The sequence below is a fragment of the Cellulosimicrobium sp. NPDC057862 genome (assembly GCF_042797035.1).
In the GTDB taxonomy this organism is placed as follows: Bacteria; Actinomycetota; Actinomycetes; order Actinomycetales; family Cellulomonadaceae; genus Cellulosimicrobium.
Genome location: NZ_JBHVMH010000002.1, coordinates 604,454 through 649,088, shown reverse-complemented (window position 1 = coordinate 649,088; position 44,635 = coordinate 604,454). Strand labels below are relative to the sequence as shown.

Annotated in this window: 37 protein-coding genes and 2 tRNA genes; 24 read left to right on the top strand and 15 right to left on the bottom strand. The window is 74.4% G+C overall.

The window, feature by feature from the left end; all coding sequences use genetic code 11:
- Positions 1-299: 299 nt before the first annotated feature.
- From ACFVN3_RS05505 to ACFVN3_RS05480, 6 genes are all read right to left on the bottom strand, one after another.
- Positions 300-1,172 (bottom strand): heme ABC transporter ATP-binding protein, encoded by an 873-nt coding sequence (locus ACFVN3_RS05505; protein WP_378231348.1) that lies wholly within the window; start codon positions 1,170-1,172, stop codon positions 300-302.
- The gene (locus tag ACFVN3_RS05500) at positions 1,169-2,179 is read right to left on the bottom strand and encodes a FecCD family ABC transporter permease (RefSeq protein WP_378231412.1); all 1,011 of its coding nucleotides are present in this window, start codon (positions 2,177-2,179) and stop codon (positions 1,169-1,171) included. The genes ACFVN3_RS05505 and ACFVN3_RS05500 overlap by 4 nt, the downstream gene beginning before the upstream one ends.
- Before the next feature lie 152 nt (positions 2,180-2,331).
- The gene (locus ACFVN3_RS05495) at positions 2,332-3,606 is read right to left on the bottom strand and encodes a hemin ABC transporter substrate-binding protein (RefSeq protein ID WP_378231345.1); all 1,275 of its coding nucleotides are present in this window, start codon (positions 3,604-3,606) and stop codon (positions 2,332-2,334) included.
- Positions 3,607-3,863: 257 nt separating this feature from the next.
- The gene (locus ACFVN3_RS05490; RefSeq protein ID WP_378231343.1) at positions 3,864-4,532 is read right to left on the bottom strand and encodes a heme oxygenase (biliverdin-producing); all 669 of its coding nucleotides are present in this window, start codon (positions 4,530-4,532) and stop codon (positions 3,864-3,866) included.
- Between the two features lie 97 nt (positions 4,533-4,629).
- The gene (locus ACFVN3_RS05485) at positions 4,630-5,940 is read right to left on the bottom strand and encodes an MFS transporter (RefSeq protein WP_378231340.1); all 1,311 of its coding nucleotides are present in this window, start codon (positions 5,938-5,940) and stop codon (positions 4,630-4,632) included.
- A gap of 85 nt (positions 5,941-6,025) precedes the next feature.
- Positions 6,026-6,640, bottom strand: coding sequence for a TetR/AcrR family transcriptional regulator (locus ACFVN3_RS05480; protein WP_378231338.1), 615 nt, complete (start codon positions 6,638-6,640; stop codon positions 6,026-6,028).
- A 132-nt stretch (positions 6,641-6,772) separates the two neighbouring features.
- Here ACFVN3_RS05480 and ACFVN3_RS05475 point away from each other — a divergent pair, with 132 nt between their 5' ends.
- The 5 genes from ACFVN3_RS05475 to ACFVN3_RS05455 all read left to right on the top strand — a co-directional run bounded on the left by ACFVN3_RS05475 (position 6,773) and on the right by ACFVN3_RS05455 (position 12,094).
- On the top strand, positions 6,773-7,348 hold the full coding sequence (locus ACFVN3_RS05475; protein ID WP_378231336.1) for a DinB family protein: 576 nt from the start codon (positions 6,773-6,775) through the stop codon (positions 7,346-7,348).
- A gap of 96 nt (positions 7,349-7,444) precedes the next feature.
- The gene (locus ACFVN3_RS05470; RefSeq protein ID WP_378231334.1) at positions 7,445-8,452 is read left to right on the top strand and encodes a hypothetical protein; all 1,008 of its coding nucleotides are present in this window, start codon (positions 7,445-7,447) and stop codon (positions 8,450-8,452) included.
- Between the two features lie 651 nt (positions 8,453-9,103).
- Positions 9,104-10,195, top strand: a complete 1,092-nt coding sequence (locus ACFVN3_RS05465) for a pirin family protein (protein WP_378231332.1) — start codon at positions 9,104-9,106, stop codon at positions 10,193-10,195.
- Positions 10,196-10,205: 10 nt separating this feature from the next.
- Positions 10,206-11,030 carry a DUF5926 family protein gene (locus ACFVN3_RS05460; RefSeq protein ID WP_378231330.1) on the top strand — a complete coding sequence of 275 codons (825 nt, stop codon included), beginning with the start codon at positions 10,206-10,208 and terminating at the stop codon, positions 11,028-11,030.
- A 176-nt stretch (positions 11,031-11,206) separates the two neighbouring features.
- Positions 11,207-12,094 carry a glycosyltransferase family 2 protein gene (locus ACFVN3_RS05455; RefSeq protein ID WP_378231328.1) on the top strand — a complete coding sequence of 296 codons (888 nt, stop codon included), beginning with the start codon at positions 11,207-11,209 and terminating at the stop codon, positions 12,092-12,094.
- A 150-nt stretch (positions 12,095-12,244) separates the two neighbouring features.
- Here ACFVN3_RS05455 and ACFVN3_RS05450 read toward each other — a convergent pair whose 3' ends face one another.
- Positions 12,245-16,960 carry a hypothetical protein gene (locus ACFVN3_RS05450; protein ID WP_378231326.1) on the bottom strand — a complete coding sequence of 1,572 codons (4,716 nt, stop codon included), beginning with the start codon at positions 16,958-16,960 and terminating at the stop codon, positions 12,245-12,247.
- Between the two features lie 172 nt (positions 16,961-17,132).
- Between ACFVN3_RS05450 and ACFVN3_RS05445 the strand changes: the two genes are divergently transcribed.
- Positions 17,133-17,657 (top strand): FBP domain-containing protein, encoded by a 525-nt coding sequence (locus tag ACFVN3_RS05445; RefSeq protein WP_378231323.1) that lies wholly within the window; start codon positions 17,133-17,135, stop codon positions 17,655-17,657.
- A 2-nt stretch (positions 17,658-17,659) separates the two neighbouring features.
- The gene (locus ACFVN3_RS05440) at positions 17,660-18,214 is read left to right on the top strand and encodes a TetR family transcriptional regulator (protein WP_378231321.1); all 555 of its coding nucleotides are present in this window, start codon (positions 17,660-17,662) and stop codon (positions 18,212-18,214) included.
- 17 nt (positions 18,215-18,231) lie between these two features.
- Here ACFVN3_RS05440 and ACFVN3_RS05435 read toward each other — a convergent pair whose 3' ends face one another.
- The gene (locus ACFVN3_RS05435) at positions 18,232-19,350 is read right to left on the bottom strand and encodes a diacylglycerol/lipid kinase family protein (protein WP_378231319.1); all 1,119 of its coding nucleotides are present in this window, start codon (positions 19,348-19,350) and stop codon (positions 18,232-18,234) included.
- Between the two features lie 80 nt (positions 19,351-19,430).
- Here ACFVN3_RS05435 and ACFVN3_RS05430 point away from each other — a divergent pair, with 80 nt between their 5' ends.
- The 5 genes from ACFVN3_RS05430 to ACFVN3_RS05410 all read left to right on the top strand — a co-directional run bounded on the left by ACFVN3_RS05430 (position 19,431) and on the right by ACFVN3_RS05410 (position 24,477).
- On the top strand, positions 19,431-20,240 hold the full coding sequence (locus ACFVN3_RS05430) for a helix-turn-helix domain-containing protein (protein WP_378231317.1): 810 nt from the start codon (positions 19,431-19,433) through the stop codon (positions 20,238-20,240).
- Between the two features lie 206 nt (positions 20,241-20,446).
- Complete coding sequence (locus ACFVN3_RS05425) at positions 20,447-21,442, top strand: ABC transporter substrate-binding protein (protein WP_378231315.1); 996 nt, start codon at positions 20,447-20,449, stop codon at positions 21,440-21,442.
- Positions 21,439-22,335, top strand: coding sequence for a siderophore-interacting protein (locus ACFVN3_RS05420; RefSeq protein WP_378231313.1), 897 nt, complete (start codon positions 21,439-21,441; stop codon positions 22,333-22,335). The genes ACFVN3_RS05425 and ACFVN3_RS05420 overlap by 4 nt, the downstream gene beginning before the upstream one ends.
- Positions 22,336-22,372: 37 nt before the next feature.
- Complete coding sequence (serS, locus tag ACFVN3_RS05415) at positions 22,373-23,656, top strand: serine--tRNA ligase (protein ID WP_378231311.1); 1,284 nt, start codon at positions 22,373-22,375, stop codon at positions 23,654-23,656.
- Positions 23,657-23,691: 35 nt separating this feature from the next.
- On the top strand, positions 23,692-24,477 hold the full coding sequence (locus ACFVN3_RS05410; RefSeq protein WP_378231410.1) for an HAD family hydrolase: 786 nt from the start codon (positions 23,692-23,694) through the stop codon (positions 24,475-24,477).
- A gap of 46 nt (positions 24,478-24,523) precedes the next feature.
- Here ACFVN3_RS05410 and ACFVN3_RS05405 read toward each other — a convergent pair whose 3' ends face one another.
- From ACFVN3_RS05405 to map, 3 genes are all read right to left on the bottom strand, one after another.
- A complete protein-coding gene (locus tag ACFVN3_RS05405; protein ID WP_378215061.1) occupies positions 24,524-24,700 on the bottom strand; it encodes a helix-turn-helix transcriptional regulator in 177 nt (58 codons plus the stop codon).
- Between the two features lie 19 nt (positions 24,701-24,719).
- Positions 24,720-25,196 (bottom strand): hypothetical protein, encoded by a 477-nt coding sequence (locus ACFVN3_RS05400; RefSeq protein WP_378231309.1) that lies wholly within the window; start codon positions 25,194-25,196, stop codon positions 24,720-24,722.
- Positions 25,197-25,285: 89 nt separating this feature from the next.
- On the bottom strand, positions 25,286-26,077 hold the full coding sequence (map, locus tag ACFVN3_RS05395) for a type I methionyl aminopeptidase (protein WP_378231307.1): 792 nt from the start codon (positions 26,075-26,077) through the stop codon (positions 25,286-25,288).
- A gap of 224 nt (positions 26,078-26,301) precedes the next feature.
- On the opposite strand from map, the gene ACFVN3_RS05390 reads away from it, so the two are divergent.
- From ACFVN3_RS05390 to ACFVN3_RS05370, 5 genes are all read left to right on the top strand, one after another.
- Positions 26,302-27,330 (top strand): LacI family DNA-binding transcriptional regulator, encoded by a 1,029-nt coding sequence (locus tag ACFVN3_RS05390; protein WP_378231305.1) that lies wholly within the window; start codon positions 26,302-26,304, stop codon positions 27,328-27,330.
- A 261-nt stretch (positions 27,331-27,591) separates the two neighbouring features.
- The gene (locus ACFVN3_RS05385) at positions 27,592-28,998 is read left to right on the top strand and encodes an ABC transporter substrate-binding protein (RefSeq protein WP_378231302.1); all 1,407 of its coding nucleotides are present in this window, start codon (positions 27,592-27,594) and stop codon (positions 28,996-28,998) included.
- Between the two features lie 182 nt (positions 28,999-29,180).
- Positions 29,181-30,164, top strand: a complete 984-nt coding sequence (locus tag ACFVN3_RS05380; protein ID WP_047231924.1) for a carbohydrate ABC transporter permease — start codon at positions 29,181-29,183, stop codon at positions 30,162-30,164.
- The gene (locus ACFVN3_RS05375; protein ID WP_378231300.1) at positions 30,161-31,111 is read left to right on the top strand and encodes a carbohydrate ABC transporter permease; all 951 of its coding nucleotides are present in this window, start codon (positions 30,161-30,163) and stop codon (positions 31,109-31,111) included. The genes ACFVN3_RS05380 and ACFVN3_RS05375 overlap by 4 nt, the downstream gene beginning before the upstream one ends.
- Before the next feature lie 109 nt (positions 31,112-31,220).
- Positions 31,221-32,147 carry a DMT family transporter gene (locus ACFVN3_RS05370; protein WP_378231298.1) on the top strand — a complete coding sequence of 309 codons (927 nt, stop codon included), beginning with the start codon at positions 31,221-31,223 and terminating at the stop codon, positions 32,145-32,147.
- A 60-nt stretch (positions 32,148-32,207) separates the two neighbouring features.
- On the opposite strand, the gene ACFVN3_RS05365 is transcribed toward ACFVN3_RS05370, so the two are convergent.
- Both ACFVN3_RS05365 and ACFVN3_RS05360 read right to left on the bottom strand, forming a co-directional pair.
- Positions 32,208-32,855 carry a bacterial proteasome activator family protein gene (locus tag ACFVN3_RS05365; RefSeq protein WP_378231296.1) on the bottom strand — a complete coding sequence of 216 codons (648 nt, stop codon included), beginning with the start codon at positions 32,853-32,855 and terminating at the stop codon, positions 32,208-32,210.
- A 103-nt stretch (positions 32,856-32,958) separates the two neighbouring features.
- Positions 32,959-33,936: an NAD(P)H-quinone oxidoreductase gene (locus tag ACFVN3_RS05360; RefSeq protein ID WP_378231294.1), complete on the bottom strand. Its 978-nt coding sequence runs from the start codon at positions 33,934-33,936 to the stop codon at positions 32,959-32,961.
- Between the two features lie 231 nt (positions 33,937-34,167).
- Between ACFVN3_RS05360 and ACFVN3_RS05355 the strand changes: the two genes are divergently transcribed.
- The 7 genes from ACFVN3_RS05355 to ACFVN3_RS05325 all read left to right on the top strand — a co-directional run bounded on the left by ACFVN3_RS05355 (position 34,168) and on the right by ACFVN3_RS05325 (position 42,022).
- Positions 34,168-38,100, top strand: a complete 3,933-nt coding sequence (locus ACFVN3_RS05355) for a nitrate- and nitrite sensing domain-containing protein (protein ID WP_378231292.1) — start codon at positions 34,168-34,170, stop codon at positions 38,098-38,100.
- Between the two features lie 36 nt (positions 38,101-38,136).
- A complete protein-coding gene (locus tag ACFVN3_RS05350) occupies positions 38,137-38,586 on the top strand; it encodes a roadblock/LC7 domain-containing protein (RefSeq protein WP_024839165.1) in 450 nt (149 codons plus the stop codon).
- 34 nt (positions 38,587-38,620) lie between these two features.
- The gene (locus tag ACFVN3_RS05345) at positions 38,621-39,007 is read left to right on the top strand and encodes a DUF742 domain-containing protein (RefSeq protein WP_031317001.1); all 387 of its coding nucleotides are present in this window, start codon (positions 38,621-38,623) and stop codon (positions 39,005-39,007) included.
- A gap of 361 nt (positions 39,008-39,368) precedes the next feature.
- On the top strand, positions 39,369-40,001 hold the full coding sequence (locus ACFVN3_RS05340) for an ATP/GTP-binding protein (RefSeq protein ID WP_378231407.1): 633 nt from the start codon (positions 39,369-39,371) through the stop codon (positions 39,999-40,001).
- A gap of 100 nt (positions 40,002-40,101) precedes the next feature.
- Positions 40,102-40,186: transfer RNA gene (locus ACFVN3_RS05335), tRNA-Ser, on the top strand.
- A gap of 370 nt (positions 40,187-40,556) precedes the next feature.
- Positions 40,557-41,834, top strand: coding sequence for a threonine/serine exporter ThrE family protein (locus ACFVN3_RS05330; RefSeq protein ID WP_378231290.1), 1,278 nt, complete (start codon positions 40,557-40,559; stop codon positions 41,832-41,834).
- A gap of 99 nt (positions 41,835-41,933) precedes the next feature.
- A tRNA-Ser gene (locus ACFVN3_RS05325) sits at positions 41,934-42,022 on the top strand.
- A gap of 111 nt (positions 42,023-42,133) precedes the next feature.
- Here ACFVN3_RS05325 and ACFVN3_RS05320 read toward each other — a convergent pair.
- Together ACFVN3_RS05320 and ACFVN3_RS05315 are read right to left on the bottom strand one after the other, a co-directional pair.
- The gene (locus ACFVN3_RS05320; RefSeq protein ID WP_378231287.1) at positions 42,134-43,507 is read right to left on the bottom strand and encodes a hypothetical protein; all 1,374 of its coding nucleotides are present in this window, start codon (positions 43,505-43,507) and stop codon (positions 42,134-42,136) included.
- Positions 43,504-44,442, bottom strand: a complete 939-nt coding sequence (locus ACFVN3_RS05315; RefSeq protein WP_378231285.1) for an ABC transporter ATP-binding protein — start codon at positions 44,440-44,442, stop codon at positions 43,504-43,506. The genes ACFVN3_RS05320 and ACFVN3_RS05315 overlap by 4 nt, the downstream gene beginning before the upstream one ends.
- Positions 44,443-44,635 lie beyond the last annotated feature (193 nt).

Genomic DNA, 44,635 nt, shown 5'->3' with positions numbered 1-44,635 from the left:
CGGAACTCCGGCGGCTTGGCTGCAGGCATCACGGACTCCTCTCCCGAGGCGATCATCGCCTCAGATCAGGTGTCCGGGAAAGCGGGTCAGGCTCCTCCTCGAAGCGAGCGCTCGGTCTCTTGAGCGTGTAGCAGCGGCAACAGGCCGTCGGCTGGTCGCGCCGTGGACCGGCATCGTGCACAAGAAGTCGCCCTCGTTGGCGGACGACGGCGAGGAGCCATGCGCCGATGCGGGCGTCGAGCACGACGAGGCGTGGGGGTGAGACCGCTCGCTGAGCGGTCGACGGTGTCCGACCGCGGTCAGCGGCGCGGTAGGACGATCGGAGCGCCGCCGCCGGGGTGGTCGACGACCTCGACGGGGTAGTCGTACACGCCGCTCAGCAGCTCGGCGGTGAGGACGTCGCGCGGCCCGCCGTCGGCGACGACGCGCCCGCCCGCGAGGACCGTCACCTGGTCGGCGTAGGCGGCGGCGAGCGAGAGGTCGTGCACGACGACGACCACGGCACCGCCCGCGGCTGCGTGCGCCCGGGCGAGCTGGAGCACGAGCTCCTGGTGCTTGAGGTCGAGCGCGGCGGTCGGCTCGTCGAGCATGAGGAGCGACGTGCGCTGCGCGAGCACGCGGGACAGCGCGACGCGCGCCTTCTCCCCGCCGGACAGCGACGTGAAGTGCCGGTCGGCGAGGTGCTCGACGTCGGTCGCGGCCAGGGCCTCGGCGACCGCCGCGTCGTCCTCGTCCTCGAACGGCGTGCCGCGCCACGGCGAGCGGCCCATGCGCACGACGTCCACGGCCGTGAACGGGAAGCTCAGCGAGACCTGCTGGAGCATGACGGACCGGCGCAGGGCGAGCTCGGTCGGCGTCCAGGCGCGCAGGGGGCGCCCGTCGACGACGACGTCCCCGGCCTCGGGGACCAGGTCGCCCGTGAGCACGGCGAGCAGGGACGACTTCCCGGCCCCGTTCGGCCCGAGCAGCGCGCGGACCTCGCCCGCCCGGACGTCGACGGACACGTCGCGCAGGATCGGCGCCTCGCCGAGCGTGAGGGACACGCCGTGAGCGGCGGTGACCACGTCGCCGGGTGCGACCGGCCCCGGGAGGCGGGACCGTCGTCGGGCACCGGTGACCGCGGTGCGCAGCGAGCCGAGGAACGACGAGCCCTCGTGGCGCAGGTCGGTCATGCCCAGCCTCCCTGGCGCGAGCGCGTCCGGCGCAGCAGGTAGAAGAAGAACGGCCCGCCGACGAGCGACGTGATCATGCCGAGCGGTAGCTCGACGTTCGCGACGGCGCTGCGCGCGAGGAGGTCCGCGGCGAGCAGCACGACGGCCCCGCCCAGCACGGAGGCGGGGATGAGCGTGCGGTGGCTGGGGCCGCAGACCATGCGCACGAGGTGCGGCACGACGAGCCCGACGAACGCGATGATCCCCGTGAACGCGACGCCCGCGGAGACGAGCAGCGCGACGAGGACGATGACGAGCTGGCGCAGCCGCTCGACGTCGACCCCGAGGTGCTGCGCGGCGCGCTCGCCGAGCGCGAGCAGGTCCATCTTGCGGCGCACGAGCATCGCGCCCGCGACCCCGACGACGGCGATCGGCAGCACGACCGCGACGGACTGCCACGTCGCGCCGCCGAGCGACCCGAGCTGCCAGAAGACGATCTGCTCGCGCGCCGCCGGGTCGGCGACGAACGTGAAGAACGCGAGCATCCCGCCCGCGAACGCGTTGACCGCGATGCCCGTGAGGACGAGCGTCACGACCTCCGTGCGCCCGCCGGCGCGTGCGAGGGCGTAGACGACGAACGTCGTGACGAGCCCGCCGAGGAACGCCGCCCCGGCGACCCACGTGCCCGGCACGAGCGCGCCCGCGGTGACGATGACGGCGCACGCGCCCACGGCCGCGCCCGACGACACCCCGATGACGCCCGGCTCCGCCAGCGGGTTGCCGAACACGCCCTGCATGAGCGCGCCCGAGCACGCGAGCGCGGCACCGACGACGATCGCCATCACGACGCGGGGGAACCGCACGACCCACAGCGCGTTCTCGCCCTGCGGGTGCGACGGCATCGGCCCCCAGTCGAGTCCGACGTGGTGCGCGAGCGAACCCAGCACCTCCGCGGGCGACACGGGCACCTGTCCCGTCATCCCGGACACGACCGTGAGCACCGCGAGCGCGACGCCCAGCCCGACCATGAGCCAGCGCGCGGCCCGGCGGCGCTGCTGCCCGACGGCGGGGCCCACCCGGGCGGGCCGGCCGCCCGAGCGGGGGGCGCCGTCGGGCGCGGTGGTGTCCTCGGGTACCGGTGCGTCCTCGGGCGTGCCGAGGGGACGGGTGACGGGCGTGCTCACGAGGCCGGGAGCTCCGGCGCGGGCACCCCGTAGAACGCCTCGACGAGCGACGCGATCGTGGACCCGGTGCGGGGGCCGAACGTGAGGAGCCGCGAGCCGTCCATGTCGACGACGCGGCGCGCCTCGCCCGCGGGCGTCTGCGCGAGGCCCGGGATCGCCATCATGGCGTCGAGGCCGCCCATCGACTCGAGCCCGTCGGTCATGACGAGGTAGGCGTCGGGCGCGGCGCTGATGATCGCCTCGCTCGTGACCGGCGCGTACTCCTGCGTGAGGCCGATCGCCGTCCCGGCGTCCTCGCCGCCGATCTCCTGGATCAGGTCGTCGGCGCCCGAGCCGGGCCCGAACAGCATCTTGATGTTGGACCCGCGCAGGTAGAGGAACGCGACGCGCGGCGTCCCGGTGTCCTGCGGGACGGCGCCGAGCGCCGCGCAGATCTGCCGGTCCGTGCGCTCGACCAGGGCCTCGCCCTGCTCGGGCACGCCGAGCGCGGTCGCGACGGCGCGGATCCGGTCGTCGACGCCGTCGAGCGTGCGCGCCTCGTCGAAGTACACGACCGGGATGCCCGAGCTCTCGAGCTGGCCGCGCACGTCGTCGGTGAGGATGGTCGCGTCGGTGAGGATCACGGACGGGTCGAGCCCGAGGATCGCCTCGACGTCGAGCGCGTGGCCCGCGCCCGTGACGACGGGGACGTCCGCGGCCTCGGGGAAGCCCGTCGGCAGGTCGCGGCCCACGACGTCGTCGCCGAGGCCGAGGCTGTAGACGATCTCGCCGAGCGTCCCGTACAGGTCGACGGGGATGATGCGGCTCACGTCGGTGATCTCGACCTGGCGTCCGTCCACCGAGTCGACGGTGACGGGAAGCTGCGGGGCCGGCGCGTCGGCGACGGGGTGGATCGCGTCGTCGGCGAACGTCGCCGTCGTCGGTCCGGAGGGGAACGACGACGGGTCGACGTCGGACCCGCCGCCCGCGGCGCGCGACTCCTCGAGCGTCGTGCACACCGGCGCGCCCGTCGTCTCGCCGGCGGACTCCGCGGGCGTCGCCTCGACCGGCGCGGCGTCCTGGCTCGCCTCCGCCGACGGCGTCGCGGGCGGCTCGTAGGGGAGCGGCGCGCACGCGGCGACGAGCCCGAGCACGACGACCGCACCCGCGCCGACCAGCGCCGTCACCATCCGCCGCGCTCGACCGGGCGCAGTGCCCGACGGACCCGAGGGCGACGTCGAGCGGCTCGTCGGCGAGCCGAGGTGCAGCGCGGAGCGGGCAGCGTGAGGCATGGGGAGTTCTCCAGGGAGCGGTGCGGGGGAGGGCGCGACCTGGCGAGGTCGTCACTCGCCCCAGATAAGACGAGCCTAACCTGACTTCAGGGCGACCCTCGACCGCCTCGCGAGTAACGCGCCTCACGATCGTCCGGGAGCGCCCCCGGCGCTCGATCGTGCGAACAGAGCCCGCCGAGCATGCGCATCTGGCCCGTCAGCCGGGTCGGACGAGCCGCAACCGCATGGTCGGCGGCTTGAGGGGTCCTGCTTGTGGGTCAGGGGTGGGCGGCGCCCAGGTCGGCGAAGAGGTCGCTGTTGAGGCGGAACGCGTGCTTGGCCTCGGCGACGGTCTCGTCGAGCTGCTCGGGGGTGAGGACGAGACCGTCGAGGCGCTCGCGGTAGACGTCCTTGAACGGCTTGGACTTGGGGATCTCGACGAACGTGTAGAACGCGAGGCCGTCGCCCGAGAGCCCGTAGTGGCGCTCGAGCATGCGCTTGATGATCTGCCCGCCGGAGAGGTCGCCGAGGTAGCGCGTGTACGCGTGCGCGGCGTAGGCGGGCAGCGATGTGCCGACCGCGCGCAGGCGCGCGACGTAGCGCTCGGTCGCTGGGTGGACGGTGATGCGCTCGGCCCAGTCGGCGCCGACGAGGAACGTGAGGTCCTTCTCGATCTCGGGGGTGCGGGTGAGCTCGTCGAAGACGAGCGTCGAGCCCTGGGCGTCGGCGCGCATCTGCGCGCTCGCGTCCTCGAGCGCGCCGTAGATGGCCCACTGCTGCGCCGCGAGGTCGGCGTACGCCGCGACGTCGAGCTGCCCGGACATGAGCCGCTCGACGAAGCCTGAGCTCTCGGCCTGCTCGTGCTCGGGGCGCGTGCCCTCGCGCAGGCGCTGGGACAGCGGCACGGTCTCGTCGGTGCGGTCGAGGTCGTGTGTGAGAGCAGTCACGGGTGGCTCCTGCGGGTAGCGTCGGGTCGGGGCGCTCGTCCTGACGTCCTGTCATGACGATGCGTCAGGAACTGTAACCCACTCAGGTGAGGCTTGCCTATCCTCTGTCCGGGATCTGGTCCACGTCCTCCGGGTCGGGGAGCCCGGCGAGGAACCGGAAGCCCAGCAGGGCGACCAGCGTGCCCAGCCCGCCGCCGACGAGGAGCGGCGTCGCCAGGTCCGCGCGGGCCAGGAGTCCGCCGAGGAACGCCCCGAGCGGCATGACCCCCCACAGGAGCGTCCGCCAGGTGCCGTGCACGCGGCCGAGCAGTCGGCCGGGGATCATCGCCTGGCGCAGCGACATGACGAGCACGTTCCACACCGTGACCGCCCCGGAGCTCACCGCGAACAGGGCAGCGCCGGCGGCGACCGCGGCGCCCGAGGCCGGGAGGAGCGGGGCGAGCCCGAGGAGCACGAGGACGACCGTCGAGACGAGGTTCGCGACGGCCATCGTCGGGCCGGTCCCGAAGCGCTCCTTGGCGGGGTTCGCCACGGCCGCCGCGACGAGCGACCCGGCCGCGCCGACGAGCAGGAACGTCCCGTACCAGGCCTCGGGGACGCCCAGCACGTCGAGGACGTAGAGCACGATCGTCGCGGTCGCGGCGGAGAAGCAGAGCCCGACGACGATCGAGAGCAGCCACAGCGGGCGCAGGGTCGGGTGCGCCCACAGGTAGCGGAACCCGTCCCCGAGCTGGCGGAACCAGGGCGGCGTGGGCTCGGCCCCCTCGACGGCCGCGGCGCGGTGCTCGCCCGCGGCGACGGCGGGCAGGAACAGGGCGAGCGCGCCGGCGACGGCGTACGCGGCGGCGCCGGTCCCGAGCGGCACGACGACGGCGACCGCGAACAGCGCCGACGTGAGCGGCGCGGAGAGGAAGTTCTGGACCGTGATCTCGCCCGCCTCGATGCGGGAGTTCGCGCGCGGGAGGTCGGCGGGCCGCACGATCGAGGGCAGCACCGCGCGGATCGCGCCGTCGTACACGGTCTCCAGCGCGCCGTAGAGGAAGACGACGGCGTAGAGCCACCAGATCGTCAGCGTGCCGGTCGCGGCCAGGGCGACGAGCCCGAGGGCGAGGAGCGTGCGCGCGCCGTTCGCGAGCGCGAGCGCGTGCCTGCGGTCGATGCGGTCGAGCAGCACCCCGGCGGGGATCGCGAAGAACAGCCAGGGCAGGAGCGAGACGGCGGCGATGCCGGACACGAGGAAGGGGTCGTCGGTGAGCCGAGCGGCGAGCAGCGGCGAGGCGACGCGCGCGATGCCGTCGCCCAGGCTGGAGCTGAGGTTCGCCGTGAAGACGTTCCGGAACGGTGCGCCGAGCCCGGTGCGCGCCCGGGCGGGGGCGTCGGGGAGCCTGCGGCGGCGGAGGGTCGGCACCTCCCGAGGCTAGGCGACGGTTGCCGCGGGCATCACGTGCAATCCCCCGCTTCTGCTCGCGGGAGAAGCGGCGAGGGCGGCCGGATCAGCGCGTGAGCGCGGGTGTGGACGCGTCGGCCCCGACGGCGCGCAGCACGAAGGCCTCGGTCGCCTCGATCGCCTGCTCGCGCGCGGCCGGGTCGTCGGGGACGAGCCGGCCGGACAGGCACGCGTTGACGAGCTGCACGGTGGTGTCGATGTCCTGCTCCGGGAACTCACCGACCTCGATGCCCGACGCCACGATGCGGCGCAGGATCGTCTCGACGAGCTCGGCGTGCTCGCGCAGCCGTTGGCGCGTGGTGCGCGACAGCACCGTCCGCAGGTCGGGGCCGGGGGCCAGGTGGAAGATGCGCTTGAGCTGGGCCTGCTGGCGGATGTAGGTGCGGAGCTGCTCGACGGGGTCGTCCACGTCCTCCAGCGCCCGCTCGAGCGTCCCGACGTACTGCTCCGTCTCGTGGGTGATGAACCCGAGGAGCAGGGCCTCCTTGTCGGGGAAGTGGTTGTACACCGCGGTGCGGCCGACCCCCGCGGCGGCGGCGATGTCGGCGAGCGAGATGGCGTCGAAGCCGCGGTCCATCATGAGGGTCGAGAGCGCCGCGAAGAGCTTCTGCCGGGTCTGGGCGCGGTGCTCGTGGAGGGACCCTCCGATGATCTTGGGCATGCTGACATCATAGGGAGGACGTGTCAGAACGCTAATCGGCTCCTCCGGGCCGCGGCCGCGCCGCCGCGGAGGCGCCAACCCGTCGCCGGCGGGGCCTCCCGGGCGCGCTCCGCCGTCTGGCACACTGCCGCCATGGACACCACCGCGTCGCCCGACGGCGTCCCCGCCACCGCCCCGGACCCGGACTTCCCGCCCGTCCCCGCGGACACCAAGGACTGGACGTGGGTCATGGAGCGACCGTGCCCGGAGTGCGGGTTCGTGGCGGCCGAGGTCACGCCCGACCGTGTGGGGGCCGCGGTGCGCGACGCCGTCCCGCGGTACGTCGCCGCGCTCGGTCGCGAGGACGTGCGCGTCCGCCCCGACGCCGCGACGTGGTCCGTGCTCGAGTACGCCGCGCACGTCCGCGACGTCTTCTCCGTGTTCGACGTGCGCGTGCAGTCGATGGTCGAGGGCGACGACCCGCGGTTCGCGAACTGGGACCAGGACGCGACGGCGGTCGAGGAGGACTACGCGCACCAGGACCCGGCGGTCGTGGCGCGCGAGCTCGAGATCGCGGGCGACCGGGTCGCGGGCCGCTTCGACGCGCTCGTCCCGGACCAGTGGGAACGCCCCGGGCGGCGCTCGAACGGCTCCGTGTTCACCGTGCGCACGCTTGGCCAGTACTTCGTGCACGACGTCGTCCACCACCTGCACGACGTCGGCGCGTGAACCGGACGCGCGGCACCCGGCCGCGCCACGTCAGGAGACGCACGGTCGTGACACGGGCGTAACATCCCGGCATTCCGGACGCCCTACGGTCCGGTCATGGACGCCACCGTCGCCGGCCTCGTGCCGGACGCGCAAGCGGGAGCGCACCTTCTCGCGGTGCCTCGCTCCCGCGGTGCGGCTCGAACGCCCGTGGACACCCTCGCGCGCGCCTGGTTCGCCGACGCGGCGTGGACCACGGCGCCGGGCGGCGGGGGAGCGACCCGCCCCATGGTGGGCGCGCGGTTCCGGGGCGTCGTGCCCGACGGCGTGGTCACGCCGGGCGAGCTCCGGCTCGCCGAGGGCGTGCGCGTCGTCGGACCCTTCCCGCTCACGCCGCCGCAGACGCAGGCGCTCGACCTCGCGGGCGGCAGCGCCGAGGCGTTCGCGCTGCACGTCGACGACCCGGCGCCGCGCGGTGCGCCGGCGCCCCTCGCCGACGACCGCGACGGTCTCGCGCGGGCCTTCGCCGCGGGGCTGCCCCAGGGCCTCGAGCTCCAGGTGCTGGGCTGGGCGGTCGCGGCGGCGCGGCGCGTCGGGGGTGCCGTCGTCGCGGACGGGCGGACGGTGCTCACGCCCGACCCCGCCTCAGGGGTCGACCTCACGCTCTACAGCGCCCAGGTCCTCGGGCCCGACGACGCGCTCGGCGTCCTGCGCACGACGGTCCCGAGCGCGCGCGTCGTCGCGGTCCACCCCCGCCCGGACGGCCTCGCGGAGTACGTGCTGTCGGGAGACACCCCGTACGACGGCGCGGTCCGGCTGGCGGCGCAGCGCGTGCCGCAGGTGCCGCTCGCTCTCGCTGCGCTCGACTGGCGCGAGCACGGCCCGCACGCCTACCGCGTCACCTGGGTCCCGCAGGACCCGTACGAGCTCGAGGTCGAGCGTCCGTCGGGGCTGCACGTCATCGCGCGCTCGCGGGCCCGGGTGCTCGTCGCACGGCTCGCGGCGATGCTCCAGGGGCGCCTTGCGGGGACGCTCGTGGACGACGGCGGCTTCGTGGTGCGGGACCTCGACCTCGACGAGCGGCTCACCCCGGCGGCGACGCCGACGACGCAGTTCTGGGTCTGACCGACGGCGTGCGCACGAGGCGCGCGCCGCGGCCGAACCGGGCGTGTCGGCCGGGCGAACTGTCCACAGATTTCATCCACAGGGTTGTGGGTTGCGTGGGAACGGCGCGGGGCCGCCTGTGGACGAACCTGTGGCCTTCTCGACCGGCCAAATGACATCGGTGGGAACTCTTGCAGGGCCCCCGGGTGAGGACTACAAACGTGCCTAACGGCCCGGACGGGCGCAGACGGACGACGGTGTTCCGGCAGGCAGTACGCAGGGGTCTCCCGGCCCCGCCTGGAGCGCACGACGGCCCGGCGCGAACGCCAGGGCACGGCTGACCGGAGAACGGTGGACGACCCGCGACCCCCTGCTGCGGGGCTGCGCGCGACGGCGCAGGTTCCGACCGGACCCGGAAGGCCGACCGCGATCGGCGTCAGCGCGCCTGCCCGGGGCATCCGGGTCGAGCGCGGGGGCGCCGGGCCGCCACGTCGCGAGCGGCGCCCCGACGGGCCACCGGCCCGACCGCCCCGGGGTCGCGCGGACACGGCGAGGCCCCTCGGAATCCTGCTCCGAGGGGCCTCGTTGCCATTCTCCCGCGGGCGTCCCGCGTCGCGAAGACCCGTCCGCCGGTGGTGGGCCAGGTCGGTCCGCCGCGCCTACGCTCGTGCCATGAGCAACCTCGAGACCCGGCCCGAGGAGCGCGTCTGCTCCGCGGGCACCCCGCACGGCGAGGGCGCCGGCGCGGCGCCGACGGTGGAGATCCTCGAGCATCGCGACGTCCCGCTCGGGGGCACGCGCGCCATGCGCGTGCGGCGCACGATCCCGCAGCGCGCGCGCTCGCTCGTGGGCGCGTGGTGCTTCCTCGACCACTACGGTCCGGACCCGCTGCCGGCGATCGGCGACGGCACCGACGGCATGCAGGTCCCGCCCCACCCGCACACCGGCCTCCAGACCGTCACGTGGCTGTTCGCCGGCGAGATCCTGCACCGGGACGCCGTGGGGTCGCTCCAGACGGTGCGCCCCGGCGAGCTCAACCTCATGACCGCGGGCCGTGGCATCTCCCACTCCGAGGAGTCGCCGCGCGGCGTCCGTCCGCCGGTCCTGCACGGGGTCCAGCTCTGGGTCGCGCTCCCGGGAGACCGGCTGACCGACCCGCCTGCGTTCGAGCACCACGCCGACCTGCCGGTGGTCGAGGTCGCCGGCGCCCGGGTCCAGGTCTTCGTCGGGAGCCTGCGCGTCGCCGGCGCGGAGCTGCGCTCGCCCGCGACGACGTACTCGCCGCTCGTCGGGGCGCAGGTCGACCTGGAGCCCGGCGCGCGCGTGACGCTGGACGTCGACCCGTCGTACGAGCACGGCCTGCTCGTGGACGACGGGACGGTGCGGCTGGAGGGGGAGGACGTCCCGCCGTCGTCGCTCGGGTACGTGGCGCCGGGGCGCGCGACGCTCACGGTCGAGGCCGGGCCGGACGCGCCGGCGCGGGTCGTGCTCGTGGGCGGCGAGCCGTTCGGCGAGGACATCGTCATGTGGTGGAACTTCGTCGGCCGGTCGCACGACGACGTCGCGCGCGCCCGCGCGGACTGGCAGGCACAGCTCGTGGTCACCGGCGGCGAGGGGCCGAACCACGGCGGGACCCGGTACGCCGACGGCGCGCGGGACGGGCGCTACGGCGAGGTCGTCGGGTACGACGGCGGCCCGCTGCCCGCGCCCGCGCTGCCCGACGTCCGCCTGCGGCCCCGCACCCGCCCGGCGGGGCGCCAGTAGACTGCCGCGCATGGCCAAGAACTCCACGCCCGACTTCGTGCTGCGCCCGTTCGAGGGGCTCCCCGGCGAGACCGACTGGGTCGCGATGCGCGAGGTCGTGCCCTCGGCCACCGCGACCGCCCGCACGACCGCGGAGCACGGCGCACGCGACGTCACCGTCGTGACCGTCCTGCCCGCCGGCTGGGCCGCGCTGCACCGCCAGGACGGCGCGATCCTCCTCGCCGTCCAGACGCTCGCCGGCTCGGGCGACACGAGCCGCGACCTCGCCGCCGCGCTGCTCGAGGCGATCGACGCCGAGCCGGGCACGTCCATCGAGATGAGCGCGCTGCCCGACGCCGGCCCGCGCCTGCAGGACGTCCTCGACCTCTCGGTCCCGTTCGACGTCACGGTCCACGAGGACTTCGCGTTCTGGCTCGACCCGGCCGAGGAGATCACGCCGGACCTGCGCGCGTCGCTCGACCAGGCGGCCGAGTCGATGGTGCCCACGGTCAAGCTCGACGCCGTCCCCTCGGCGTACTGGTGCCGCATGTCGCGCGAGTTCCTGCGCTGGGCTCGCCCCGAGCCCGAGGACGCGCTCATCGACGCGATCTCGCGCCTGCACGCGCGGCGCGAGTCGGGTCTCGCGGGCGGCAAGTTCGTCGGTGCGTTCCGGTCGAGCGGGCTGCTCGTCCCGGTGTGGGAGCTGGCGCGCGGGACGGAGGCGGACGAGCTCGAGGGCCCGGTCGCGGAGCTCGACGCGCTCCTCACCGAGGCGCTCGCGGTCACGGAGCCGCTCGACGCGAACGAGCGCCGGGCGCGCGCGGGGATCGTGTCGCGTCAGGTGACCCTGCGCTGACGGTCCCGCTGCCGGCCGGCGGCCCGCCGACGCCCCTGTCGGCGGGCAGCCGCGTCGAGTAGGATCCGGGGGACCTGGGAACGCAGCCCGGTCGTCCTGCGAAGATCCCGAGCGGATCTGCTGGTGGAACGACGACACTTCTGCGGCCAACTCTTTGCACTACTAGGCTGGACGGCGTGAACGCGGACCATCGGTCGACTGAGTCGGGGAACAACACGGGCACGGGCACTGCCCCTGCGGGCGCGGCGAGCACGCCGCCGCCGACGTACCTCTCGGCGTCCGGCACGCGAGCACGCACCCCGCGCCCGGTGGTCGGGGACGGTCGGACCGGTCGCGCGGTGCGCCAGCGCGTCGCCGTGATCATCCCGGCGAAGGACGAGTCGCGGCGCATCGCCGCGACGGTCCGCGCCGCCAAGGCGATCCCCCACGTCGACCTCGTGCTCGTCGTGGACGACGGGAGCGAGGACGACACCCAGCACGTCGCGCGCGAGGCGGGGGCCGTCGTCGTGCGCCACTCGCACAACCGCGGCAAGGCCGCGGCCATGGAGACCGGCGCGGCCGTCGTCGCCATGCGCGACGCGGCCGACCGCCCGCCGCGCCTCGTGCTCTTCATCGACGGCGACCTGGGCGAGACGGCCGTGAACACCGCGCCGCTCGTCGCGCCGGTGCTCGACGGGTTCGCCGACGTCTCGATCGCGCTGCTCCCGCCGCAGCCTGGCGCGGGCGGCCGCGGGATCGTCGTCGGGGCGGCGCGACGCGCGATCCAGTCCCTCACCGGGTGGACCCCGACCCAGCCGCTCTCGGGGATGCGCTGCCTCACGCGCGAGGCGTTCGAGGCGGCGACCCCGCTCGCGCGCGGATGGGGCGTGGAGACCGGCATGACGATCGACCTGCTCCGCAAGGGCTACGTCGCCGTCGAGGTGCCGTGCGACCTGCGCCACCGCGCGTCGTCCAACGACCTCAAGGGCCAGCTCCACCGCGCCGCGCAGTACCGCGACGTGCTCCTGGCCGTGAACGCGCGCAAGATGCGCTCCGCCGTCGACCGGGTGCGCGCCGACCACTAGCACCCTCGACGCGGAGCGTCCCGCGTCCGAGCGCTGGCGCACGTCGACGTACGACTGGAACACCTACGATGACCCGGCGATCCGGAGCGTCGCGATGGCGGATCTCGCGGCGGGCGGCGCGGAGCTCGTCCTCGCGTAGACCCGCCAGGCTCAGGGCGCCGCGCTCTCCACCCGCGAGGCGGCACCCGCCGACGCCGTCCCCTCCGCGTCCGGCGCGGCGCTCGGGGCGCCCTCCCCGGCGCCGGGCTCCTCGTCGGTCCCGGTGCCGTCGTCGACGGAGTGCAGCGCCGCGACGGTGAGCAGCGGGACCGCCGGGATGAGCGCGATGAGCGCGATGCGCACGCCGAAGTCGTTGACGAGCGACCCGGCGACGCACACGATCCACAGGGCGAGCACCGTCGGGCGCAGGAGCGGCCACGCGGCCTCGGTCCGGGCGAACCACCCCGGCGTGAACCGCCGGGGCCAGAACAGCACCAGCGCCGCCGCGACGAGCACGAGGATCGTCAGCCAGACGGGCACGCCCCCCAGCACGGAGCGGGCCGCGTACCCGGCCTTGCGGAGCAGGGTCTCCCAGGCGGAGCCGTCGACGACCTGGCCGACGAAACGGCCCAGGTGCGAGCGCTCGTCGGCCGGGCGCAGCCAGTCGAGCACGCCGACGGCGGCCACGAGCCCCACACCGGCCGCGGCGACGAGCAGGAAGCGTCGCCACGTGACCCGGGCCCCGGACGCCGCGAGGCCCAGCACGGCGAACGCCGGCACGACGACGAGCCCGCCGCCGAGGTCGGCCCCGAGGGTCGGCCACACGTCCACGACCATCGTCACGAGGCCGATCACGCCCACGACCGTCGCGGCGACGTAGCGGTGCCCGCGGGCGACGAGCCACTGGGCGAGCGCCGCGGCCAGGACGAGCGCCGCGACCGCGTAGACGGAGAACGTCGGGTTGCCGAACCCGTAGAACCGCGCACCGAACGTCGGGGCGGAGCCGAGCGGGCTGGCGCGGTTCAGCGGCGTCCCGACGAGCGCGTCGAGCGTGAGCACCGCGAAGGTGATCCCGGCGACGATCCCGGGCCCGAGCCACACCGGCCGCCGGGGGGCGAGCGCGCCGAGCGCGGCGACGGCTGCTGTCGCGAGCACGGTCGAGACGACGATCGCGAGGGTCTGGTTCCCGAACCTCCACCATCCGGTGAGCGACACGAGGAAGGCCGCGGTCGGCACCGCGGCCACGACGAGCGCGGCCCCGCGCGCCCAGTGCGAGGCCCGGGCCCAGCGGGCACGCGCCCGGTCGCCGGTCGCGCGCGCGGCCCGCGGCGCGAGCAGGAGGCACAGCCCGGCGATCGCGAGGCCCGCGTAGAGCGGCACGTCGACGAACGCGGTGTAGACCGCGCGCCGCACGTGGTCGCGCGTCGTGAGGTCGGCGAGCGCGTCCGCGGTCGACGTCGCGTCCGGGGGCCGCGGCGAGCCCCAGGCCAGGGGCGTGTCCTGGATACGGGCCGGCGTCGCCGCTCCTGCCGCGTCGAGCACGGTCGCGGGGACGTCGAGGACGCGCGCGACTCCGTCGGTCCGCGTGGCCGCGCTGGTCAGGTACCGCGCCTGCTCGGGCCCGTCGAACGAAGGGCGTACGAGCGTCGCGCCGAGGGCCGGACGGGTCCCGGGCGTGCCCGCGACGTCGACGACGAGCACCGTCGTCCCGGTCGGGCTGGCGTCGAGCACCGCGCCGACGGTGGCGTCCACGGCGGCGAGCCGGTCGACGCGCAGCGAGGCGCGCAGCGCGACGCGCTCCTCGGCCGGGAGGTCGGGGTCGACCGTGGGGGCGGTCGCGTCGCCGGCGTCGACGACGGTCACGGGGCACGCGAAGGCGTCGCTCCCGGGAGCGGTCGCGCTCGCGAGGTCCCGGTAGCGCGCGACGTCGCCCTGAGAGTCCGCGAGGGCGAGCGCCGCGCCGTGACCGACGGCGGTCGCGCACACGGCTCCCGTCGCGGTGCCCGTGTCGTCACCGGCGAGCGCGTCGCCCAGCACGCCGAGCCGCGCCTGGTAGCCGGAGCCCTGCTGGAGCGCGACGAGGTCGTCCCAGCCGTCGACGTGCGCGCCGCCGGCGCCGTCCGGGTCTGTGCCTGTGGAGGTGGAGGAGGTGGCGACAGGTTGCGCCGTCGGGCACTCCCACGTGCCGTCGGGCGCGCGCTCGGTCGCGACCTCGGCGAGCTGGCCCGCCGAGAGCGCGAGCCAGCCCCCGACGGTGCAGCGGCTCGCCGCGCCCGTCGGCTGGGCGACGCCCCCGGCACCGGCGCCGTCGGTGAGCAGGGCGTGCAGGGTCGGTGTGGTGGACGCCGTCACGTCGCTCCACGTCACGCCCGTGGTCCCGACGACGACGAGCGGGCGGTCGGTGGCGATGGCGTCCGCACGGGTCACGGCCGCCTCGCCGCCTGCGGGCGCCGCGCTGGACGTGGGACGCAGGCCTCCCGAGGCGAGCACCGTCGAGACGAGGAGGACGACGAGCAGGAGCCCGCCCCCGACGGTGAGGAGCATCGTGGGCATGTGCCGGATCCCCGGCACGGGGAGCGCGGCCGCCGCGCGCTGGGGCGCGGACCGCGCGAGGAAGCCGGGCACGACCATCGCGGTCGCGACGACTACGACCATGACGCCGATGATGACGCCCGAGTCGTTGAGCACCGAGCCGACCCCCGCCACGACCACGAGCGCGATCACGAGCTCGCGCAGCAGCGGCCACCGCTCGTAGGCGCGCACGACCTCGGGGAGCCGGAAGCGCGCGGGGCGCAGCGCCGCGAGCGCGACGAGGACGACGAGCACCGCCGCGGCGGCGCCGGCAGGCTGCGCGACGGTGCGCCACGCGCCCACGGCCTTGCGGCCGATCACCTCGAGCGCCGCTCCGTCGACGACGGTCTGCACGAAGCCGCCGAGGTGCGAGCTGCCGCCCGGCAGCAGCCAGTCGACGACCGCGACGACCGCGACCACGAGCACGGTGAGGCCCGCGACGACCAGCGCGCGCAGCCACGTGATCCGTACCCGGCCGACGAGCAGCGCGAGCACGGCGAACGCGGGGACGAGCGCGAGGATCCCGCCGAAGTCGGCGCCGAACGCGGGCCAGCCGTCGATGACGACCGTCACCGCCCCGACCGCGACGACGAGCCAGGCCGCGAGCCGGCGTCGGCCCCGGGCGAGCGCCGCGGACGCGAGGCCGCCGGCGAGCACGAGGCCGGCGACCGCGTACACGGCGAACGTCACGTTGTTGAAGCCGTAGAAGCGCGTGAAGCCCGCGACGGCGGACGTGCCGAGCAGGGACGCCTGCTGGAGGGTCGTGCCCGTCGCCCCGTCGACCGTGAGGACGAGCCACGTGACTCCCGCGAGCGCGGTCGGCAGCGCCCACGGGCGGCGGGGGAGGAGCCGCGAGACGAGCCAGGCCACGAGCGCCACGGCGACGGCGCTCACCGCGAGCGCGAGGGTGAGCGCCGGGGCGGGGGCGCTCCACACCCACCAGCGCGACAGGCTCGCGAGCGAGGCCGCGACGGGCGCCGCCGCCGCGACCATGAGCACGGCGGACAGGACGCGCAGCCCGGCGGGGCGGGGGCGCGGCGGCAGCCCGCGTCGCGCGGCCGCGCGCCGCACCCACAGCGCTCCGCCGAGCGCGACGACGAGCGTCGCGACGAGCAGCCCGACGAGCACGGGGTAGAGCGTGGGGATGGTGCTCGTGAGGACGTTGAGGTACTGCCGGTTCTCGACCGTGCGCGCGACGTCCATGCGCCGGACCTCGCCCAGCGACAGGGGAGCGCCGTCGAGACCCTCGGTGCTCCCGCCCGCCTCGTCGACGACGGTCGCCGTGAGGTCGACGAGCTGGACGATGCCGTCCTTCTGCGTGCTCGGGGAGTGCAGCCAGCGGCTCGTGGGCTCGCCCTTGCGCCAGTCGACGACGACCGGGAGCCCCGGCTCGCCGACCGGCCCCGAGGGCACTCCCGCGACGAGCACGCGCGTGCCGCGGTCGACCTCGTCCATGACGCGCGCGAGCGCCTCGTCGAGCGCGTCGAGGCTCTGCCCCCGCCCGGGGGAGGAGTCGACGATCTCGCCCTGGTCGACCACCGTGACGTCGCACGCGTCGAGCCCACCCTCGGGCAGCCCCGCGAGCGCGGACGTGTACCGCTCGACCTGGCCGCTCGCGTCGGAGAGCATGACGGCCGCGCCCGGCCCGACCGCCGTCGTGCAGACGCCGGTCTCGGCGAGCCGCGTCGCGAGGGTGCCGGGCGCGTGGTGCGCGGTCGGGGCGGCGGCCTCCTCCTCGGACGGCGCGGTGAGCGCCGCCCATCCGGGGACGTCCGCCGGCTGCGCCTCGGGCGCGGTCCCCGCCGTCGGCGTGGTGGGGACGGGCAGCGGCGGGCAGCCCGTGGTGGGCGGCTCGGTGCTGACGGGCGGCGCTTCGGCCGGGTCCTCGGCCGTCGGGTCGGAGGACGTGACCATCTGCCCGGCGGACAGGGTGAGCCACGCGTCGGTCGCGCAGGACGTCCGCCCCACGCCGAGCGACGCGACCGACCCCGTGCGGATCATCGACCACAGCGTGGGGGTCGCGGTGGGCGACACGTCGCTCCAGTACAGGCCCGCCACCGCGACGAGCACCACGGGCCGGGGGTCGTGCGTCGGCGCGGTGCCGACGCCGGTGCCGACGCCGGTGCCGGCCGAGGTGCCGGTTGCCGTCGTGCCTGACGGCAATGCGGCCGCGGGAGGCGCGACGACGGCCCCGAGGGCGGTGAGCAGGGTGAGCGCGACGGCAGTCGCGAGCGCCGTCGCCCGGGTGCCCCCGCGCCGCCATCGCCGGGTGGGGAGCGTGCGGGCAGGGGAGAGCGCGGCGGCCGGGAACGTCACCGGACCAGCCTACGGGGGCGCCCCGCACGCGCCCTGGCCGTCCGGACGGCGTCGTCGCAGGTCCGCGCGGGACGCTCACGCGCCCTCCACGCCCGCTGCGCGGGTATCCGCTGGACGGTCAAACTTGTATCCGTGTACAAATTGGTTCCATGTACAAATTATGGAGCCGGCCGTGCGCCCGTTGAGCCGTGCGGAAGCCCGGTCCGCGATCGTGAACACGGAGCCGTCGGAGGGGAGGATCCGGCTGCCCGCGGACTTCGACGCCCTGCGCTGGGACGATCTCGACTACCTCGGGTGGCGGGACCCTCGGGCGCCTCAGCGCGCCTTCCTCGTGGCCGAGGGCGTCGACGGCCGCGTGCTGGGCGCGGTCCTCCGCCAGAGCCCGAGCCACGCGGAGACTGCAGGGCGCGCGGTCATGTGTGCCCTCTGCCGCTTCACGAGGCGCTTCAACGAGGTGGCGCTCTTCGCCGCACCCAGGCCGTCGTCCGACAAGAGGCGACGGCTGAGCACCGTGGGCATCCTCGTCTGCACCGATCTGGACTGCGGCCGGAACGTGCTGGCCACCCCCGTCCGCGGCCCGCTCGACCCACCCGCGGAGGAGGTGGTCCGGGCTCGCCGTGCAGGGCTCCGGACGCGTACGCTCGCGTTCCTGCACGGCCTGACCGACGGCACCGGCACGGCGCGGACGAGGAGATGACGATGGCCTACCTGCCGCGCGCGGAGCGTCGGGACACGATCGTCGTCGCAGCGGCGGCCGTCGTGCGCCGTGCCGGCCTCGGTGCCGTCACCGCGCGCGTCGTGGCCGACGAGCTCGGAGGCTCCCCCGGCCAGATCCACCATCACTTCGCGTCGACGGACGAGCTCGTCGCGCAGGCGTGGCGGCGCTACGCCGGCGAGGAGATCGCCGCCTTCCAGGGTGCGGTCCGCGGTCTGGAGCCGCGCGCGGGGCTCGAGCTCTTCTTCGAGGACCTCGTCGGTCCGACCGGCGACGGCCGGGCTCTGACGCTCTGGGCAGAGGCCGGCGCGCACGCGCAGCTGCGTCCCGAGGTCGCTCAGGCCTACGTGGAGACGCTCGACCACCTGGTCGCCGTCCTCGCGGACGTCCTCGGCGGCCGCGGCCACCGCGACGCCGCGGCCAGGCTGCTCATGGTCGGCGTCGGGCTGGCCGGGCTGACCCGGGTGGGCGGGACCGGGGCGATCCCTCCGCACGCGGTCATGCGATCGGCGATCGACGCCGAGACGACGTCGCGCTGACGGCGTGCGCGCCCGGCTCAGGCGGTACGCACCACCAGGGCGCCGGGGTCGACGCGCGCCTCGATCTCGACCGCGAGGCCCAGCACGTCGCCGTCGACCTGGGCCTGCTCGCCGTCCTCGACCCGTACGCGGACGCGCCGGGCGCGCGCGTGGTCGATGCGACCGATCTTGGCGGGCAGGTCGTTGCGCACGCCGAGGCCCTGCATGACGACCTCCCCGAAGAGCTGCGCCCAGCCCACGACCCCGCCGCGCGTGTCGATCGCCGCGATGTCCAGGATCCCGTCGTCGATCACCGCGTCGGGCAGGAGCGTGAGGCCCCCCGGGAGGCGGCCGCAGTTGCCGATGAGGAGCGAGCGCAGCCGCGCGTCGACGGGCGGCGTGTCGTCGAGCTGGATGCGCGCGCGCATGCGGCGTCCGTGCAGGTGCCGGATGCCCGCGACGAAGTAGGCGACCCAGCCGACCTTCGCCTTGAGGTCGTCGTCGGTGTCGGCGACCATCGCGGCGTCGAACCCGAGGCCCGCGATGACGAGGAAGATGTGCTCCGTGCCGGCGTCCCGGGCCGGGTCGGGACCCGCGTCGTCAGGGCCCTCGGCGTAGCGCAGGACCTTGACCCAGCCCACGTCGACCGGCCGGTCGGACCCGGCGATCACGACGGCCAGCGCGGCGCGTGCATCACCCACCGGGAGGTCGAGGTTGCGCGCGAGGAGGTTGCCGGTGCCGACCGGGACCAGGCCCATGGTGCGTCCGCTGCCGACCATGCCCTCGGCGACCGCGCGGACCGTGCCGTCCCCGCCCACCGCGACGACGACGTCCGCGCCGCGCGCGAGGGCGTCGCGCGTCTGCCCGACGCCCGGGTCCTCGACCGTCGTCTCGAACCACAGCGGGTCGGGCAGGGCGGCGTCCGCGAAGGCGGCGCGGACGAGCGTCTCCAGCCCCGCGACGTCGGGCTTCGACGGGTTGGCGACGAACGCGACGAGCTCGCGCGGGTCGTCCTCGACCGGGGGCTCCTCGACGGGCGGCGCGTCGCCGTGCGCGCGGCGCTGCCGGGTCTGCTGCGCGCGCAGCCCCAGCGCGACGGCGAGCGCCACGACGGCGACGGCGAGCGCGGCGATCGCGAGCCAGAGCGTCCAGGACATGGCCCCTACGCTAGTGGCGGCAGGGCAGAGCGCGGCATCCGGCGCAGCGTCCGCGGGCATCGGGAGCGAGGAGGGGCGCGGTGCAGCTGCAGCGGGTCACCTTCGGTGCGGACGGGACCGTGGGGACCAACAGGTTCGGGGCGCGGGGACCGCGCCGCTGGCCGCGGCACGTGCACGACGTCCACGAGCTCCTGTGGGACGCGCGCGGACCGCTGGAGGCCGAGACCGACGACGGCTGGTTCGTCGTCCCCCCGGGCCACGGGCTGTGGATCCCGGCGGGCTGCGCGCACGAGGTGACTGCGGGGGACGGTGTCCCGTTCGCGTGCACGTTCCTCGGCGGCGACCCTCCAGAGGGGGTGGGCGGCCGGACCGTCGTCGTCACGGTGGTCCCGGCGGTGGCCGAGCTCCTCGCGCTCCTCTCGGGCACCGACCTGCGGGCGGACGTGCGCCGCCGCGTCGAGGGCACGGTCCGCGACCTGGTCGCGCCCGCGGAGCCCGGCCCGGCGCGCTCGACGGCGGGGCCCGCGACGGGGCCGGCGGCCGGCCTGCCGCTCCCTGCCGACCCCGCGCTGCGCGCCGTCGCTCGCGCGGTGATCGCCCGCCCGGACGACCGCCGCACCCTCGACGAGTGGGCCGAGGGCGCGGGGATGAGCGCCCGGACGGCGTCGCGGCGGTTCCGTGAGGAGACCGGGACGACCTTCGCGCAGTGGCGGACGACCGTCCGCATGCGGGCCGCGGTCGGTCTGCTCGCGTCGGGGATGCCCGTGGGCGCGGTCGCGCGGCACGTGGGCTACGCGTCCGCGAGCGCGTTCGTCCAGTCGTTCCGCGCCACGGTCGGGACGACGCCGGGCGCGTACGCGGGCAGGGTGCCCGCGGGCCGTGCGTCCTGAGGCGGCGGCAGACCGGGACGACCTGTCCGGGACCCGACACGATCCGTCCGGTTCGCGACACGGCGGGGCGCCCCGTGACCCGAGCGGGTGGTTAGGCTAGGCAAACCTCACCACGTGTGCGAGGTCGGGCCGACGCCCGATCTCGGCACGGGCGACGACCACGACCGGACGCACGGCGTCGGTCGCACACCCGACGAAGGAGCCCCATGACCGCGCGCCCTCGCGCCCCGCGCCCCCGCCCGGCCTCGCTCACCGTGTCCGTCCTCGCCCCGGCGGCGGTCGTCGCGCTGCTCGCCGGCTGCGCCACGTCGGAACCGGCCGCGTCGGCCGGCACGGCGGACACGTCCGCCTCCGGGAGCACCCGGACCGTCGACACCGCGTTCGGCGAGGTCGACCTCCCGGCCGACCCGCAGGCGGCGCTCGGCGTCTACACGACCGACATCGACATGCTCGTGACGCTCGGCGTCCCGCTCGCCGGCAAGCAGCCGATCCGCGACGAGGGGTACACCGCGTTCCCGTCGTTCTTCGACCAGGAGGCGCTCTCCGGCCTCGAGACCTTCGAGAACTTCCCCGAGTACAACTACGAGGAGATGCTCAACGCCGCGCCGGACGTCATCCTCAACGGCCTCGGCTACGACGCGGACCTCGTCGCGAAGCTCCCCGAGATCGCACCGACCTACAGCTACGACGGGTTCGACGGCGGCGACTGGCGCGACCGCTTCGCCGAGATCGCGGTCGCGTTCGACCGCGAGGCCGAGCACGACGCGTGGGTCGAGAAGTACGACACGAAGGTCGCGGAGGTGCGCGCGGCGCTCGACGCCGCGGACGTGCACCCCGTCGTCGCGCCGGTCGGCTACTGGGACGGCAGCGTCACGGCGAGCTGCTACGGCATGCCGTGCCTGGTGTTCAAGGACCTCGGGCTCGAGATCCCGGAGTACGCGGACTCGTGGGACGGCACCGTGTACTCGCTCGAGCAGCTGGAGGCGCTGAGCGACGTCGACGTGATGTTCGCGTCCGACGCGCCCGGCGCGGACGGCACGATCCCGGACCCGTTCGCCGAGATCGGGGGCAACGCGCTGTGGAGCGCGCTGCCCGCCGTGAGCTCGGGGAACGTCGTGCGGTACGACATGGAGATGAACTACGGGTCGCCCAGCGGGCAGTACGCGTTCCTCGAGGTCGTCGAGAAGGCGCTGCTCCCGTGAGCCGGTCGACCGTGACGATGCGCGTCCACCGGGCCGTCGTGCGCGACGTCGAGCGCCTCACGCCCGGCATGGTCCGGGTGACGTTCGCCGGTCCCGGCCTGGCCGGCTTCGAGACGACCGGCGTGGGGGACGAGTACCTGCGGGTCATGTTCCCGCGCGACGGCGAGCCGGACCCGGTCCTGCCCGTCGCGACGGAGTCCTGGTTCGAGTACGCCGACGGCGTCGAGCCGCTGTCCCTGCGCACGTACACCGTGCGCGACGTGCCCGAGCCGGGCGTGGTCGTCGTCGACTTCGTCGTGCACGACGGCGGGGTCGCGGCAGCCTGGGCGCTGCGCGCGCGGCCGGGGGACGTCGTCGGCCTCAACTCGCCGACCGGGCTCTACGACCCGCCGGCCGGGCTGGCGTGGCAGCTCCTGCTCGCCGACGCGACGGGCCTGCCCGCCGCGGCGCGCCTGCTCGAGCAGGCGCCGGCGGGCGTGCCGACCCGTGCCGTGCTCGAGGTGACCGGTCCCGACCACGAGCAGCCGCTCGCCGTCGGGCCGCACGTCGAGGTCGCGTGGCTGCACGGCGGCAACGGCCACGGCCCGTCGCGGCTCGAGGAGGCCCTGCGCGGCGTGACCCTGCCCGACGGCGTCGGGTACGTGTGGTTCGCGGGCGAGACCAGGGTGCTGCGCGCGGTACGGAAGTACCTGCGCCACGAGCTCGGGCTGCCCGCCACCGCGTACAAGACCGTCGGGTACTGGACCGACGCCGCCGAGTCCGCGGACGCGCGCTGGGAGGCGCTCGACCCGGCGGTCAAGGCGCGCATCGAGGCGCTGTGGGACCAGGAGGGCAAGGGCGAGGAGGAGATCGTGGACGAGTACCACGACGTCCTCGAGTCCGTCGGGCTGTGAGGGCTCGGGCGGTGGCCGGGTTCGTTAGGCTGCTGGCGTGATCGACCTCCGCCTCCTGCGCGACAACCCCGACATCGTCCGTGCCAGCCAGGTCACCCGTGGTGACGACCCCGCGCTGGTGGACGCCGCCCTCGACGCCGACGCCCGCCACCGTGCCGCGCTGAGCGAGTTCGAGAGCCTGCGTGCCGAGCAGAAGTCCCTCGGCAAGCAGGTCGCCCAGGCGCAGGGGGAGGAGAAGCAGGAGCTGCTCGCGCGCACCAAGCAGCTCGCGGCCGACGTCAAGGCGCGCCAGGCCGACGCGGACGCCGCGGCGGAGGAGCTGCGCGGGCTGCTGTACCGCATCTCGAACGTCGTCGCGGGCGCGCCCGCCGGGGGCGAGGACGACTACGTCGTGCTGCGCGAGGAGGGGACGATCCGCGACTTCGCGGCGGAGGGCTTCACGCCGCGCGACCACCTCGACCTGGGCGAGGGCCTGCGCGCGATCGACACCGAGCGCGGCGCGAAGGTGTCGGGCGCGCGGTTCTACTACCTCACGGGCGTGGGCGCGCGCCTCGAGCTCGCGCTGCTCAACGCGGCCATGGACACGGCGGTCGCGGCCGGGTTCACGCCCGTCATCACGCCGACGCTCGTGCGCCCCGAGGTCATGCAGGGCACCGGGTTCCTCGGCGCCCACGCGGACGAGATCTACCGCCTCGAGAAGGACGACCTCTACCTCGTCGGGACGAGCGAGGTCGCGCTCGCGGGCTACCACGCGAACGAGATCGTCGACCTCTCGGCCGGGCCGCTGCGCTACGCCGGCTGGAGCGCGTGCTACCGCCGCGAGGCCGGCTCGCACGGCAAGGACGTGCGCGGCATCATCCGCGTGCACCAGTTCCACAAGGTCGAGATGTTCTCCTACTGCGACCCGGCCGACGCCGAGGCGGAGCACCAGCGCCTGCTCGGCTGGGAGGAGCAGATGCTGCGCCTCGTCGACCTGCCGTACCGCGTCATCGACACCGCGGCGGGCGACCTCGGGTCGAGCGCCGCGCGCAAGTTCGACTGCGAGGCGTGGCTGCCCACGCAGCAGCGCTACCTCGAGCTCACGTCGACCTCGAACTGCACGACGTTCCAGGCGCGCCGCCTCAACGTGCGCGAGCGCGTCGAGGTCGACGGCAGGAACGAGACGCGCACCGTGGCGACGCTCAACGGCACGCTCGGCACGACGCGCTGGATCGTCGCGATCCTCGAGAACCACCAGCAGGCCGACGGTTCGGTCCGCGTGCCGGAGGGCCTGCGCCCGTACCTCGGCGGCCTCGAGGTCCTCGAGCCGGTGGTGGCGTGACGGGTCCCCTGGTCCCGGACGACGCGTCCGGGCCGATGCTCGTCGCGCTCGACATCGACGGCACCCTCATGTCGTACGACCAGGAGCTGTCGGACGACGTGCGCGACGCCGTCGCCGACCTGCGCGCGGCGGGCCACCACGTGGTGCTCGCGTCCGGGCGCTCGCTCATCGCGATGACGCCCGTCGCGGAGATCCTGGGGATCGACCGCGGCTGGGTCGTCGCGTCGAACGGCGCGGTGACCGCACGGCTCGACCCGGAGGAGCCGGACGGGTACGCGCTCGAGGACGTCGTGACGTTCGACCCGGGCCCGGCCCTGCGGCTCCTGCGCGAGCACCTGCCCGAGGCCCGGTACGCCGTCGAGGACGTGGGCGTCGGGTTCCGCATGAACGAGCTCTTCCCCGACGGCGAGCTCGACGGCGTGCACCGCGTCGTCGAGTTCGACGAGCTGTGGTCGGGCGAGGTCACGCGCGTCATCGTCCGCTCGCCGGGGTCGACGAGCGAGCAGTTCCACGAGCTCGTCGAGCGCCTCGGCCTGGACGACGTCACCTACGCCGTCGGCTGGACGGCGTGGATGGACATCGCGCCGCTGGGCGTCACGAAGGCGACCGGGCTCGAGCTCGTGCGGCGCGCGCTGCACGTCCAGCCCCACCGCACGGTCGCGGTCGGCGACGGGCGCAACGACGTCGAGATGCTCCGCTGGGCGGCGCACGGAGTCGCGATGGGCCACGCGGACGCCGTCGTGCAGGCGGCGGCCGACGAGGTGACCGGCTCGATCGAGGACGACGGCGCGGCCCACCTCCTGCGCAGCCTCCTGCCCTGACCGCGAGGTAGGACCGCAGGGCGCGAGGCTGCGCGGCCCTCCCCGTTCAGGGGCGGAAGACGTCCTCGATGCGGCAGCCGAACACCTCGGCGATGCGGAACGCGAGCGGCAGCGACGGGTCGAAGCGGCCGCGTTCGATCGAGATCACGGTCTGTCGCGAGACCCCGAGACGGCTGGCGAGCTCGGCCTGCGACCAGCCGAGCCCGGCGCGTCGGGCTGCCATGTCGTTGTCCACGGGCGCCCTACGACTCGCGCCGGGAGACGACGGCGTGCCGGACGAAGAAGTCGACCATCGCGACCAGCACGACCACCGCGAGGACGAAGGAGACGCTCAGCTCCAGCCCGGTGAGACTGACCGCGGTGAGCGCGAGACCGGCGACGACGAGCACGTCCCAGAACGCGCCGGCCGCCGCCCGCTCCGTCCAGCGCCGCTCGACGTTCTCCTCGGCGTGCGGCTCGGGCGCGCTCGTGCGCGGCCGGACGAGGAGGAACCAGCCGAGCACGGCGGCGGGCGGCAGGACGCACACCGTGAAGACGGCCGCGACGAGCCAGAAGTCCTCGCGCCGGAACAGGCCGGCGGCGATGCCGACCGACGCCGCGACGGCGAGCGCGACCAGCGCGGCCCCTGCCCAGGCCCACCAGGGAGCGGCGCGGTCGCCGAGCACGTGCTCGTGGTCTTGCAGCCTGCCGTCGTCGGCCGGGACGGGTGCGTCGCTCACGGGTCTCTCCTCATGCGTAAAGCGTGCTTGACAGGTCGAGCCAACCAGCGTCGGCGCACGCTGTCAAGCGTGCTTGACATGGGAGAGGTTCAGTCGCGCGGCTCGCGCGCGGTGAGGACGACCGGGCCGTCGGGCGTGATCGCGACGGTGTGCTCGCTGTGCGCGCCGCGCGACCCGTCGGCCGAGCGCAGGGTCCAGCCGTCGGGGTCGGTGTAGATCTCGTCCGTGGACTCGAGGAACCAGGGCTCGATCGCGATGACGAGGCCGGGCTTGAGCGGGAACCCGCGCTTGCGACGGCCGTCGTTGGGGATGTGGGGCTCGCCGTGCATCGTGCGGCCCACGCCGTGCCCGCCGAAGTCCGTGTTCACCGAGTAGCCCGCGGCGTGCGCGACGTCGGCGATGGCGGCCGAGATGTCGCCGACCTTCTTGCCCGGCTGCGCGGCCGCGATCCCGGCCTCGAGCGCGCGCTCGGTGGTCTGGATGAGCTTGGCGTCGGCCTCGCCGAGCGCGCCCGCGCGCGGCGTGCCGACGACGAACGACAGCGCCGAGTCCGCGACCCACCCGTCGACGGACGCGGCGAAGTCGATGCTCAGCAGGTCGCCGTCGCGCAGCGCGTAGTCGTGGGGGAGGCCGTGGAGCACGGCGTCGTTGACGGACGTGCAGATGACCTTGCCGAACGGGCTCGCCCCGAACGACGGGTGGTAGTCGATGTAGCACGACTCGGCCCCGCGGTCGCGGATCATCTTGTGCGCGACCTCGTCGAGCTCGAGCAGGTTCGTCCCGACCTTGGTGGCGGCGCGCACCGTGGTGAGGACGTCGGCGACGAACCGTCCTGCGGGTCGCATCTGGTCGATCTCCCGCGGGGTCCTCAGCTCGATCATCGTGGTCCTTCCGGTTCGCAGGTGGTGTGCCCGACGGCGGCGCGGGCGACCCGCACGGCGCCGAGCGGTGCCGAGCAGTGCCGCGGGGGCGGGCCTCCCCACGATATCGGTCGCCGTCCCTCCGACGCGGCCCGGGCGCGGCGCGGGCGCGGCACAGGGAGGGCAAGCGCTTGCATCGATCTGCTCACGATGCGGCACGGCGCCTCGCCACGTGGGCTCCGGGCGTGGCAGCATCACCCGTCGTGGCAGGTATCGACGACGTCGCCCAGGCCGCCGGGGTGTCCACGGCGACCGTCTCGCGCGCCCTGCGCGGCCTGCCCAACGTGTCGGAGGCGACGCGCCTGCGGGTGCTCGCGGAGGCGGCCCGGCTCGGCTACGTCCCCACGCCGTCCGCGTCGTCGCTGGCCACCGGCCGCACCCGCACGATCGGCGTCCTCACCCCGTGGGTCAACCGGTGGTTCTTCGCCAACGTCATCGAGGGCGCCGAGCGCGCGCTGCGGGACCTCGGCTACGACGTCCTGCTGTACACGTTCGACGTGCGCCGGACCTCGTCCCGGCGCCGGGTCGACCCGAGCGTCCTGCGCCACCGCGTGGACGGCACGCTCGTCGTCGGGCTGCCGCTCGACGACGACGAGGTGCGCTCGCTCGTCGGGCTCGCCCGGCCGCTCGCGTTCGTCGGGTCGGGGCCGGCCGACCAGGTGACGGTCCGCCTCGACGACGTCGCGACGGGCCGAGCCGCTACGCGCCACCTGCTCGACCTGGGGCACCGGGTGATCGGCCACGTGACCGGCGTGCCGGACCTCGTGTCGTCGTGGTCCCCGCCCGTCGAGCGCGCGCGGGGCTACGTGCGCGCGCTGGAGGACGCGGGCGTCGCCGTCGAGACCGACCTCGAGGTCAACGGCGACTTCGACGTCGCGGGCGGGCGCGAGTCGACGGCGGAGCTCCTGCGCCGCCGCCCGGACGTGACGGCCGTGTTCGCGGCGTCGGACGAGATGGCGATGGGGGCGATCCTCGCCGCGCGAGACCTGGGGCTGCGGGTGCCCGACGACCTGTCGGTGGTCGGGGTGGACGGCCACGACCTCGGCGAGCTCGTCGGCCTGACGACGATCGCCCAGGACGCCTACCAGCAGGGGTTCGACGCCGCGCTCCTCCTGCTCGAGATGATCAACGGAGCACCCGTGCCGGAGAGCATCACCTACCCGACCGAGCTGGTGCGGCGCGGCTCGACCGCACCTCCTCGCGTCCGCCGCTAGGGCACGACGGCGAGCCCGCCGCCCGCCGGGGCCGGGTTCGTGGGAGCGCGGCCAGCGGATCGGGGCCGAGAGAGCGCGCACCCGGCGCGCGTGACGGAATCGTTACGCAAACTCGCCTCTCCTGTGCTTGCGGCCCCGGGATGCAACCGCTTGCATGGTCCTTAGGGCGAGAGCGCACCCGCGCTCGCGACGTCGCGATGCGCCCGGTCCTCACCGGACCGGGGTGACGGCGTCCGTACCCACGACGAGGTGGAGGCTGAGATGACCAGGACCACGAGGACCAGCGCGGCGCGTCGCCGCACGCTGGTGGTCGCCGCCGGCGGCGCGAGCCTCGCGCTCGTGCTCGCGGCGTGCAGCGGTGGTGGCGGCGGCGGGGGCGACGACGAGTCGCCGAGCGCCGAGGTGGACTGCGCCGACTACGAGCAGTACGGCGACCTGTCCGGCAAGACCGTGTCGGTGTACGCGACGATCGTCGACACCGAGGCGGAGCAGCAGCAGGCGTCGTACGAGCCGTTCGAGGAGTGCACGGGCGCCACGATCGAGTACGAGGGCTCCAAGGAGTTCGAGGCCCAGCTCCCCGTCCGCATCCAGTCCGGCAGCGCGCCGGACATCGCGTACCTGCCGCAGCCCGGCCTCCTGCGCCGGATCGTCGCGGACTTCCCCGACGCGATCCAGCCGGTCGGCGAGGACGCCTCGGCGAACGTCGACCAGTACTACACCGAGTCGTGGAAGGAGTACGGCACCGTCGACGGCACGCTGTACGCGACCCCGCTCGGCGCGAACGTCAAGTCGTTCGTCTGGTACTCGCCGTCCATGTTCGAGGACGCGGGCTACGAGGTCCCCACCACGTGGGACGAGCTCATGGACCTCTCCGACCAGATCGTCGCGGACAACCCCGGTGGCGACATCAAGCCCTGGTGCGCGGGCATCGCGTCCGGTGAGGCGACCGGCTGGCCGGCCACCGACTGGATGGAGGACGTCGTCCTGCGCACGGCGGGCCCCGAGGTCTACGACCAGTGGGTCAACCACGAGATCCCGTTCAACGACCCGCAGATCGCCACGGCGCTCGCCACGGTCGGCGACGTGCTGAAGAACGAGGAGTTCGTCAACGGCGGCCTCGGTGACGTGAGCACGATCGCGACGACCGAGTTCACCGAGGGTGGCTACCCGATCATCGACGGCCTGTGCTACATGCACCGTCAGGCGACGTTCTACCAGGCCAACTGGACGACGCTCGACCCCGACCTGGTCGTCGCCCCCGACGGTGACGTCTGGGCCTTCTACCTCCCGGGCGAGACCGCGGAGGACAAGCCGCTGCTCGGTGGCGGCGAGTTCGTCGCGGCCTTCACCGACCGCCCCGAGGTCCAGGCCTTCCACGCGTACCTGTCGAGCCCGGAGTGGTCCAACGCCAAGGCGAGCGTGACCCCGCAGGGCTGGATCAGCGCGAACAACGGCCTCGACCCCGAGCTGCTCCAGTCGCCCATGGACCAGCAGGCGTACGAGCTGCTCACGGACGAGAGCTACACGTTCCGCTTCGACGGCTCGGACATGATGCCCGCCGCCGTCGGCGCCGGTTCGTTCTGGACCGAGATGACGGAGTGGATCGCGAGCGACAAGTCCGACGAGGCCGTCCTCGACGCCATCGAGGCGTCCTGGCCGACGTCCTGACCCGCGGGTGACCCGGGGCCCGACCGCGCGGCACGAGCCGCGAGCCGGGCCCCGGGTCCACGCGTCGACCCCGGGGGCGGGTCGTCCGGGGGGCCGATCCCCGGACGACCCGTCCCCGGGCCGTCCCCGCTGAAACACCACGTCGTCGCCCGGCCGCCGCCGGCCACCTCAGGAGCTCTCACATGGACTGGTTGCTCGAACCCGCCGGGACGGGGGGCAAGCTCGCGGTGATGCTCGTCGCGATCCTGCTCTTCGTCGTCGTCATGGGCCTGATCCTCTTCCTCGTCGACCGGCCGCGGCGCGTGCCGGGTTGGGTCGTCGCGCTCGCCTTCGCCGGGCCCGCGATCGTCATGCTCGCGTTCGGCCTGCTCTACCCGGGCCTGCGCACGATCCGGGACTCGTTCTACAACCGCACGGGGTCCGCGTTCGTCGGGCTCGACAACTACGTCACGGCGTTCACGCGCGACGAGTTCCAGATCGTCCTGCGCAACACGGCGATCTGGGTCATCGTCGTGCCGCTCGTGTCGACGTTCCTCGGCCTCGTCTACGCCGTGGTCGTCGACCGGTCGCGCTTCGAGAAGTTCGCCAAGACGCTGATCTTCCTGCCGATGGCGATCTCGATGGTCGGCGCGGGCATCATCTGGAAGTTCATGTACGAGTACAAGCCGGCGAGCCAGCCGCAGATCGGCCTGTTCAACCAGGTCCTGGTCTGGCTCGGCCTCGAGCCGCAGCAGTTCCTCCTCAGTGCCCCGGCGAACACGTTCTTCCTCATCCTCGTGATGATCTGGATCCAGGCCGGGTTCGCCATGACGATCCTCGCCGCCGCGATCCGCGCCATCCCGGACGACATCGTCGAGGCTGCCCGCCTCGACGGCGTCGGTGGCATGCGGATGTTCCGCTACATCACGGTGCCGAGCATCCGCCCCGCCCTCGTGGTCGTCCTCACGACGATCGCGATCGGCACGCTCAAGGTCTTCGACATCGTCCGCACCATGACCGGTGGTCGCTTCGAGACGTCGGTCGTCGCCAACGAGTTCTACACGCAGGCGCTGCGGCAGGGCGAGCAGGGGCTCGGGGCCGCGCTCGCGGTCATCCTCTTCGTCCTCGTCATCCCGATCATCGTGTACAACGTGCGGCAGCTGAAGCAGGCGGAGGAGATCCGATGAGCACCCCACTGTCCGCCTCCGTCCCGGACGCCCCGCTCGTCGACGAGACCGCCGAGGAGGGCACCGGCAAGGGGATCGTCGCGGGCCTCGACGAGCGCGCCGGCAAGGTGCGGCGCAAGGTGTCGTCGCGCCCGGCGTCGATCATCGCGATCGTCCTCGCCGTCCTGTGGACGATCCCCACGTTCGGGCTCCTCGTCACCTCGTTCCGCCCGCCGCGCGAGATCCGGCGGACGGGTTGGTGGGAGGCGTTCGCCAACCCCGAGTTCACGATCGACAACTACACCGACGCGCTGTTCGGCGGGTCGACGAGCTTCGCGACCTACTTCATCAACTCCCTGGTCATCACGCTGCCCGCGGTGATCATCCCCATCACGCTCGCGTCGCTGGCCGCGTACGCGTTCGCGTGGGTGGACTTCAAGGGCCGCAACCTGCTGTTCGTCGCGGTGTTCGCGCTCCAGATCGTGCCCATCCAGGTCACGCTCGTCCCGCTGCTGACGCAGTACGTCGACTGGGGGATCGACGGGTCGTTCTGGCCCGTGTGGCTGTCGCACTCGATCTTCGCGCTGCCGCTGGCGATCTTCTTGCTGCACAACTTCATGAAGGACATCCCGCGCGAGCTGGTCGAGGCGGCACGCGTCGACGGCGCCGGGCACGTGAAGATCTTCTTCCAGGTGCTCATGCCCCTGCTCGTCCCCGCGATCGCGGCCTTCGGGATCTTCCAGTTCCTCTGGGTCTGGAACGACCTGCTCGTCGCCCTGACGTTCGCGTCCGGCCAGGACACCGCGCCCATCACCGTGCGCCTCGCCGAGCTGTCCGGCTCGCGCGGCGCGAGCTGGCACCTGCTGCCCGCGGGCGCGTTCATCTCGATGGTCGTCCCCGTGGCCGTGTTCCTCGCTCTCCAGCGGTACTTCGTGCGCGGTCTCCTCGCGGGTTCGGTCAAGGGCTGACCCGACGGCGCCGACCATGCGGTCGCGGCCCGTTCGACACGTAGGACGGGCCGCAACCGCATGCTCAGCGGGAGACTGTCCCGTGACCGAGGACGCCTAGAGTCGTCGGGTGACCCGTCGCCCCGCTGCCGCCCTCGACCGGGTCCCGGTCCCGGCGCTGTTCGTCGTCTCGGGGCTGACGCAGTACCTGGGCGCCGCGATCGCGGTCGGGCTGTTCGCCGTGGCCGGCGCGATCGAGATCGGGTGGCTGCGGATCGCGGCGTCGGCGCTGCTGCTGCTCGCGTGGCGTCGGCCGTGGCGGCACCGGTGGACCCGGCGCGACCTCGCGTGGGTCGCGGTCTTCGGCGTCGCCCTCGCCGCGATGAACCTCGCGTTCTACGTCGCGATCGACCACCTGCCCCTCGGGACGGCTGTCGCGATCGAGTTCCTCGGCCCCGTCGCGGAAGCCGCGGTCACCGGCAGCGGGTGGCGTGAGCGGGGCGCGATCGCGGTCGCGGCGGCGGGCGTCGTGCTGCTCGCCGGGGTGACGATCGAGTCCGACCTCCCGCGCGCGGACGCCGTCCTCGGGCTCACCGCGATCGGTGTCGCGGCCGCGTGCTGGGCGGCGTACATCCTGCTGGGGCGGCGGGTCGCCGTCGCCGGGTCGGGCGTGACGTCGCTCGCGGTCGCGATGACCGTGGGAGCCCTCGTGTTCGCGCCGTTCCTCGCGTCCGGGGCGGTCCCCGTGCTCGGCGACTGGCGGCACGTGGTCGCGATCGCCGGGATCGCCCTCTTCTCGTCCGTCGTCCCGTACGCGCTCGAGCAGGTCATCCTGCGCCGGGTCAGCGCGGCGACGTTCTCGGTGCTGCTCGCCCTGCTCCCGGCGACGGCCGCCGTCGTCGGGGCCGTCGTGCTGCGGCAGGTCCCGACCGTCCCCGAGCTCGTCGGCCTCGTCCTCGTGTCCGGAGCCATCGCGATGACCGCGGCGCGACCGGGCGGGCGCGCCGACGGGGCACCGCCCAGGGACGACGTCCCGCTCGACCCGCCGCCCGCCTGACGAACGACCCCGCCGCGCCCGGGTCGTCGTCCACGGGACCGGCAGGGCTGCTCGGGTCGGTCAGAGGTACTGGCCCGGCGACGGCCTCCCGTCGTGCTCGTCGGGACGCCCGCCAGGCTGTCCCGGGACGTCGCCGGGGCCGCCGGGGCCCATGGGCGGCAACGAGCCGGGCGGCAGCGCGCGGCGGATCTGCGAGAGCTGCGCCTGCGCCGCCATCTGCTGGGCGACGAGCGCCGTCTGGATGCCGTGGAACAGACCCTCGAGCCAGCCGACGAGCTGCGCTTGCGCGACGCGGAGCTCCGCGTCGGTCGGGACCGTGTCGTCCGAGAACGGGAGCGTGATGCGGTGCAGCTCCGCCACCAGGTCGGGCGACAAGCCTTCCTCGAGCTCGGTGAGCGAGCGCTCGTGGATCTCGGCGAGGCGCGACCGCGCCGCCTCATCGAGCGGGGCGTCCCGGACCTCGTCGAGGAGCTTCTTGATCATGCCGCCGATGCGCATCACCTTCGCCGGCTCCTCGATGACCGTCGCCGGGTTGCGGTCGGGGTCGGTCGAGTCGTCGCTCTCGACGACGCTCACCCCCGTCCCGTCCGGCATCACGACCGTGGCGCGGGCGGGCTCGTCGTCGTCGTCCACGGTGTCCTCCGCACCGTTCGCGGGCTCGGGGGCGGTGGGCTCGTCGGGGCGGGGGTCGCGGGGTTCGTCAGCCATGGGTCCAGTCTGGCGCGCGGCGCCCACGCGCGCACCGACGGCGGGTGACCTCCTGTGCCGTCGTCGGCCGTCGTCGGCCGTCGACAGCCGTGGTCGGCCGTCGTCAGGGCACGAGGAGCACCTTGCCGAAGACCTCGCCCGAGTCGAGCAGCTCGTGCGCCCGCGCGGCCTCCTCGAGCGGGAGGCGCGCGTGCACCACGGGGCGTACGCGCCCGTCCTCCACCATCGGCCAGACGTGCGTGAGGACCTCGTGCACGATGCGGGCCTTCTCGGCCGCGGGCCGCGCCCGGAGCGTCGTCCCGGCCACGGTCGCGCGCCGGGCGAGGAGGAGGCCCAGGTCGAGCTCCGCGCGTCGTCCCTTCTGCATGCCGATGACGACCAGGCGCCCGCCCGTGGCGAGCACCTCCAGGTTGCGCGGCAGGTAGGCGGCGCCGACGACGTCGAGCACGACGTCCGCGCCGTGCCCGCCGGAGGCGTCCCGCACGGCGGCGACGAAGTCCTCCTCGCGGTGGTCGACGGCGAGGCTCGCCCCGAGCGCGAGGCACCGGTCGGCCCGGTCGCGGCCGCCCGCGGTGACGGACACGCGGGCGCCGAGCGCGGCGCCGACCTGCACGGCGACGGTCCCGACGCCGCCCGACCCGCCGTGCACGAGCAGCCACTCGTCCGGGGCCAGGCGACCGACGTCGACGACGTTGCTCCACACCGTGCACGCCGCCTCGGGGAGCGCGGCGGCGTCCACGAGGTCCACGCCGTCCGGGACGGGGAGCACCTGCGTCGACCGGACGCGGACCTGCTCCGCGTAGCCGCCGCCGTCGAGCAGCGCGACCACGCGGTCGCCCACCGACCACCCCGTCACCGACACCCCGACGGCCGCGACCGTGCCCGAGACCTCGAGGCCGGGCCAGTCGGGTGCACCGGACGGCGGCGGGTAGGATCCGGCGCGTTGTAGCAGGTCAGCGCGGTTCACGCCAGCGGAAGCGACGTGGACCACGAGCTCGTCCGGTCCGGGGGTCTGGTCAGGGAGCTCGGAAACCGTTAGTTTCTCAGGGCCACCGGGGGCCGATATCGTGACGCCTCGCACATCGCCGAGACTACGCGGACGGCCCGGGAGGCGCCGGTTCGCCGACGGGGCGTCGCGGGAGCGGGACGAAAGTTCACGCTCCTCGCGGATTAGGTGTCCGGGGGATGTGCACCGATAGTTAGTACGCACGACCGGGGAGCGGAGCCCGGGAGGCGCCGCTGCCACGCGCGCCGACCGCGCCGCCGAACGGGTGGACACAGGTGATGGAGGCAGGTTCGTATGCTCCGCAGGTTGAGCGTTCGCGGGAAGATCCTTGCGGCCCTCGCGGTGCCCGTCCTCGTCCTCTTCGCCGCCGCCGCGATCATCTCGGCGCAGGCCATCGGGTCGGCGCGCGACGCCAGCCAGACGAGCGCGCTCGTCGGCGCGCTCGCGGCGCAGGACGCGGCGGGGACAGAGATCGCGGCCGAGCGCTCGTACTCCTTCCTGGACGCGACCGAGGGGACCGAGGACAGCGAGGCGCAGATGATGGCGCAGCGCGAGAAGACGGACAAGGCGCTCGACGCGCGCGACCGCGCGTACGCGAAGCTCGACACGTCGGTGCTCGACCCGCGTGTGCGAGACGCGGTCGCCGACACGATCGCGGACCGGAGCGAGCTGACGGCGGTCCGGCAGTCCATCGACCGGTCGTCCATCGGCCAGCTCGCGCGCAACTCGCAGTACAGCGCCCTCATCGACGCGGCGCTCGACGTGCCGCGTACGCTCGCCGACACCACCCCGGACCGCGGCCTCGCGCAGTACCTCGACGCCTACGTCCTCCTCGACGAGCTCCTCGCCCAGCAGGCGCTCGAGCAGCCGCTCGCCGGTGCGGTCCTCGCCGCGGCCCAGCTCGGCCAGGAGAGCACCGAGACGAGCCAGCAGGCCGCGGTCCTGGTGACCACCGGTGACACCCTCGCGGACCGCACCCGCACGGCCGTCCGGCGGCTCCCCGGAGACGCTCAGCTGCAGGTGCCGGGCGCGACGTACAACCAGATCCGGCAGAACCTCGCCGGCTCCCGCCCCAAGGCGACGCCGCCCAGCCAGGCCAAGCAGTGGCCGGACCTGTCGCAGGCGGACCGCGACCAGACGAGCCCGGTGCGCGACGACGTCCGCACCGCCACCGCGGAGAGGGCGTCCGACCTCGCGGGTGCGGCGACCACGCGCGCGGTCATCACCATCCTCGCGACCCTCGCGGCCGTCATCGCCTCGATCCTCGTCGCCGGTCTCATCGCCCGCGCGATCGTCAACCCGCTGCGTCGCCTCACCGACGCGGCCGAGGACGTGCGAGACCAGCTCCCGAGGCTCGTCGAGCAGGTCGCCGTCCCGGGCCAGGGCCCGGGCATCGACCTGGCGCCCATCACGGTCGAGTCCACGGACGAGGTCGGCCAGCTCGCGACCGCGTTCAACGACGTGAACCAGACGACCATCAAGGTCGCGCGCGAGCAGGCCGCCCTCCGTGGCTCGATCGCGGAGATGTTCGTCAACGTCGCGCGCCGCGACCAGGTGCTCCTCAACCGGCAGCTCGCGTTCCTCGACGACCTCGAGCGCTCCGAGGAGGACGCGGGCACGCTGTCCAACCTCTTCCGCCTCGACCACCTCGCGACGCGAATGCGCCGCAACGCGGAGTCCCTCCTCGTCCTCGCGGGCATCGACTCGGGTCGCCGCGTGCGTCAGCCCATGCCGGCCTCGGACGTCATCCGTACGGCGTCCTCCGAGATCGAGCTGTACGACCGCGTCCGCCTGAACCTGGTCGTCGACCCGCTCATGCTCGGGCACAACGCGCTCAACGCCGCCCACCTGCTCGCCGAGCTCCTCGAGAACGCGACGATGTTCTCGGAGCCGCACACGCCGGTCGAGGTCACGACCGGTCGCGACGAGCACTTCGTCTACGTGACGGTCCGCGACCACGGTCTCGGGATGACACCGGACGAGATCGCGGAGGCGAACCGCAAGGTCGCGACGCACGCGGCGTCGGACGTCGTCGGCGCGCAGCGCCTGGGCCTCTTCGTCGTCGGTCGCCTCTCCGACCGTCTCGGCGCGAAGGTCCGGTTCAGCGCGGGCGGCGACGACCAGGGGACCGAGGTCGTCGTGTCCTTCCCGGCCGCCCTCTTCGTCCCCGACTCGAACGTGCCGCTCCCGCAGCCGACGGACCCGCTCGAGACGAGCACGCAGGCGGCGGCCCAGCAGCTCGCCGGCACGGGAACCGTCCCGGCGCTCCCGGCCCCGGCACCGGCCGCTCCGTCGATCCCGGCACCCGCCGCGACGGCGTCGTTCCCGACCGTCGAGCCCGAGGCTCCCGTCGCGGTTCCCGTCGACCTCGACGCGCTCACGGACGGCACCACCCAGACCGGCATGCCTCGCCGTCGCTCGCGCACGGTCGACCCCGCCGCTGCGGCGCCGAGCGCGTCCTTCGCGTCGGGTCCTCAGACCGGCGCGATCGTGCTGCCCCCGCTCGCCACGCCGGCGCTGCCGGAGCAGCTCCCGGCGGCGGACGAGGCGTGGAGCCCGCCCGCGGAGGTCGCCGACGCCGGCGCCGCGCTCCCGAGCAGGTCGCGCCCGGCCACGAGCCCCGTCGAACCGGTCTCCGCCGAGATCCCGGTCCTCGACGTGAGCACGCGCAGCGCGCTCTTCTCGAGCTTCCGCCCGGTCGGCGACCGTCCGGCCACCGATAACCCGGTGGAGCTGCCCGTCGCCCCGGACGTCACGGCGACGGACATCCCCCTCGTCTCCGAGGCCCCGGCAGACACCCCGGTCCAGCAGGACGTGTGGACGCCGCAGGATCCCGCCGTCGCGCCGGCACCGGACACCTGGGCCCCTGCGCAGGCGTGGGCGCCGGAGCAGCCCGCCGAGCAGGCGTGGGCACCGGAGCAGCCCGTCGAGCAGGCGTGGGCTCCGGAGCCGGCTGCTGACGCCTGGGCACCCGAGCAGCCTGCCGAGCGGGCGTGGACGCCGGAGCCGGCCGTCGAGGCGTGGGCGCCGTCGTCGGTGGCCGACGCGCCGCTCGACGCGACCCGGGTCGTGCCCGCCGTCGCGGCCGAGCCCGTGGACGAGGCGACCGTCGCGCGCGTTCCGCTGGTCGAGCGTGCCCCGGCTGCCGCGGCTCACGTGCAGACCACCGCGCCGGCCCCGGTGCCGACGGTGGCGCACGTCGAGGCGGCGGTCCCGGAGGTGTTTGCGGGTGACGAGGCAGGGGAGGACATCCCCGCGGAGCTCACCTTCGAGGCGCTTCCCCGCTTCGAGGAGCTGATGGCCGACCTGCCGACGCGTCGCTCGCTGCGCGAGAGCCAGGCGCGCAAGCGGGGGCTCTTCGGTCGGCGCCCCCGCACGACGGCGACGCCGCAGGCGCGCCCCGCCGGGCCGTCGCCCGAGGCCCTGGCGTCACGCCCCGCCGGAGCTCCCGCAGCTCCGGCTCCGGCAGCCCCGACGCCGGATCTCGTCCCCACAGCCTCCGCGGTCGCTGCTCCTCCGGTCGCGGCACCGGCGGCCGCGTCGCAGGAGAACCAGGCCCCCGCGCGGTCGTCGGCGTTCGCGCCGCGGGCCGGGCAGCCTGCGGGCGGTGCGGCCGCGGCGTCGTTCGCCCCGGAGCCGTTCGCCCAGGAGCGGTTCGCCGCCCCGGTGCAGGAGACGCGCACGCTCGCCCCGGTGCAGGACGTGCCGTCCGCGGACACCGGCTACGCGGCCCCCGAAGCGTCCTTTGCGGCGCCCGAGGCTGCGCCGAGCCCGGCCGCGGCCGGGTACGGCCCGCCGACGCCGCTCGTCCGGAGGCAGGTGGGGGAGGCGATCGAGCCGCTGGAGCCCGGGTACATCGCCGACTCGGTCGAGGCACGGTCTGACTGGATGGCGTCCGCGGTGCTGTACGAGGAGATGTCCACCCTGCTGCAGGGCAGCACCGACTTCCAGGAAGCGACCTTGGCGGACCCGAACGACGGCATCTACCAGCCCCTCCAGGTCGACGGCGGCACGACGGCGGCGGGCCTGACCCGACGCGCGCGCGGCGAGGAGCGGGAGGGCTACGTCGACCGCTTCACGGCCCGCATCGACCGTGATCCGGAGCAGCTCCGGGCCCGTCTGTCGGCGTTCCAGTCGGCCACGGCCCGCGGCCGTGTCGAGGGCCAGGACGAGACGAGTTCGACCTGGACCCCCCAGGCCATGGATTATGTCCCTGATTCAGCGCCGCAGGCGCGGTGACGACATGCCGTCTGCGGCAACTGACGAGGAGGAAGAGTGAACGCGCTCAGCACCGAGGCAACCAACTTCGGGTGGCTGCTCGACAACTTCGTGCGGACGGTCCCGGGCAGCCGGCACACGCTCGTGGTGTCGGCGGACGGCCTGCTCATGGCGATGTCGGACCAGCTCGACCGCACGAGCGGTGACCAGCTCGCGGCGATCGTCTCCGGCATGTCGAGCCTGACCCGTGGGGCAGCCCGGCAGCTCAACGGAGGGAACGTCCGCCAGGCCATCATCGAGATGGACAACGGGTTCCTGTTCCTGATGAACGTCTCGAACGGGTCCGTCCTGGGCGTCGTGGCGGAGGCGAACTGCGACATCGGCCTCATCGGCTACGAGATGGCGCTCCTGGTCTCCCGCACCGAGGCGACACTGACGCCGCAGCTCATCTCGGAGATGCGGGGTAGCCTTCCCGTCGACGGCGCGACGCGAGCCCCGGTGGGATGAGGACTGATCGATGACGAACGTACCTTTCGGCAGCATGGGAGCACACGACGGGTACGAGGCGGCGACGGTCCGCCCGTACGCGGTCACGGGTGGTCGTGTGCGCTCCGCCACGTCCGACCTCCCGCTCGAGGCGCTCGTCGAGGTCATGCCGGGCGCCGTGAACAGCTTCGGGCTCCCGCCCGAGAAGCGCTCGATCCTCCAGCACGCCGCGCACACGTACGTCTCGATCGCCGAGCTCTCCGCGCTCCTGCGCCTTCCGCTCGGTGTGACGAAGGTGCTCGTCGCGGACCTGCAGGAGGACAACTACATCACCGTCCACACGTCGACCCCGCTCAACGTCCACACGGGTCACGGCAGCAACCACTCGGGTCTGTCCCTGAGCGTCTTGGAGAGTGTTCTCAATGGCATTTCCACCCTCTGACGGCTCGGGCAGCGCGCCGCAGGCAGGGCAGCCGTCCGGGGTGATCGGGGGTGCGCCCGGTGGTCAGTCGGCGGTCCGGCAGACGGCGTGGGCGCCGGTGAGCGCGCCCGTCGGTGTGCCCACCCAGGCTCCGGCGGCGGCCGTCCCGGCGCGCCCCGCCGCGCCGGCGGCACCTGCGCCGCAGCAGCCCGCGCCGACCGTCTCGGACTCCGCTCCGACGGCGGCAGCCCCGGTCGCTCAGGCAGCCGCTCAGCCGCGCACCGCGCCGCAGCCCGTCGCCGCCGCGCAGCCCACCGCTCCGGCCCAGCCTGCCGCTCCGGCGCAGTCTGTCGCTGCCGCTCAGGCGCAGCCCGCCCGCTCCGTGGCGCCGGCGCAGCCGACCGCTGCGGCGCAGTCCCCGGCCGCGCAGCCCGCAGCAGCCACGGCGGCCGCGCGGACGGCGCCGACGGTCGTCAAGATCGTCGTCGCCGGCGGGTTCGCCGTCGGCAAGACGACGTTCATCGGGTCGATCTCCGACGTCGAGCCGCTCAACACCGAGGCTGCGATGACGGAGCACTCGGTCGGCGTCGACGACGCGGGCGGCGTGTCCGACCGCAAGACGACGACCACCGTCGCGATGGACTTCGGCCGCGTGTCGCTCCCGGGCAACCTGTGGCTGTACCTGTTCGGCACGCCGGGCCAGGACCGCTTCCTCTTCATGTGGGACGACCTGGTCCGCGGTGCGATCGGCGCCGTCGTGCTCGTCGACACCGACCGCCTCGAGCAGTGCTTCCCGGCGATCGACTACTTCGAGTCGCGCAACATCCCCTTCGTCGTGGGCGTGAACTGCTTCGACGGCGTGGCCAAGCACAAGCTCGAGGACGTGCGCGAGGCGCTGCAGATCCCCGCGCACGTCCCCATGCTCTACACGGACGCCCGCTCGCGCGCGGCGACCAAGCAGACGCTCATCGCGCTCGTCCAGCTCGCGATGCGTCAGCTCCGCGGCGCGGCCTGACCGCTCACGCTCCCGGTGCCACCGCACGACGGCGGGCCACCCTCCACGGGGTGACCCGCCGTCGTCGTGCACGGGCCGGGCGTGCCACAATGGCACGCCGGGAGGGCTGACAGAGCGGCCTAATGTGACGGTCTTGAAAACCGTTGTGCGGCAACGCACCGGGGGTTCGAATCCCTCGCCCTCCGCTTCCGACGCGGGGCACCGGAGACCGGGGCCCCGCGTCGTGCCGTCAGTCCCCGTCCACGTCCAGCACGCCGAGCGTCCGGCTCGTCGTTCGGGTCGAGGACGACGTTGGTGCACCACTGCGTGTCCGACGGCATCTACCCGACGAGAGGTTCGGGCACCGCTGCCGCCTTGTCGACGGATAACCGCTCGTCGTGGTGGGCGAGGTGCCAGCGCACCAGCACCACCGGACTGGGTCCTGCGTCTGTCGGGGCCGTGACGTGGGCCTCTCGACCAGGGTCGGACCGCATCGCGGCGACCGCGGCCCGCAGCCCCGACGCGGAGGGACCTTCGGCGAGTGCCGCGCGCGCGGACCTACGGGATCATGGCCTCGTGACGCCAGAGCCCTCCCCGGCCGACGAAGCCGGTCTCGAGCCCGTCGACCTCATCCGCCGGTCGGGCACCGTGCTGCGGATCGGCCGCCTCGCGCTCTCCGCGGGCACGGGCAGCTACCGCGTGAAGTCGCACATGACCCGCGCGGCGAGGGCGCTGGGGCTCGACCACATCGCCGCGCACGTGACGCTCACGGAGATCACCGCGACGTCGTATCGGGGGCCGATCTTCCGCACCGAGCTCACCGAGGTCCGGTCCATCGGGATCAACGCCGACCGCCTGGCGCAGCTCGAGCGGTTCTCCGCGACCCTGCCGGCGGGTGCCGACCTCGACGCCGTGGACGCGGAGCTTGACCGGATCGCGCGCCGGCCGCCGCTGTACGGGGCGCTGCTCAACGCCCTGTGGGCAGGGATCGCGTGCGCGGCCTTCGCGTTCCTCAACAACGGCGGCCTCGTCGAGTGCGGCGCGGTGCTCGTCGCCGCGGCGCTCGGGCAGGGGGTGCGGCGCGCGATGCTGCACCGGGGGATCAACCAGTTCGGCGTGACGATGCTCGCGGCGGCGGTCGCGAGCATCGCTTACCTGGTCCTCGTCCTCGCGCTGTCGGAGATTGCCGGGGTCGACGGTGGCCACGAGGCGGGTTACGTCTCGGCGGTGCTGTTCCTCGTGCCCGGGTTCGCCCTCGTCACGGGGGCGCTCGACCTCGCCAAGCTCGACTTCTCCGCCGGGGTCGCCCGGGTCACGTACGCGCTCATGATCCTCGCCTCGGCCGCGCTGGCCGTGTGGGGGGTGTCGGCCGCGGCGGGGCTCGCCCCGGACCCGGTGCCGCCGCCCGGTCTCGCGGAGCCGCTTTTCCTCGGCCTGCGGAGCGTCGCGAGCTTCCTCGGGGTGCTCGGGTTCGCCCTGATGTTCAACAGCCCGTGGGCCATGGCGCTCGGGGCCGCGTCGATCGGGATGGTCGCGAACGTCGGTCGGCTGCTCCTCGTGGACGCCGACGTCGTGCCCCAGGCCGCCGCGGCGGCGGCCGCGCTGCTCGTGGGCCTGCTCGCGGCCACGGTCGCCCCGGCGCTGCGCGTCCCGCGCATCACGGTGTCGGTGCCGGCGGTCGTCATCATGGTCCCGGGAGTCACGGCCTACCGGGCGGTGTACGAGTTCAACACCGGTGCTACGGCGCAGGCGCTCGCCTACGCCGTCGAGGCCGGGCTGGTGATCGTCGCGCTCGCGATCGGTCTCGCCGTGGCCCGCATGCTCACCGACCGGGAGTGGACCTTCGAGCGTTAGGTGCCGGACGGCGGCCCGACGCCGCCGGGCCCGGCGGTTTGGTCTCGCGGCGACGCCCTTGTACCCTGGGCGACGCAGGTTCTCCCGTCGAACCTGCGAGGAGACGTCGCATAGTCAGGTCTAGTGCGCCACCCTGCTAAGGTGGTAACGGAGCAATCCGTTCGAGGGTTCAAATCCCTCCGTCTCCGCTCAGGAAGGTCCCGGCTGCCGAGCGCCCGGGGCCTTTTCTGTTGCCCGGAACCGAGCGCGTCGGCGCCCCACGGGCAAGGACGGTGGGGCGCCGACGGCTCCGGGGCGGGCTAGGCGCTCCCGGTGGTCGCGAGCGCGGACCGCACCACGAACCGGGAGGCGCCGGCCCCGGCGAGCACGAGTGCCGACGCGGCGGCGACGCACAGCAGGAACTGGACCACGACCCCGACGTTCGCGAACGCGTTGAGCCCGATCACGGGGACCATGAACAGGAGCGCGGCGAACGTCGCCACACCGACGCTCACGACGAGCGGGACGAGCGTCTCGCGGAAGCGCGCCTGGTCGAGCGTGCGCAGGTCCGTCCCGGACAGGACGAGCGTGCGGTACTCGTTGCGCTGGTCGATCACGCGCCCCGCCTGCATGACGCCCGTCGAGACGGCGGCGAGCACGCCTGCGATGGCGAGGGTGAGGAACCCGCCGGTCTTCATGTCGGTGAGGTACTGCACCTCGTCCGGGTCGGCGCCCATGCCCGGCTCCAGGAGCGCGAAGATGCTCGTCAGCCCGGCGATGAACGTCGCGAGCGCGACCCCGCCGACGGAGCGCCACGCCGTCTTCGGGTTGTCCACGATCCGCCGCCCGGCGAGCAGCGTCGGCACGCGTCGTGCCGAGCCTGCCGTCATCTTGCCCACGAGCCAGATGACGAACGGGCCGACGACGTTCACCGTCGCGAAGCCGACCAGCAGGATGACGGTGAGGACGGTCAGGACGACCGCCACGGACCCGAACGACAGGTTCGTCGCGACGATCAGCGCGACGAACGCGACGCCCATCGACAGCAGCCGGACGGCCTTGAGCCCCGGAGGCGTCACACGGGCCGCGACGCCGAGCGGGGTGATCGCCACGCGGCGCAGGCTGACGAGCGCCGAGACGAGTGCGATCGCGACGACGAGCACGACCGCGCCGAGCAGCGCGGGAACCCCCACCCAGAGCTCGCCGATCGCGAAGGTGCGGCCCTGGAAGCGGAGCTGCGCGACGAGGGGCAGCAGCGCGCCGTAGCCGAGCAGGCCGGCGAGTGCGCCGATCACAGCCTGTGCGGCGGCGTCGAGGGCGGTGAGGGTGGTGACCTGGCCCGTCGTCGCCCCCGCGAGGCGCAGCGCCGCGAGGCGGGCGTCGCGGCGCGCGACGGCGAGGCGCGCGGCCGCCGCGCCGAGCGTCACGAGCGGGATGAGCAGCAGGAGCGACGCGACGCCCGCGAGGAGCGGGTACTGCGTGGCGTACGGGGTGATGGCCGAGTCCATGCCCTCGCGCATGCCGTCGATGCCGCCGGCGCGCTCCAGGAACGCGTGGAAGCCGCCCATGACGACGAGCAGGATCGCCGTCGTCACGCCGAAGGCGATGATCGCGAGGACGTTCGTCAGGCCCTGCGGGTCGCGCTCGTCGGCGCTGCGGCGGCGCAGGAGCCACCAGAGGTCGACGGTCCTCATCGCGCGCTCTCCTGGCCGCTCTCGTGGCTCAGCGCGGAGGGGGTGGTGGGCGCGGCAGGAGCGCCGGGCACGTACCCCGCGGCGGGATGAACGGCCATCGCGGCCTGGGTGGCGGCGTCGTACGGGGCGGCGGGCGGCGCCGGCGGCAGGGGGGCGGGCTGCCCGACGGCGGCACTCGCCGTGGGCTGCTGCGCCGCGCCCGGCGCGGGCTGGGACCCGGGCGCGAAGAACTCGCCGGAGATGCGACCGTCGCGCATGGTCACGGTGCGGGTGCAGTGGCGCGCGACGCCCGCGTCGTGCGTGACGACGACGAGCGCGGCACCGGAGTCGCGGGTGGCGCGCGTGAGCACGTCGAGGACCTCGGCACCGGTCGACTGGTCGAGCGCCCCGGTGGGCTCGTCCGCGAAGACGACGCCGGGCGAGCCGACGAGCGCGCGCGCGATCGCGACGCGCTGGGCCTGGCCGCCGGAGAGCTCGCCCGGTCGGCGCTGCTCCATCCCGGCGAGGCCGAGGTGCGCGAGCCACCGTGCGGCGACGGCCGTCGCCTCCGTGCGCGCCGTGCCTGCGAGCATGAGCGGCAGGGCCGCGTTCTCGACCGCGGGCAGCTCGGGCAGGAGCTGGCCGGACTGGAAGACGAAACCGAAGTCCTGGCGGCGCAGGACTGTGCGACGCGCCTCGGAGAGCGTCGTCACGTCCTCACCCCGCCACGACACCGAGCCGGAGGTCGGGGTGATGATGCCCGCGAGGGCGTGCAGGAGCGTCGTCTTGCCGGAGCCGGACGGGCCCATGATCGCGAGCGACTCGCCCGGGTGGACCGTGAGGTTCACGCCCGCGAGGGCGTGCGTCGCGGTCTGGGCGGAGCCGTAGACCTTGGTGAGCGCGCTCGCGACGAGTGGCGAGCCGCCGGGGGCGGAGGAGGGGCCGGTGAACGTCATGGATCGATCGTCCGACGGCGGCCGGTCCTGCCGCGTCGGGCTGGGGACGGGACGTCGAGAGGCTCGCGTCCGACCCTGGGGGGACCGCCCGGCGCGCCGGGTGCGGCGAGGGTCGGACGGCGTGGCGTCCGTCACCCCGGGACTCTGAGGGCCGGATCGGTTTGGGTTCGGGGCGGGGACACGGTAGTGTTCT

What these genes read in the sequence shown, in the direction of transcription:
- ACFVN3_RS05465 (WP_378231332.1), top strand. Translation starts at nt 9,104, where the DNA reads ATGAGCAACCTCGAGACCCGGCCCGAGGAGCGCGTCTGCTCCGCGGGC.
- ACFVN3_RS05385 (WP_378231302.1), top strand. Translation starts at nt 27,592, where the DNA reads ATGACCAGGACCACGAGGACCAGCGCGGCGCGTCGCCGCACGCTGGTG.
- map (WP_378231307.1), bottom strand. Translation starts at nt 26,077, where the DNA reads ATGATCGAGCTGAGGACCCCGCGGGAGATCGACCAGATGCGACCCGCA.
- ACFVN3_RS05495 (WP_378231345.1), bottom strand. Translation starts at nt 3,606, where the DNA reads ATGCCTCACGCTGCCCGCTCCGCGCTGCACCTCGGCTCGCCGACGAGC.
- ACFVN3_RS05380 (WP_047231924.1), top strand. Translation starts at nt 29,181, where the DNA reads ATGGACTGGTTGCTCGAACCCGCCGGGACGGGGGGCAAGCTCGCGGTG.
- ACFVN3_RS05410 (WP_378231410.1), top strand. Translation starts at nt 23,692, where the DNA reads ATGCTCGTCGCGCTCGACATCGACGGCACCCTCATGTCGTACGACCAG.
- ACFVN3_RS05475 (WP_378231336.1), top strand. Translation starts at nt 6,773, where the DNA reads ATGGACACCACCGCGTCGCCCGACGGCGTCCCCGCCACCGCCCCGGAC.
- ACFVN3_RS05315 (WP_378231285.1), bottom strand. Translation starts at nt 44,442, where the DNA reads ATGACGTTCACCGGCCCCTCCTCCGCCCCCGGCGGCTCGCCACTCGTC.
- ACFVN3_RS05480 (WP_378231338.1), bottom strand. Translation starts at nt 6,640, where the DNA reads ATGCCCAAGATCATCGGAGGGTCCCTCCACGAGCACCGCGCCCAGACC.
- ACFVN3_RS05425 (WP_378231315.1), top strand. Translation starts at nt 20,447, where the DNA reads ATGACCGCGCGCCCTCGCGCCCCGCGCCCCCGCCCGGCCTCGCTCACC.
- ACFVN3_RS05470 (WP_378231334.1), top strand. Translation starts at nt 7,445, where the DNA reads ATGGACGCCACCGTCGCCGGCCTCGTGCCGGACGCGCAAGCGGGAGCG.
- ACFVN3_RS05320 (WP_378231287.1), bottom strand. Translation starts at nt 43,507, where the DNA reads ATGAGGACCGTCGACCTCTGGTGGCTCCTGCGCCGCCGCAGCGCCGAC.
- ACFVN3_RS05440 (WP_378231321.1), top strand. Translation starts at nt 17,660, where the DNA reads ATGGCCTACCTGCCGCGCGCGGAGCGTCGGGACACGATCGTCGTCGCA.
- ACFVN3_RS05460 (WP_378231330.1), top strand. Translation starts at nt 10,206, where the DNA reads ATGGCCAAGAACTCCACGCCCGACTTCGTGCTGCGCCCGTTCGAGGGG.
- ACFVN3_RS05505 (WP_378231348.1), bottom strand. Translation starts at nt 1,172, where the DNA reads ATGACCGACCTGCGCCACGAGGGCTCGTCGTTCCTCGGCTCGCTGCGC.
- ACFVN3_RS05405 (WP_378215061.1), bottom strand. Translation starts at nt 24,700, where the DNA reads ATGGCAGCCCGACGCGCCGGGCTCGGCTGGTCGCAGGCCGAGCTCGCC.
- ACFVN3_RS05375 (WP_378231300.1), top strand. Translation starts at nt 30,161, where the DNA reads ATGAGCACCCCACTGTCCGCCTCCGTCCCGGACGCCCCGCTCGTCGAC.
- ACFVN3_RS05365 (WP_378231296.1), bottom strand. Translation starts at nt 32,855, where the DNA reads ATGGCTGACGAACCCCGCGACCCCCGCCCCGACGAGCCCACCGCCCCC.
- ACFVN3_RS05435 (WP_378231319.1), bottom strand. Translation starts at nt 19,350, where the DNA reads ATGTCCTGGACGCTCTGGCTCGCGATCGCCGCGCTCGCCGTCGCCGTC.
- ACFVN3_RS05500 (WP_378231412.1), bottom strand. Translation starts at nt 2,179, where the DNA reads ATGGTCGGGCTGGGCGTCGCGCTCGCGGTGCTCACGGTCGTGTCCGGG.
- ACFVN3_RS05345 (WP_031317001.1), top strand. Translation starts at nt 38,621, where the DNA reads ATGGGAGCACACGACGGGTACGAGGCGGCGACGGTCCGCCCGTACGCG.